The sequence below is a fragment of the Pseudomonas gebzensis genome (genome assembly GCF_034427815.1).
In the GTDB taxonomy this organism is placed as follows: domain Bacteria; phylum Pseudomonadota; class Gammaproteobacteria; order Pseudomonadales; family Pseudomonadaceae; genus Aquipseudomonas.
The window spans coordinates 1-57,671 of record NZ_JAXQNS010000013.1 but is presented as its reverse complement, the minus strand read 5'-3'; the positions used below and the strand labels follow the sequence as shown (position 1 = coordinate 57,671).

The 57,671-nt window shown below is 54.0% G+C and carries 48 protein-coding genes (1 of these 48 running past the window's edge); 32 read left to right on the top strand and 16 right to left on the bottom strand.

Annotation, left to right across the window (positions count from 1 at the left end):
- Positions 1-496, bottom strand: the 5' portion of a protein-coding gene (locus tag SJI00_RS20850) for a hypothetical protein (RefSeq protein WP_322463570.1). Its footprint begins 167 nt before the window's first position; the window shows 496 of its 663 coding nt (coding positions 1-496); it begins with the start codon at positions 494-496; the stop codon falls past the left edge of the window.
- Positions 497-587: 91 nt separating this feature from the next.
- Here SJI00_RS20850 and SJI00_RS20845 point away from each other — a divergent pair, with 91 nt between their 5' ends.
- The 11 genes from SJI00_RS20845 to SJI00_RS20795 all read left to right on the top strand — a co-directional run bounded on the left by SJI00_RS20845 (position 588) and on the right by SJI00_RS20795 (position 16,466).
- Positions 588-1,190, top strand: a complete 603-nt coding sequence (locus SJI00_RS20845) for a hypothetical protein (RefSeq protein WP_322463569.1) — start codon at positions 588-590, stop codon at positions 1,188-1,190.
- A gap of 198 nt (positions 1,191-1,388) precedes the next feature.
- On the top strand, positions 1,389-2,894 hold the full coding sequence (locus SJI00_RS20840) for a YqaJ viral recombinase family protein (RefSeq protein WP_322463568.1): 1,506 nt from the start codon (positions 1,389-1,391) through the stop codon (positions 2,892-2,894).
- A 10-nt stretch (positions 2,895-2,904) separates the two neighbouring features.
- Positions 2,905-4,353, top strand: coding sequence for a hypothetical protein (locus SJI00_RS20835; protein WP_322463567.1), 1,449 nt, complete (start codon positions 2,905-2,907; stop codon positions 4,351-4,353).
- Positions 4,354-4,767: 414 nt separating this feature from the next.
- Positions 4,768-5,166, top strand: coding sequence for a hypothetical protein (locus tag SJI00_RS20830; RefSeq protein ID WP_322463566.1), 399 nt, complete (start codon positions 4,768-4,770; stop codon positions 5,164-5,166).
- Positions 5,167-5,402: 236 nt separating this feature from the next.
- Positions 5,403-11,807 carry a helicase-like domain-containing protein gene (locus SJI00_RS20825; RefSeq protein WP_322463565.1) on the top strand — a complete coding sequence of 2,135 codons (6,405 nt, stop codon included), beginning with the start codon at positions 5,403-5,405 and terminating at the stop codon, positions 11,805-11,807.
- Between the two features lie 132 nt (positions 11,808-11,939).
- Positions 11,940-12,476 carry a DotD/TraH family lipoprotein gene (locus SJI00_RS20820; RefSeq protein WP_322463684.1) on the top strand — a complete coding sequence of 179 codons (537 nt, stop codon included), beginning with the start codon at positions 11,940-11,942 and terminating at the stop codon, positions 12,474-12,476.
- Positions 12,477-12,481: 5 nt separating this feature from the next.
- Positions 12,482-12,748 (top strand): TrbM/KikA/MpfK family conjugal transfer protein, encoded by a 267-nt coding sequence (locus tag SJI00_RS20815; RefSeq protein WP_322463564.1) that lies wholly within the window; start codon positions 12,482-12,484, stop codon positions 12,746-12,748.
- A gap of 31 nt (positions 12,749-12,779) precedes the next feature.
- Positions 12,780-14,960 carry an ATP-dependent helicase gene (locus SJI00_RS20810; RefSeq protein ID WP_322463563.1) on the top strand — a complete coding sequence of 727 codons (2,181 nt, stop codon included), beginning with the start codon at positions 12,780-12,782 and terminating at the stop codon, positions 14,958-14,960.
- Complete coding sequence (locus tag SJI00_RS20805; protein ID WP_322463562.1) at positions 14,957-15,331, top strand: histone-like nucleoid-structuring protein, MvaT/MvaU family; 375 nt, start codon at positions 14,957-14,959, stop codon at positions 15,329-15,331. Before SJI00_RS20810 ends, SJI00_RS20805 begins: the two co-directional genes overlap by 4 nt.
- 61 nt (positions 15,332-15,392) lie before the next feature.
- The gene (locus SJI00_RS20800) at positions 15,393-15,875 is read left to right on the top strand and encodes a hypothetical protein (RefSeq protein WP_322463561.1); all 483 of its coding nucleotides are present in this window, start codon (positions 15,393-15,395) and stop codon (positions 15,873-15,875) included.
- Between the two features lie 240 nt (positions 15,876-16,115).
- Positions 16,116-16,466 (top strand): hypothetical protein, encoded by a 351-nt coding sequence (locus tag SJI00_RS20795; protein WP_322463560.1) that lies wholly within the window; start codon positions 16,116-16,118, stop codon positions 16,464-16,466.
- Positions 16,467-16,696: 230 nt separating this feature from the next.
- Here SJI00_RS20795 and SJI00_RS20790 read toward each other — a convergent pair whose 3' ends face one another.
- From SJI00_RS20790 to SJI00_RS20770, 5 genes are read right to left on the bottom strand one after another with little or no spacing between them, the layout of a single operon-like run.
- Positions 16,697-19,423: a type IV secretory system conjugative DNA transfer family protein gene (locus SJI00_RS20790; RefSeq protein WP_322463559.1), complete on the bottom strand. Its 2,727-nt coding sequence runs from the start codon at positions 19,421-19,423 to the stop codon at positions 16,697-16,699.
- Complete coding sequence (locus SJI00_RS20785; protein WP_322463558.1) at positions 19,420-20,856, bottom strand: secretion/conjugation apparatus DotM-related subunit; 1,437 nt, start codon at positions 20,854-20,856, stop codon at positions 19,420-19,422. The genes SJI00_RS20790 and SJI00_RS20785 overlap by 4 nt, the downstream gene beginning before the upstream one ends.
- Positions 20,856-21,353, bottom strand: coding sequence for a lytic transglycosylase domain-containing protein (locus SJI00_RS20780; protein ID WP_322463557.1), 498 nt, complete (start codon positions 21,351-21,353; stop codon positions 20,856-20,858). The genes SJI00_RS20785 and SJI00_RS20780 overlap by 1 nt, the downstream gene beginning before the upstream one ends.
- Entirely contained in the window at positions 21,346-22,368 is a 1,023-nt protein-coding gene (locus tag SJI00_RS20775) for a hypothetical protein (protein ID WP_322463556.1), read from the bottom strand. Before SJI00_RS20775 ends, SJI00_RS20780 begins: the two co-directional genes overlap by 8 nt.
- 10 nt (positions 22,369-22,378) lie before the next feature.
- Complete coding sequence (locus SJI00_RS20770; RefSeq protein ID WP_322463555.1) at positions 22,379-22,999, bottom strand: hypothetical protein; 621 nt, start codon at positions 22,997-22,999, stop codon at positions 22,379-22,381.
- A gap of 826 nt (positions 23,000-23,825) precedes the next feature.
- On the opposite strand from SJI00_RS20770, the gene SJI00_RS20765 reads away from it, so the two are divergent.
- The 16 genes from SJI00_RS20765 (at position 23,826) to SJI00_RS20695 (ending at position 34,442) form a co-directional block, all read left to right on the top strand.
- Positions 23,826-24,986 (top strand): hypothetical protein, encoded by a 1,161-nt coding sequence (locus SJI00_RS20765; RefSeq protein ID WP_322463554.1) that lies wholly within the window; start codon positions 23,826-23,828, stop codon positions 24,984-24,986.
- Between the two features lie 108 nt (positions 24,987-25,094).
- Positions 25,095-25,451: a hypothetical protein gene (locus SJI00_RS20760; protein ID WP_322463553.1), complete on the top strand. Its 357-nt coding sequence runs from the start codon at positions 25,095-25,097 to the stop codon at positions 25,449-25,451.
- 92 nt (positions 25,452-25,543) lie between these two features.
- Positions 25,544-25,798, top strand: coding sequence for a PapB/FocB family fimbrial expression transcriptional regulator (locus SJI00_RS22690; protein WP_416221071.1), 255 nt, complete (start codon positions 25,544-25,546; stop codon positions 25,796-25,798).
- Between the two features lie 285 nt (positions 25,799-26,083).
- Complete coding sequence (locus SJI00_RS20755) at positions 26,084-26,737, top strand: hypothetical protein (RefSeq protein WP_322463552.1); 654 nt, start codon at positions 26,084-26,086, stop codon at positions 26,735-26,737.
- An 820-nt stretch (positions 26,738-27,557) separates the two neighbouring features.
- Positions 27,558-27,851, top strand: coding sequence for a hypothetical protein (locus SJI00_RS20750; RefSeq protein WP_322463551.1), 294 nt, complete (start codon positions 27,558-27,560; stop codon positions 27,849-27,851).
- Positions 27,852-27,995: 144 nt separating this feature from the next.
- Complete coding sequence (locus tag SJI00_RS20745; RefSeq protein WP_322463550.1) at positions 27,996-28,667, top strand: site-specific integrase; 672 nt, start codon at positions 27,996-27,998, stop codon at positions 28,665-28,667.
- Between the two features lie 122 nt (positions 28,668-28,789).
- Positions 28,790-29,572, top strand: a complete 783-nt coding sequence (locus tag SJI00_RS20740) for a DUF4942 domain-containing protein (RefSeq protein ID WP_322463549.1) — start codon at positions 28,790-28,792, stop codon at positions 29,570-29,572.
- Positions 29,573-29,673: 101 nt separating this feature from the next.
- Positions 29,674-30,120 carry a RadC family protein gene (gene radC / locus SJI00_RS20735; protein WP_322463548.1) on the top strand — a complete coding sequence of 149 codons (447 nt, stop codon included), beginning with the start codon at positions 29,674-29,676 and terminating at the stop codon, positions 30,118-30,120.
- Between the two features lie 43 nt (positions 30,121-30,163).
- Positions 30,164-30,436, top strand: coding sequence for a helix-turn-helix domain-containing protein (locus SJI00_RS20730; RefSeq protein ID WP_322463547.1), 273 nt, complete (start codon positions 30,164-30,166; stop codon positions 30,434-30,436).
- Between the two features lie 38 nt (positions 30,437-30,474).
- Positions 30,475-30,672: a hypothetical protein gene (locus SJI00_RS20725; RefSeq protein ID WP_322463546.1), complete on the top strand. Its 198-nt coding sequence runs from the start codon at positions 30,475-30,477 to the stop codon at positions 30,670-30,672.
- 248 nt (positions 30,673-30,920) lie between these two features.
- On the top strand, positions 30,921-31,163 hold the full coding sequence (locus SJI00_RS20720; protein WP_322463545.1) for a hypothetical protein: 243 nt from the start codon (positions 30,921-30,923) through the stop codon (positions 31,161-31,163).
- 242 nt (positions 31,164-31,405) lie between these two features.
- Entirely contained in the window at positions 31,406-32,086 is a 681-nt protein-coding gene (locus SJI00_RS20715) for a glyoxalase superfamily protein (protein ID WP_322463544.1), read from the top strand.
- Between the two features lie 331 nt (positions 32,087-32,417).
- Positions 32,418-32,684 carry a hypothetical protein gene (locus SJI00_RS20710; protein WP_322463543.1) on the top strand — a complete coding sequence of 89 codons (267 nt, stop codon included), beginning with the start codon at positions 32,418-32,420 and terminating at the stop codon, positions 32,682-32,684.
- Between the two features lie 129 nt (positions 32,685-32,813).
- Positions 32,814-32,972 carry a hypothetical protein gene (locus SJI00_RS20705; protein ID WP_322463542.1) on the top strand — a complete coding sequence of 53 codons (159 nt, stop codon included), beginning with the start codon at positions 32,814-32,816 and terminating at the stop codon, positions 32,970-32,972.
- Positions 32,973-33,122: 150 nt separating this feature from the next.
- Positions 33,123-33,395 (top strand): hypothetical protein, encoded by a 273-nt coding sequence (locus SJI00_RS20700; RefSeq protein ID WP_322463541.1) that lies wholly within the window; start codon positions 33,123-33,125, stop codon positions 33,393-33,395.
- A 78-nt stretch (positions 33,396-33,473) separates the two neighbouring features.
- Positions 33,474-34,442, top strand: coding sequence for a hypothetical protein (locus tag SJI00_RS20695; protein ID WP_322463540.1), 969 nt, complete (start codon positions 33,474-33,476; stop codon positions 34,440-34,442).
- Between the two features lie 493 nt (positions 34,443-34,935).
- Here the strand turns inward: SJI00_RS20695 and SJI00_RS20690 are convergent, their stop codons facing one another.
- The 4 genes from SJI00_RS20690 to SJI00_RS20675 form a co-directional block, all read right to left on the bottom strand.
- Complete coding sequence (locus SJI00_RS20690; RefSeq protein WP_322463539.1) at positions 34,936-35,355, bottom strand: hypothetical protein; 420 nt, start codon at positions 35,353-35,355, stop codon at positions 34,936-34,938.
- A 607-nt stretch (positions 35,356-35,962) separates the two neighbouring features.
- Positions 35,963-37,243, bottom strand: a complete 1,281-nt coding sequence (locus tag SJI00_RS20685; protein WP_322463538.1) for a Y-family DNA polymerase — start codon at positions 37,241-37,243, stop codon at positions 35,963-35,965.
- Complete coding sequence (locus SJI00_RS20680; protein WP_322463537.1) at positions 37,233-37,658, bottom strand: LexA family protein; 426 nt, start codon at positions 37,656-37,658, stop codon at positions 37,233-37,235. The genes SJI00_RS20685 and SJI00_RS20680 overlap by 11 nt, the downstream gene beginning before the upstream one ends.
- Before the next feature lie 467 nt (positions 37,659-38,125).
- Positions 38,126-38,434, bottom strand: a complete 309-nt coding sequence (locus SJI00_RS20675; protein WP_322463536.1) for a hypothetical protein — start codon at positions 38,432-38,434, stop codon at positions 38,126-38,128.
- 756 nt (positions 38,435-39,190) lie between these two features.
- Here SJI00_RS20675 and SJI00_RS20670 point away from each other — a divergent pair.
- Complete coding sequence (locus SJI00_RS20670; protein WP_322463535.1) at positions 39,191-40,060, top strand: GNAT family N-acetyltransferase; 870 nt, start codon at positions 39,191-39,193, stop codon at positions 40,058-40,060.
- 296 nt (positions 40,061-40,356) lie between these two features.
- On the opposite strand, the gene SJI00_RS20665 is transcribed toward SJI00_RS20670, so the two are convergent.
- Positions 40,357-41,715: a DNA primase gene (locus SJI00_RS20665; RefSeq protein ID WP_322463534.1), complete on the bottom strand. Its 1,359-nt coding sequence runs from the start codon at positions 41,713-41,715 to the stop codon at positions 40,357-40,359.
- Between the two features lie 224 nt (positions 41,716-41,939).
- Between SJI00_RS20665 and SJI00_RS20660 the strand changes: the two genes are divergently transcribed.
- Together SJI00_RS20660 and SJI00_RS20655 are read left to right on the top strand one after the other, a co-directional pair.
- Positions 41,940-42,584 (top strand): hypothetical protein, encoded by a 645-nt coding sequence (locus SJI00_RS20660; protein ID WP_322463533.1) that lies wholly within the window; start codon positions 41,940-41,942, stop codon positions 42,582-42,584.
- Positions 42,585-42,651: 67 nt separating this feature from the next.
- Positions 42,652-43,338: a restriction endonuclease gene (locus SJI00_RS20655; RefSeq protein ID WP_322463532.1), complete on the top strand. Its 687-nt coding sequence runs from the start codon at positions 42,652-42,654 to the stop codon at positions 43,336-43,338.
- A gap of 50 nt (positions 43,339-43,388) precedes the next feature.
- On the opposite strand, the gene SJI00_RS20650 is transcribed toward SJI00_RS20655, so the two are convergent.
- A complete protein-coding gene (locus SJI00_RS20650) occupies positions 43,389-44,438 on the bottom strand; it encodes a tyrosine-type recombinase/integrase (protein WP_322463531.1) in 1,050 nt (349 codons plus the stop codon).
- Positions 44,439-45,525: 1,087 nt separating this feature from the next.
- Here SJI00_RS20650 and SJI00_RS20645 point away from each other — a divergent pair.
- Positions 45,526-46,683 (top strand): hypothetical protein, encoded by a 1,158-nt coding sequence (locus SJI00_RS20645; RefSeq protein WP_322463530.1) that lies wholly within the window; start codon positions 45,526-45,528, stop codon positions 46,681-46,683.
- Between the two features lie 244 nt (positions 46,684-46,927).
- On the opposite strand, the gene SJI00_RS20640 is transcribed toward SJI00_RS20645, so the two are convergent.
- From SJI00_RS20640 to SJI00_RS20625, 4 genes are all read right to left on the bottom strand, one after another.
- Positions 46,928-54,391 carry an ADP-ribosyltransferase-containing protein gene (locus tag SJI00_RS20640; RefSeq protein ID WP_322463529.1) on the bottom strand — a complete coding sequence of 2,488 codons (7,464 nt, stop codon included), beginning with the start codon at positions 54,389-54,391 and terminating at the stop codon, positions 46,928-46,930.
- Between the two features lie 17 nt (positions 54,392-54,408).
- Positions 54,409-55,245: a hypothetical protein gene (locus SJI00_RS20635; RefSeq protein ID WP_322463528.1), complete on the bottom strand. Its 837-nt coding sequence runs from the start codon at positions 55,243-55,245 to the stop codon at positions 54,409-54,411.
- Positions 55,246-55,339: 94 nt separating this feature from the next.
- The gene (locus tag SJI00_RS20630) at positions 55,340-55,597 is read right to left on the bottom strand and encodes a hypothetical protein (RefSeq protein WP_322463527.1); all 258 of its coding nucleotides are present in this window, start codon (positions 55,595-55,597) and stop codon (positions 55,340-55,342) included.
- Positions 55,597-56,286: a hypothetical protein gene (locus SJI00_RS20625; protein ID WP_322463526.1), complete on the bottom strand. Its 690-nt coding sequence runs from the start codon at positions 56,284-56,286 to the stop codon at positions 55,597-55,599. Before SJI00_RS20625 ends, SJI00_RS20630 begins: the two co-directional genes overlap by 1 nt.
- Positions 56,287-56,712: 426 nt before the next feature.
- Between SJI00_RS20625 and SJI00_RS20620 the strand changes: the two genes are divergently transcribed.
- Positions 56,713-57,273 (top strand): hypothetical protein, encoded by a 561-nt coding sequence (locus tag SJI00_RS20620; RefSeq protein WP_322463525.1) that lies wholly within the window; start codon positions 56,713-56,715, stop codon positions 57,271-57,273.
- The last annotated feature ends 398 nt before the right edge of the window (positions 57,274-57,671 follow it).

The following is a 57,671-nucleotide window of genomic DNA, read 5'->3' as shown; positions in this document are numbered from 1 at the left end:
GGGCTTCGGCCTCAACATCAACGGCCTGCCTAATGATGGGCCATACATCTGGGTTTTCTTGGAGTAGTCGGAAAATCAATGATGCAAGAATTTTTGTCGATTCTTTACTGTTGGCTATCCCATCCTTTTTTATTCGGTAAGTTGAGTTTTTGTCGAGACCTAGAAGCGGACCTATTTGATAAGACTTAAAGTCAGGGTCGATTTTATTTATAAGAGCCAACAGGTCCTCAAACTCTGGAGTCCAAGTTTTCGGTAGTTTATCTGTAAATGCAGCATACAGGCGGAGGAGGATGGATAAGGGGGCCTTGAGCGTTTGGTCAGCGTTTTTCACCCCGTACATTGCTGCGGTGTTGACGCCAAAGGCAGTGCTTCGTTCGATCAGGCCAAGGCCCTGACGGCTGGAAAACTGGTCCAAATCGCTGCCCCTCAGGACGGTCGGCCGCGACAGACTTTCATTTTCAGCAGTTACGCTAGAGCTAAGGGTTTTCTTGGTCACGCATCAATACCCGAATCGGTGGAAATATGTATAGTATAGCTGTACATTGCGTGGGTGTAAGCCCGGTTTTGCTGTGTCTAGCGGAGTAGGTATGTCGAAAATCATTCTGACCACTGTGTTGTGGTATCAAGCAGGCAAGGACAGGCGACCTATTATGCCCAGCCTTGCGCTGGAGGGGGTAGAAAGTCGGTTTCCAAGCGTCAAATTTCCAAGCAAAGGTATCACCTTTCTATATGGTCATCGAAACCCAGGAGAGGCTTACCTGTTAAGGGAGGCGTCAAAACATGATCTAGCCCCAGCCATAGTTCAAATTCCTGTAGAGATTGGTCACTGGCTGAAGAATAAAGCTGCGTTTGCACCGGACGATCCGGAGCGGGGTATTGAGCATACGAAGTTCTTAGCTATGCAGCGAGCTAAGAAGGAGGTAACGGACGCAGTCGAATCAATCTGGTTAAAAAATATCCCCTTAGGTCATGATGATCATCAGCGAAAGGGTACTCGTTTTGCTAACTTCATGGATGATGTTATTTGTATGGAAAAATTCAAACATCTGATTGTTATTGCTTATACGGTTGATTCGCAAGAGGTAGGTGAATTCCAAGTTGCTACGCTATTTGATTTAAGCGCAATTGAAAGATACACCTGCGGCCAGCTTCTTGAAGAAACAGAAATCACTTGTAAGCCACTTCGCTAACATTATTCCCAGAATTTTGCTTCAATCGCCCTGTCACCGCTTGCCTTAACCGGTAGGCCCCAGCAGCAGGGCATCCCCGTCGCAGTGCACTGCGGCTTGCATGGAATTGACGCAGAGCAGGCGAGCGCCTACCATCTCCAAAAGGGCGGTCAATCTGCCCTTTTTCAGGTGTCGTCATGCAAGGTATCATATTATTATATGCGACAAATCCTAGAATCCCTCCCTCAGCTGCATGTGATCAACCAGGCCGACGCCAATCGGTGGATTGAGGGGATTACCCGCTATCACGCGCCTCGTGCGGCATGGCACGCTAAGAGATTGCATGGCATTGGCGGCTCTGAAATGGGTGCCGTTGTAAGCTTCTACCGTGGCGAGGCGTCGAGCGGTTTTACAAACGCCAAAGAAATTGTCGAGTCCAAACTGATGAAGCGGCTTCCTCAGTTCGAGACCTTCCACATGCGTCGAGGCAACGCCCTGGAAGACCTTGCTCGGCAAGCGTATCTAAAGTCATCTAGCGGGGTAGTTGATCTCCAGGCTACTTCCGCGCTTCGCTCAGCCAAGAGCATCCCAGGCTACGAATTCATGGTCGGGAACCCGGACGAGATTGTTCTGGTGGGCGGCAAACGTTATGTGGTGGATTACAAGGTACCAAATACCTTTTCCGACTCGGTTGAATTCGACTACGAGGTTCAGCTTCACCACTACGCCACCCTGGCTAAATTGGCTGGTATACGCATTGATGGTCTCGTGCTTGCCAAATTAGACATCCCTCCTCAGATGTCTGAATACCTTACGAAGAATATAGCTCTGTTAGAGTTTGACCAGGTGGCTCAGCTCGTAGACTCCATCGTCAGTGTCAACCTTCCTGGCTGCAGGATCGTGCCCATTTCGGTTGATCTTCAAAGGTCACTTCAAGCTGAGTTGCTTGCTGCAGGCCGCGATTGCTGGAACGACTATGTGCTCAAGGGAGAAATCCCCCAGTTGCGCTCGAAGCATCAGCTCGATCTTGAGGGCAAGGTGAAGCTGGACCTGGCCCGGTATCAGCAGCAGTACTTGATGGCAAAATCGGGTATCAGCTACTTGGAGTCGGTAGTCAAAGGCTCTCAGGTGGGGATGAGTAAGATCCTTGAGGGGGTCCACTATGATGGCAAACAGTTCCCGCTAGATGCCGTGCGTGTATCCCCAAACAAATTGGATTCCGACCGGGTCATCAAGGAAGCCTTGCTACGCGGCGCGAACGAAGAGGGTCTGCGTTCTTCCACGCGATCCTACACTGTCGCGACACTGCTTGAAGAGATCCAAAAGCTTGGGGGCGATACCGATGCAGAGCATTTGTATGACCTGCCCTTGGATGACAAGAAGGCCCAGGCATACCTGAAAGACATCGGTGTCGACCTAGCTAATTTTCGACAGCCTGGCATTTCTGTCCGCCTGGCTGGCACCACAGAGAGCAATGCTGCGAAGAAACACTACGAAGAGACGGCCGCCGAAAGATTCAGGCCTTGGATTAATGAAAGCCTAATTTCCAATCATGATGAGGAGTCGGACCACCGAGATAGCAATCCCGATGAAGCACAACTGATGCCTATCGAGCCTGAGACGGGGCAGTTCGATGGAGCGTTGGCAGACGCCTTCAAGGTGTTTGAATCCCAAGACGAGCAACACCCACAAAACCCCATGAGAGCCGGGTTCGGCTTGCGCTAGGAGAAGTTGTATGGATATCAACAAGCTGTTTCAGGAAAAGATCAAGACTGAACAAAAGGCAACGCAGCCTAGAAGTTTTCTGGTCAAGGTAGATCGGGAGCCGGTTTTCTCGCCTTCAAATCCTAATGTTTTCAAGGCGATTGGCACTCGTACCGATACTGACGAGCGAGTCGTCGTGATCACCATGAAGTCTGCCAGTGGCCAATATGTGCCTAAAGCGGGGGACGTTATGCGCGTCGATAAAGCTTCCCGCGATCCTGCACAGCCAGATAAACCTATCTTCCGCGCTCAGTATTTCCATACCTACGAGGCCAACGACTTTTGCTTGAATGCAGTCATGCAGCCTCAAGAGGTTCGCACTACACCCGGTACTCGTATGGTTGGGGCAGTGGTCCACGCTTACGATCCCAAGAGCTCTGCAACGCTGCTCACAGGTGCCGATGTACAAAGTCAGTTAACCGCCTCGATCCTCCAGCACTTGAAGCAATGGGAAAACACGGAAAAGTCGGCCATCACCCACGATGTCAAAGGTAAGGCTTTGTGGGAAGCCGGCCCAACACGAGGCCTAGCACCATTTGCTTTAGTCCGATTCGCCAGTCAGAGCTTCAAAGTGTTTGGCGGGGGTGCCATGTTTGTGGACCCGAATGACAAGTCGAAGGGGGAGCGCTTCCCATCGGATGCAGAGCTGGTTGACCGCATTGAAAAAACTAAAGGGGTTATCACTCTCAAGAGTGTCATCAAGGATCTGATCAGTGGGGGGGCATCCGCAGCTGACCTCAAAAAGGTTGACATCGCGGTTGTGCCAGGTCTGGGTATCAATGTTGGCCTTGACCAGATTACGAAAACCCAAAAACTGGGGAAGGAGTACTACGCGGTCCCTCAAGCGTATGCCGTTGCAAAGGAAGGTGGGGGTACCTTTACCGGTCATCGCGAAACCATCATCCACGCGAAGTTGACCCGTACCGGTAAAGTCGCCGTCGTCGATACCTCGCCTACGCCAGGCGGCAAGGCATCCGCTAAGGTGCCATTCTTCGCCAACGAACTCGCGCAAATGGAAGAGCGTAAGAGCCTGGCTGCTGGTCTGCAGGGTGGCCAGGGTGCAACTCAAATGACTCGTGCTCAGGCGCTGCAGATGAATGACTTCCCTGATGAACCAACAGCCAGCCAACCTGCGCAGGCACAAGAGCAACGCCAGCAACAGTCTCAACCTCAGGGTGCTCAGCAGCACGTTGTACAGCAATCGTACGAGCAGCCCTCCCAGTCGCAAGCGAATCAGTCCAACGGGGCATCTCAAGAAGACTATTCGTCCTTCGACAGTGATGATGACTTTGCGAATGACATGTTCGTAATGGAGCAACTGGGGCAAGGGTTGGATGAGGAAAGCTTCAATGATTTGGACTCCCTCCTGCAGCAAGCAGAGCAAATCTCCGCTCAGCGCAGCTCACCTCGCATGGGCTGATTTCAGCCGCTGATGTTGATTGTTGTCCCTTCCTTGCTGGGCGGCGGCTGTCGCCCAGTAGCTCTGTGTAGGTTGAAAATGCTATGAGTCAGACCAAAAAGTGGCTCGACTTCAAACCGTACGGTATGAGGCTCGCGCTGGCACGCTCAAAAAATCCGAATTTTTCTCACACCCTGCTCTTCGCCGGAGAAGGCCTCAAAGATGAGGCTACCTTGAAGGCCCTGAGAGATATGGGTTTCTCGCGGGATATGAGGTGGCCGCAGAAGCAGTATTGGACTCGAAGTTTCGTCGGCGTGAAGCTCACGGATCTTCGTGAGAAATTCCCCAGATCTTTGATTGTTGACTTGCCTGTAGAGGAGATCTCCCCAGCAATCAAACACGAACTCAAGCAGCGCCAAGGCGCGGGAGTGAAAAATGAATCCAACTCTGAACCTCGAAATCGCCCTACAGGAATCGCAGCTCGCACTCCCTCTGGAAGTGTCAATGATGCCCGAAGTGGAGCCAATGGGACGCTGGGCGCGGGTGGTGCATCAGATGATGTACGAGAGCAACCCCTGGATGATGCTCAAGTTGCACGAGGAGGGACGCCTGATCGAGCACCTGAACGACCAGGGAGAAGAACTGAGCGGGCAAGTCCTGAAGCTGGCGAAAGAGTGGAGGTTGCAGAACCCGCTGCCTCGGACCGCCCAGCATCTGGAGCGAACGGTCTGGCTCAACCAGGCGAAGTCCTACGCTACGGAACTCCAGCTGAACAACTTGAGCCAAAAGATAGTGTCGCTGCGCGATCAGTACCAGGGAACAGCGGTTCACTGACCCCTGAGACCTCTCCCGATCAGCCAGACCAAAGTGGTGATCCAGTTACAGGCGCAGGTTCCTCCGAAGGTGCCAGCGCGACTGATCCAATACCTGCAGAGGTGGCGACCTATGACGGCCTGAGCGCGCAGGAGTATGCCCGAGCGCAGCAGATCTACGGCGCCGGTCTGGGTGGCGATGGCCAGCAGGAAAACCCCTTTGATAGCGCGCTGGAACCAGTCCCGACTCCACGGGGGTTGGAATTACAAGATCTCGACTTCGAATCCGATCGCCACCTAGACACTCGCGAAGCTTTTGATCGCCGCGATTATGCACTGGCGTATGCTCTGTACCAAAAGGGTATGGGCTCCAACGGGCTTGAGAGAGATGCCTTCGAAGATGCGTTTGCCGGTTTAGCGGGTGGACGCGGCGCGAGCCTCTACCTCAGTAATGATCAACGCCGCGAACTGCATCGCATGGGCATGCGCGACAACTTGGTTGAGCATTTTGCGCTCAATTACGTGGGCGTGGAGGCCAACCTTGCATACGCGTTCGACTTTGCCACCCAAAATGACGCCCTTGTCGCCTCAGCGCTTACACAGCGCATGTCGTCCGATGTCAATGGCATCGGCGGCCAAATCAAAGCTTTGGGCTTTGAGCATGTAAGGGACGAAGACCCTGCTACCGGCGCACCTGAGTATTTGTACCGCTCTCCATCCGGCGAATCATTAGTCGTTGGTGTTGGTCAAAAAGGGCTACACATCACTGGTCACAATCAGGGCCATGTGCTTCCAGCATTTGAAGTAATGGACAACCTTGATACCCCTGTCCTATCGGTCGGCGATGAGATCAGAGCAGATGCAGTCGCCCTTTGGCCGTATTTGTTCGATGAGGCAGCCAAACAGGTCGACCAGGCAAACGAGGAAGTTTCGGCACCAGCGGAAGAGGCTAAGGCAGATCAGCCCGCAACGCCGGTCCTGGAGGCCCAGGTTGCCAATATACGGGCGGTAGTCGCCACACAAGAGGCGCAGCCTGCCTTCAACAACGGTTGGCTGGTAATGAACGCTTCGCGACCGCTGCTGGGGCATGCAACCGAAAACGGCAAATTCCTCGATGGGGTTCATTATGCGGCTATTGACCCAGACGACAGCCTGGCCGCGACGTACATTGAAGAAAACCGGAAGCTGAATGCCTCGATCGTTGTCACAGCGACTCAAGAGGAACAGGCGTTAATGGCCATCGCGGGCAACCGTAACGAGGCCGACTACAAAGAGCTCCACGCTCAAAGTGGACTAGTCGATCAGGCTACTTTCCTGATCTCGAAGATGCAGCACATTCCGTACGGGCAGATGAAGGCGCTGCTGCAGCGGGTAAGGGAAGAACAACAGGTCACCCTATCTGCGGGCCAGATTGCTCAACCTGTCCAGACTGAAGAGATTCAGCTAACTGCGGTCGTTGAGCCCTCGGTTCCATCAATCCCTTCGACCCAGTCTGTCACTAAAGCGGAAGGCGAGTTCGAAAGCTCTGCAGTAGCCGACCCTGTCTATGCAATCGATCGCGTGTGGCGCGGTTCGACCCTTCAGCACATGCTGGATACACAAGGTAGAACCCCTTCGACTTCAAGTATTTTCGCAGCCCTCAAGAGCTTTGAGTCTGGGGAGGCTACGAGTGATGTTTCGAAGCGGACACTTTCGGCATTCAGGGGATGGGGCGTTGAGGGAGACGGTCTCCGCGTAGACAACCGGAAAAGCCACGAAAACCATACTGGCAATCAAATTGCTGCTTACCTGGGTATGACACCAGGTGACTTCCAGCGGGCATACATGGACAACCGCCTAGAGTCCTACTACACCCCACCACAGCTGTGCGATGCCATTTGGAAAGGGGTCATGAGGGCAGGGGTGAATGACGGCGGAAAATTCTTGGATGCCGGTTGCGGGGCTGCAGCGTTTTTTGCTGCCGCCCCAGACAATGTACAAAGTCATGCTACGTTGATAGGCGTTGAAGCTGACCCGATCACTGCTAGACTTGCCGCTGCTGTTGCACCGGACGCCCGCATCATTCACTCAAAGTATGAGCAGGCAGTGTTGGCGCGGGACTTCGATGCTGTAATTGGCAACGTGCCGTTCGGTTCCACCAAGATTCATGACTCCAGCTATCCCGACGCCCACCACATCCACGACTACTTCATCCTTCGTAGTCTGGACCAGCTCAAGCCTGGTGGGATTGCAGCAGTGATCACTTCTGCAGGTTCGCTCGACAAGGGTGATCCGAAAGTGAGGGAGGAGATGCTGCAGCGAGCCGACTTGGTCGGCGCTGTTCGCTTGCCTCGGGAGACATTCAGTCACCTGAATGCCCAAGTTGCAACAGACATTCTGTTCCTGCAGCGCAGGCCTGATGGCACCAAACCGTCCTATGACTACACCCAGTCCGTCCGTGTGTCTCTCGATGAGCAGAGCGGATCTATGTACGAGGACAATGGTGGCAGCGACTACATCAACCGCTATTACCTCGATAATCCTGAGAATATTCTCGGTAAGTACGAGATCCGTTCGACTGCCTTTGGACCAAAGCCCGCGCTGGTAGATCCGGACCTAGCAGTAATGCAAATTGTCGATCGCTTCGATTCGATGCAGGTACGTATTGAAACCCGAATCAACGAGTTCATGCCTGAAGGCCTGGCTGCAAAGAAGACCTGGGAGCCAGTCGATAAAGGCACCAGTGGCACTCGTGCGCAGTTAGGGGAAGAGGACTGGAGCTCGTTCGAGCGCATCGAGCAGCGCCAAGATAACTTCGTCGGCGACAACATCATTGCCGATGATGGACGCATTCTCGAAATCGTGGACATTGCTCACCGGTTTGATGACGAGGGCGTACTGATCGGCCATCAACACATCGTCGCTGAGACGAACTTTGCTGGCAAGCGTGCGGCAACGATGGAGGCCTACATCGGGCTGCGGGATGCAAGTCGTGAGTTGATCGCTGCACAGTTGAATGGCAGCGACCAGGTACTGAATGCCACCCAAGAGAAAGCGAAGCAACTGTACGAGGCTTTCACCAAAAAATTCGGACCTGTCAACGCCAACAAGAACCTCAGAATCTTCGGCGAAGATGCTGGTTCGGCAGAAGTCTGTGCTCTGGAAGTATGGGACGATGAAGAAGAGCAGGTCCTAGCCCTTGCCGACACGTTCGAGAAGCGTGTTATCGGCGCTGAGTTGGTACCGAACATTGAGACGGCAGAGGATGCTTACTACCATTCTCTCGACCGTCGAGGTGGTGTCGACTTCGACTTTATGGTTGAAGTCCTTGGGCAAGAGGTCGACCAGATCAAGAACAAGCTCATGGGTGACCTCGTCTTCCTCAACCCCATCACCCACCAGTACGAGCCCCAGCATCAATATCTGAGCGGTAACGTCGTCCTAAAGCTCGCAGAGGCCGAACAAGCCCTTGCCTCGATGCCTGAGCTTCAGTCCAACGTCGATAAACTGCGCGAGACGCAGCCTGATCCAATCCCCTTTGAAGATATTTCATTACGGCTGGGTGTTGGTTGGATTCCCGAACGTGACATTGAGCAGTTCGTCAGTGAGCTGTTCGGGACGAAGCTCACACCTCGTGACTTTAGCGTTCGTTACACGCCTGAATTGGGCTCCTGGGCTGTCGAGGTTTCGAGCTCGTTTAAGACCACGCACGAAACACGCCGCAGCACTATGCATGGCACCAAGGATTGCCCGTTCGAGCGTTTGCTAGAGATGCATCTCAACTCGCAGAAGCCTACCCACTACGACAAGGTCGACGGCAAGAGCGTTGTAAATGATGAGCGCACGATGTCCTCTCGCGCCAAACAAGAAGACATTGAGTCAGCGTTCAAGTCTTGGGTAGCCAAGGATGTTGATCGCATCCACAGGTTCACTGAGCTGTACAACGCCAACTGCAACAACATCGCCCTCCCGAAGATCGACGGGTCGCGCCTCACTTTCCCCGGCTTGGCAGCTACCTGGAAGCCCAGAGCCCACCAAAGCGACGTGGTTGCAATGTCTCTGATGGGTTACAACTGCATGGCTGCGCATTGTGTGGGCGCTGGCAAAACCTTTGAGATGGTTGCGATTGCGATCAAGCTTAAGCAGGTTGGCCTGTGCAATAAGCCGAGTATTGCTGTACCAAACCATATGCTCGGGCAGATCACCCGAGAAGCCAAACAAATGTTCCCGAGTGCACGGATTCTGCAGGTAACTGCCGACGACTTGAAAGGTGCTGCTCGCCAACGCTTCCTTGCGCGGGCTCGCAACAACGATTGGGATCTGGTGGTTTTCACGCACGGCATGATGAATCGCCTACAGGCCCCGCTAGAAATTCAAACCCGTGAATTGGCCAAGAGCATCGGTAAGATCGAGGCCAAGATAGCCGATACTGATGGACGGGTTAAACGGCAGCTTGAGGCAAGTCTGAAAACGCAAGTCTCCAAGCTTGAAAGCGTCGAGAAGGCCTTCAAGGATGAGCAGCTCAAGTCCGGGGTGCTCACGCTTGATAAGCTGGGTATCGACCTGATCAACGTCGACGAGATCCACCTGTACAAAAACCTCGCCATCAACTCGAACATGAACGTGCTTGGCGTGACACGGGGTGGTTCGCAGCGCGCTGAGAATCTCAGCATGCTGGCTGAATACATGCGCGACCTGCATGGGCGTAGTTTCGGCATTAACGGGTTCACTGGCACACCGGTGTCCAATACCATCTGTGAGCTCTACGTCCACGGTGCCAGGTTAAGGCCAGAGCTTTTCCAGGACCAGGGAATTCACGACTTCGACGAGTGGGCCAAGCGGTTCGGGGATGTGGTATCAGCGCTTGAGCCGTTGCCAGAAGGGGGCGGCTTCCGTGTAAATGAGCGGTTCGCCCGGTTTGTAAATCTGCCTGAAATGATCAGCTTGTTCCGCTCGTTTGCTGATGTGAAAAACGCCAGCGACCTTAACCTGCCAGTCCCTGAAGTCGAGATGATCATCGAGTCCGTTGACCAAAGTGACTTCCAAAAGGACTTCATGAAGCATCTGGCCATCCGTGCAACAAAGGTCCGGTCTGGATCAGTCCGGCCCCATGAGGACAACATGCTTTCGATCGCTACTGCAGGTCGGAAGGCAGCGTTGGACTTGCGGCTCGTGAACCCCATTATTCCCGATGACGCCAGCGCGAAGCTGCCGCTCGTTGCGAAGAACGTGCATATCGAGTGGGAGCGTCACGGAGACGTGAAGGCAGCCCAGATCATATTCATGGATCAGGGCACGCCAAAGCCTGACGCCTCGTTCACAACTTATCAAAAACTGCGCGACCTGCTCGTGGAGCGCGGCATTCCCGATCACGAAATCGCGTTCGTTCATGAGGCCAAGAACGACACGGAGAAGGAGGCTTTGTTCGACAAGGTCCGTAAAGGGGACATCCGTGTGCTTATTGGGTCAACGGAGAAAATGGGCGTGGGTACCAACGTCCAGGACCGCCTGGTCGCGCTGCATGACGTTGACTGTCCGTGGCGACCCTCGGACATTGCCCAGCGACGCGGCAGGATCGAGCGGCAGGGCAACAAGTTCTTCGAGAGCGTTCGCAACTACCGCTACACAACCAAGGACTCGTTCGACCTGTTTATGTGGGGTGGTAATCAGCGGAAGGCGAATTTCATTGCTCAGGCACTGGGGGATCCAACTAAGGCTGGCCGTGAGGTGAGCGAGGACGTTGACCTTGGATATGCGGAAGTCATGGCAGTGACCACGGGTAATCCCAAGATCAAAGAGAAGGTCCAAACTGACGACTTGGTGAACAAAATGGAGCGCAAGCGCCGAACTTGGCAGAGCGACCTCTACACCAAAGCGTCCGCTTCTCGCAGCCTTCGGTCATCGATGTCCCACACTCGCAGGATGATGGACGCCGAAAATATTCTCGCTGATGCCCTACCAAAAGGAGTAGGTGGCAAGAAACCAGTGGAGATAAGCGGCGTAGTGACAACCCTAGGTACCGAAGGGTCGTGGACGGCGCTCAGAGCCACTGAGGTGGGCAAGGCTGTACTGCAGCGCTACCCGATCGCAGAGGCACGCCTCATGAAATTCAGTGAACCGTTCGAAAAGCTAGGGATGTCTATAGGCAAGATACAACTCATGCTTGAAACAGATATCAGTACCAAGCAGTCGTTTATACGAGGAAAGGTTGGCGATCATCTGCTTCCCTACCGCATCGGTATTTCCAAAAGCGAGCAGTCAATGGGCGCTATGGTGCGGGAGCTATATGACACTGATTTCAGAATGAAGAGGCTGGAAGAAGAGCTGCGCAAAGACACTGCTGGATATGAGCTTGTCAAAGATTTCAAGCTAGATAGTGAATGGCCAGAGGAGGGCGATTTCGTCGACTTGAAAAATCGGCAGCGAGAGCTCAACGTCTGGTTCGCAGCTCAGGATTTCAACTCAAGCGATACCGTTGATCCCTTCAAGATCCGCATGGACAGGTTGGAGCAGGAGCTAGCCCGCCAGATTACATTGTCGGATCTTGAGCGGGAGATAGCTGCAAACGGCGATCTAGCAATGCTTGATCACTCAGGTAGTTTTGGAGCACAAGATGACGATGTGTCAAATGACGAGGAGAAAGTGACCTTAAAATCAGGTTCGAATGCTATGCGTTTGGGCTAAATCTCTAGCAAGCGAGAAACCCGCCTTTAGGCGGGTTTTTTGTGTCCATGACAAAACCATCCTTTTTCGGTATTGTCTCGATTTGCAACGTCTCATATTACTAAATCTAGCAAGAGGAAGGTCTTGGTGCTGATGTATTCCCAACTGAAGGTCACGTTTGTGGCCACTGCGCTAGCGCTTGCGCTCTCTGGTTGCGCAGCTAAAGAACCTCAACCGTTGATGACAGAATCGGACGCTGCGGTCCAGGAACTAAACGAGGCTGCGCTACGCGTTGCCCGTGCAGCTGAACAAGCATCCCTCGCCCAAACTGTTCGTAATAGGCAGAACCGGGTGACGCAAGAGCTGAAAATCGACCTCTCGCGGGTATCGCCCGAAATGCGAGCCCCATTGCTGCTAGAGGGGGGGTTTAACGGCGAGCTTGAGATCTTCCTGAAAAGCGTTGCCAATACTGTTGGATGGCCTGCGCCGGTCATTATGGGTTCTCGCCCTACTACTCCGTTGATGGTTGCCTTCACTGAGCAGCGCCGACCTCCAGTCCTCTGGATCGCTGATGCTGGTTATCAAGCAGGGGAGAGCGCCGACATCCGAATTAATACGAGCCTGCGACAAATTATCATCGCCTACAAAGAAACACAGGGCGGCCAGCGTTTCAGTGCTCCATCTCGGTGAATCCTATGATCATTAAATTCTGCGCCCCGCTGGCGCTTGTCTTCCTGGTGCTGGGCGCGGTGCCTGTGCAAGCCGAGAACTCCGATTCATCGTCACCGTTTGTAGCTGCTAAGCCTAAGGACTTGACTAAAGACCAGTCGGATTCTTGTGAAACGGTTCTTTGCCTTGCAGGCGGCAAGGACCTAGCCGAATGTGAAAAACCCTTAAAACGCTTCTACGACATGAAGAAGAAGTACCGGCAAAACTATTTAGAAATCTGCCCGAAAGACTGACTGAGCATCCAGCTTCTAGGATTCCACGACTTTGGCACTATCTATACAGCAGCAGCGAATTGTTCAGCACCCATATGACCGGCATGCGGTGGCGCTCGCGGTCGCAGGTTCTGGTAAGTCAACCACCATGGTTGAGCGCATTGCGGTTTTGATCGAGGCTGGTCAATTTGACCCAAGCCGGGTGATTGCTGTGATGTTCAACAAAGCTGCAGCAGACCACTTGAAGGAAAGCCTAGTCAAGCGGCTGGGTAAACGAAATGCGCCTGCCTCATTGACATTCCATGGCTTGGGTACTCAGGTTCTCCGACGGCTAACCTTAGGAGGATTTGCAGAGCAGTGGGATTTTATCGGTGATCCATCAAGGGCGGAGCGTTTCACTGCTGAGATTATAACCAGCGCCTGTAAGCAATACGGCCACAAGTACCCTCGGCGCGTTGCTAGAGACTTCCTAGGTTTTATCGACCGCGTCAAAAGCGATCTGAAAGAGCCTGCAGAGGTGTTTGCCAACGGTGATTGGCCAGCGAGGTATGATTGGTTTGTATCTTGGTATCGTCAGTTTGAAAAAGAACGTCAACAGAAGGGTATTCGCCTTTTTTCTGACCTGATCTACGACCCGGTGCGGATCATGACGGGTAACCCAGAGGCCGCAGCTTACATATCGGGTGCGCTCGATCACCTAATTCTGGATGAGTATCAGGATATCGGACACTGCCAGCACATATTAGTGAAATTTTGTGCTGCTGGAAATGAGCGCTCACCTCACGCACGAGTAATGGCTGTAGGTGATGACGACCAGACAATTTACTCATGGCGCGGCGCTAAGGTTGAGTACATCCTGCGAAAGTTTCACGAAGACTTTACTGACGGAAGTATTTACCAGCTGAATAGGACCTGGCGATACGGCCATGCACTTTCTTGTGCCGCTAATTACGTCATATCGGGTAACTCGGATCGCGCTGATAAGCTATGTATTTCTGGCGATAAAGCCCCGAACACAGAGCTCTTTCTTGAGTACGATGTGCCTATTGGTGGCAAGCCCAAAATCGTCAGTATCGTTGAGAACTACCTTGCCTCAGATGGGAATATCACTGACATGGTGGTGTTGGTGCGATCTTACTCCAAGTCTGCTTCCAGCCAATTTGACCTGCTGGAGCATGGCATCCCTTTTCGGATTGAGGGTGGTGATGAAGCCTCTGTCTTGGAAAACAAGTGGGTCGCTTGCCTGCTCGGGTGGATGCGCTTGGCAGCGGGCCAGGTCGCGATACACCCCTACCAGGGTGAGCCCGATATCGGCAGCATTATTGAAACGAATAAGTTTGTGAACGTCCCTTCTCTGGGCATTGGTTGGGACAACAGCGGTATTCTGGCCAAGCTAGTGCTACAGCATCCCGAGGATGGAGAAGGCTTCAGCAAATTTATTTCAAGGCACGTCGCCACCCAAAATCAAGGACAGGCGGACCGGGTTGCCAAGCGCGGGAAGATCTGGCGCAAGTACCGCGCTGTCGGGAAGAGTCGAAACTATCCAAAGCCTGCGCACCTACTTAAGGATTTGCTATACCACCTAGACATCGAAAAACAGATTCTCCAGGAGACAGGTAAGCAGGAGGAGGCAGACGAGCTTATGAGTTTGCTGGAGGCCTTCATCGAGTACGTGAAGGTCAATAGCAAAGGAAAATCTTTACCTGAATTTATGGACCACGTTCAGGATTTGCTTGATACATCCGATCGCGCTAAAAAAGCAACGTCAGCTCTCTTGATCACTAGCTGCCACCGTTCGAAAGGAATGGAGTGGCTATGCGTAATCATGCCGAGTCTATGGCAAGGAGCATTCCCAATTGTTCCCCGTACGATCGACCCAGCAAAGATAGAAGATCACCTACAAGATGAGCGTCGATTGTTCTATGTGGCGATGACCCGTGCCAAGCGGGCTTTGTATCTGATTGCGCCACGCGACCCCAAGCTTCATCCCTGGCTCACGGCAGGTAAGGGCGGAAACTGCGACAGTGTGATACCATTCGTCAAGAATCCCGGTACTGCCAGTCAGTTCCTCTATGAGAGCAATTTGTTTCTTGCGAAGGCGCTCCCACTGATCATTGCTGGCGCAAAAGGACGTGACTCAGTAAAAGCGTCTTCTCCCGAGCTGCTAAATCAGTACCTGGAAGAACTGAACATCGACTTTCGGGTCGAGAAAATTGAACAGGGTGTCTCATGAAAAAATTGCTCGAATACAACGCAATCAAACGCTCCATCGAAGATGACATGGAGAGAATGGCTCTCCTGGAGTCCGATCCTGAATTGAAGCGGGATCAAGAATTTGAATCCAAGCTGTTGGACCTGATGCGCGAGTACAACCGTGATCTCAATGGCATCATTTCGGTGATCGATCCTGACTCCAACCGTTCTTCGCCACTGCAGCGTACCGAGAAGCAGCATCGCGCACCCCGTCAGCTCATCGTGTATACCAACCCACATGACGGCACGAAGGTCGAGACCAAAGGCGGTAACCATGCCGTTTTGAAGGCATGGGGTAAGCAATTCGGCAAAGATGTAGTGAAGGGCTGGGGCAAGCCTCAGGCACAATAACGAGCACTTGAGCCGCCTTTAAACGGGCGGCTTTTTTGTTCTTGGTAGCGTATGAGTTGGGATGAAACAGACTGATCGATACAAATACCCCGCGAGGCTACCGAAACAGCTTCATGGCGTGATCAAGGCCGCTGGAAAGTTGGCCGATCGGAGCATCAACGCGCAGATTACGGCAATGCTGCGCGACAGCCTTGACCGTTTCCCTGTGCTGCAGGCTCTCCCAGCGGTCCTACACAAACTCGATCAGCCGTTTGGGGTAAGGATCGATCCTGCGCTGCAGCAGTCCTTGGTGGAGGCCTGTGAGGTCGCCGACCCATCACGCAGCTTCAACCAAGAGCTGGTTGGACGGTTGATGGTCATGGTACCTACATCGCACCAGGCCCTCATAGAGTCCTGGGATCAATTGGACCAGATCCTTTCGGATGTTGTAGGCAGCGGGCACCTAGCGCAATACGATCTACATGACCTTCGGAGCCGCAGAGAGAGCTTCGAGTGGCTTTTGAAGCATACCCTTGCCGTCGATGCCGTCTCCATTCATTCGTAGATTTCATAGCCGCTCTGCGGGCTCAGGGAAGATCAAAAGCCAGTTGAACGAATGGCTGGTGCCAGAAAGGCCCAAGTCTTCCATAAATGGATCCACCATCAGCTGCTAATCCTTCGCACCCACTCCCCCTTATGACGATGGCGGCGGACTTTAACTTGGCCTGAATTCAAGGGGAAGGGTGTAGCGAAGCGTGCTGTAAGCAGTGATAATTGTACTTCACTCTACAATAGAGGTTATTTAATGAGCCAGCATATAGTTAAAGCTTCGTTGGGAACTGGCGGCGGCCTAGTATGGATTCAGTTGGGATGGGATAAACCTTTGTCGGAATTCTACATGGTGATTTTCGAAGATGTGCCAGGCGCTGAGCATTACGATGAGGGCAGAGTGATCTATTCAAATGAGCTTGATCCGAACGGTTCTCGTCAAGGTCTAGATTATTTTATGGTTATTGCGTCCATGCTCGGATGTGATATACCGCGATCGCTATGGGTCGCTGCGGAAGCTGATAAAGCCTTGAATGTGGTGAATCGCACTGTCTTTTATTCTAGAGCTGGAGAGGTGATTGAGTCTCCTTGGTCAGAGTCGGATTAGTTGAATACACCTGAATCTCTTGGCTGATACCTTTTGTTTGCTCCGTCATTTTTAGGTGGTTGAAAGCTTTGAGACTGAGCTATTTGAATTGGATACATTCATCTTGGTAGATTGTTTTTGCTCAAATACCAGTCCCGAGATTTGCTTTGCTTCGGGGGCGGGAAGGACAACTGAGCTAGCAGCAGTTGGATGCTCGGGCAGGTCCTTCACCCGAGCGCAGCTTGAGGCGATTATGTCTTGTCCAGAAGGGACCTGATGAGTTTCAGGTTCGGGGCAGTAACATCGTTCATAGGCGTCTCTGGATAGTTCATCTTCGACGCCAGCAGATCCAAGCCTGTGTCAACGCTCTCCTGCGCCGCCACCAGGTCATCACCATTCAGGAAGGCCTCAGTCTCGATGAGGTCTTCACGGGTGGCTGTGTAGTCGACCACATTTGCCATCCAGGGCATGAATGCAAGATTCTGTTCCACAACCCTGGCCATTTCTGACTTGTCCTCTCGGGATGCAAAGTCTGCAGGCCCAGCATCAGCGAAGACATCAAACTCACTGTGACCAAAGTTCTGATCGTGGTTGTACTCAAGGTGCAGGTCCTTTGCCGCTTGAGGGGGCTCAGGAGCGTAATCTGTGGAATGGTCGAAGTATGCGTCCAGCAGCTGGTCAACTGACTCAGTTGGCGCACGAGGCACGCTAGAGCCTGCCCCTGATATCCCACCACTACCGTTCGAGTTGTCATCATCCCTACTAGTTGTAGCCAGATCCACACTGGCGTTGTTGGCAAGGAAATCCCCGATACCGGACTGACTAGCAGCGAAGCGGATCATGTTTTCAGGCGCGTTGCGATCTTCGGAGAGCTTGATGAACAGATCTACTACGTCGCTTGGGTTCTGCACGTCCTCGGCGTGGATGGAGCCCAATATTCCGCTCAGCTCCTCATTCTCAGCCAATGCAATTGGAGCATCATCCCCCAACCGCGACGTTTGCATCTCAGAGGAAATAATCGACGCCGTGAAGGCGGCAAGCTCGGGATCTGCTTTGTGCCGAGATTGAATTTCGGCCATAGCTTGGGCCGAACTAAAGTAGATGGTCATCTCGCGAAGCAGCGCTCGCGATTCGTCGTTGATCATCTCCTTCAGTTCGATCCACTCAGGCAAAGGGCAGATATTCAGAAGGGTGGATAATTCATTCTGTGTGGGAATGTGTACCTTGGCCATTCGCACAGGCCACCAATGCTTGAGATAGCACATCAATGGATTGCTGTGTTTCTCCTCAATGCCGTGGTTGAACACCTGGGTTTGGTGGATGTTCCCCTGATACATTATAAAAGCTTGACCAAGACCCTGTTTACGGATCGCGGTTGTGTTCAAGCGGAAACGCTTTTCAGCCTGAACTTCATTTGCTGCGTAATAATTGCCGAGAGTTCCCTCAAGATTGTATCGACCCCTTGCTAATACGGTTGCCTCACCAGATAGCTCGCAGGCAAGTTTGGTAGTGTCATCATCGTCCAGGAACATAATTTGTTTGAAGGCCGAGTTAGCCATGATCTGTTTCGTGGTCTTCTCGATGTTCAGAAGCATGCCAGGAGCATCTTGAGTTCCCGTCAACACTCCGAATCCAAGACCGCGTGCTTGTGCGTTTATCATCTCTTGACCTTCGGTGAGCATGTACGCGTTTTCATCGTTCATGATCCCGTAAGGGATGTCAGAGTTGGTTGGCAAGTTGTGAACTACTTTCTCTGCGCTGCCCTCAAAAACAGTACCAAGCCCGACAACCATGCCATTCCGAGTTGCAGTGAGAACAATCTTGCCTAAGTTTGCGAGCTCATCCCCGGATTTTTCCATACTTGGCAAGAGGGTCATCAAGATACGACCGTTCAGCACACCATCTTGGTAGTCGATCTCACCTTGCCCAGTCAAATAGATGTGGCCGTACGTGTCTGAAAGGGACGCTAGAGCACGGGTGAAGTAAGCCTGGGCGAAGCCAAACTGCCTGGTTACCTCGTCAGTTTGCTTGTCGATCGGCTTATTCTCATCGTATCCGGACAACGAGCTCAGGTAGCCAACTAGTGCATCACGGGAACCTTTATTGATGTAATCGCTGTGGCAAAGTCCCACGAATTCTTTGAACCCCATATAACGACGGATGACGGATGGGTCAATCCGCAGCTTTCCGAGGTTTCGTAGATCGTTCAGCCCTGGCATGATCGCGGCAACCAGTGCAACAGCTCGTTCGGAGAAGATCTTGTTGTCGGAGCCGCTAGGGGGCATCAAGGAAACTAGGAGCTGAGTGTTCGAATCGGGCGTACCACGGGCAAAAATACCAGCATCGTTCGAACTGCGTGATGCTGGGTCAATACTCTCAGGACTCTGACTCTTAATGTAGTTTGTAACCCGCATGTCAAAGTCTCTGCCGAAGATACGGCAGAATGTGGCAATCTGGAACATGGCCTTAGGCGCAGCCTTGGCATCCTGGAACGCGACTCCGCTGCCGACCGAAAGATAGTTTACAATGTATGAAACTATACTCTCGGTTTTCCCAGCACCTGTTGTGCCAAAAATTAGAAAGTGTTGAGTTAAAGCTTTAAAGTTTGCCCATATTTCAAGCATTGTAACGCGGCAGAAACCTATGTAGAAACTGCCGCGAGCCATATACCAGCCACGATTGACTCCTGGCTTGGGGTCGTTCATGTCGGGTTTGTTTGCTCCAAGCGGCAAATGGATTGGAAGTACGTCTGGCTTTGTAGTAACTGCTAGCTGCAGAATATAGTAGACCAGTACTGCAGCAAGAAACCATGCTGGGAAGAGTATAATTAATGGACTAACCAGGCATGCATAAATAAATGGAAGACTGGGGCGTTGAAGAGAGTCCCATATACGCCTGTAGAATGATCGATGATCAACGATTATGCTCTCAAGGCTGATCTCTTGGCTCTTTTGGATGATCGAACTTTTATCGCTCATGGTTCGTCGTCCTCACGTTTCTTTTTTTGACTGCTTGCTTGTTTTCGAGTGTTTTGATGTGGTGCGTTGAAACTTGTCTTGTTTACCGGCCCATTGGCGGCCTCATTAGCTTCACGGATCGTTTTGTTGGCATCTTCTACCATTCGTCGTTGAACGTCCTCACTGTATTCGCCAGGATCAATCCAGTGCTCTTTTGACATTTCATCTTTCATTGCGTAAACAGCGCTAGCAACCATCGGTTTGAGAATCTTTTTCCTCATCGAAAACTCAATCTGATAGTGAGACCATAGTCCTGCAACCTCCCAATACGGACATTGACCACCATGGGAGCAAAGCAAAATAAACAACGTGCGGTTTACAGGGCGCAGCCACAGGAAATTGGAATGGAACAAACGTCCATTAGCTCGGGCTAAATCCAAAACGCCGTAAATCACGTTATATCGATGGGCATGGCGCTCTGAAATCGCTCGAATATCTGGATGATTGCCGTATTTTTCAATCAGATCGGCCGCACCAGTAATGTCGCAGTGGTGAGCAGTAATGGGCTTCCATTTTTTGTCATAGGTAGCCTCGACGAAAGAGAAAGCCATTTGATTGATAAGCTTCATTGCGGACGCTGCATCACCTGCAGCCTGGGCACAGAAAGCGGCGTACAGCCCGCGCTCCATTGGCGGGAGAGATTGGGCTCCTTCCCATATAGGTCCCAGTTGAGCTCCAAAGACCTTGTTGGCGTGAATCAGGTTCAATGCAGTGTATCGGTAGTGAGGCAACTTACTACGCTTATATTTGAACTCTTTGAGCTTTTCATCCTTGTTGAATGGAGGTATCGGGATCATCCTCTTTTCATCAACCATGGCCTGCGGATCCAATACCCCGCTATAGCCTTCAGCGTGCGTCCACAATAGACCCTCATCAAGAGCGAAGTCGATGGGTAGAGCGTATGTCCGCCAGGGGCCATCGTACAGGTGCGTATCGAGAAGATTTTTCCCTCTGATAATTGCGCTCGCTGGGAAGTGCTTAGCTTGGATTTCAATAAGGTCGTAGACGTTTTTGATTTGCCTACGGTACTTAAATCGCTTCACACCTTTACGAGTTGACCACCCATAATAGAGCATCAGGGCAGCAGTTGGCCACCGCCAGACATAGCCATGCAATTGGAAGAGCTTGAACAGCGCTTCTATTCCATATTGATTAGGCTTGATTGCTGGGATGTTTCTTAGCGACCTTATCAGCGTGGCATACTCTGCGTCCGTCATCAGGAACGAAAGGTGGACATATGCGTATTTAAAAACATAAAACGAACTAAGGAAGCTAAACCACATTATGAACGGTCGTAAAACGTACCAACCGCCAAAAACGAGCATTACAGTTACCGACAGGTAGATGCCGAACTCAATGAGGTCACTAGAGGTTGCGTTGCCTTGATGATTCATTACTGATCACTCGCATATAGCTTGTTAAACGCCTTGAGCAATTTTTCTGCGTAGATCTGGTTGTATTTCGGGGTTGCAGAGTGGTAGTTGGCAATGACTCGAAGATAATCTTCTTGATTCCTTATGCCAGCCAGCATCTGTGGAGTGACGGTACGAGTCAGGTGACGGGCAGCAACCATAGCGTTCACGCAACCATTGTTGCGGAGCGTGTCTTCATCGACTCCAATGCCTTTAAGCTCAGTGCGATGCATCGAATTTATTTGGAATGGACCAATGTCGTAAGATCCATTCGAGTTTGCCCTGCTGTTTTTTCCGACCGTACCGCCCTCAACCATCAGGATCGCGAGCAGCACATCGATGTGCACCCCGTAACGCTCTGCAGCAGTTTTGATGCATGTGGTTGTCAACGGGAGCACAGGACCAGCAGCGATACTGCTGCCGGTCCAGCCCGCAACGATGCCCGCCAGAATTGGCGCGAGCAGGGCGCGTTTAGCCAATTCGCTGGCCCTTCGTTTGGTCCATCGATGCGGCAGAGCGCTCCCGCCCCGGATCGAGCGTACGAATAGCGCTTTCGCACGATAGCTCAATCCCCTGGTATACAGCCTCGAAGCGCTCAATGACCTTGTCAAGCGGGTACCCATTTGCAGTGACGGCCTGGCGCGCCTTTTTATCTAGGCCTCGCAAGTTCTCGATGGTGTCCTGCACTCCTCCTTTCCAAGACTGCGCCATCATTTCACCCGCGCTAGTGAGCAGACTGTTGGCCAGGTAGACCCGCTCTTGAGGCTTTAGGTCGAATCGATCGGTCAGGTCGTCAAGTGTGCCGCGGATGATGCGGTCATTGAAATAAGTGCTGATGTCAGCTGCAACTTGAGCATCATTTGTGTGAAAGTAGTTGAACGACTGAAACTCGGCCATCACGTTGCATGTGGCCATCATCAGTGCATTCGCGATTTCCAGCTGGGGCGTTGCCGTTGGGTACGCTACTGCGCCCAACTTCGATGCTGCTTCTGCATACTCGATCAGCGGGCGAATATAGCTATCTTCGCTTTTTTCGAGGACAGAAGTGTTTCCTTCCATAAGACTGTTGGTGATGATCTTGATCACTTGGCCAGAGATTGTCGCGCTCAACCAAGCTGGTGCCTCGGTTTCTTCGAGACCATACGCAGCTATAATCTTGCTGGTGTCGATTTGCGTCCGCCGTAACACTTTACCCATGACGGAGTTGGCCTGTTCGGGCGAAGCTCCGTGCAAGCTAGTTGCCTGCAGTATCGGTGCTAAAACCCGCACCCCGTGCGCAGCCGCTTTCACTGCATCATTGACGATGGACTCTCGCTCGGCCTGCTTTTCAATTCGCTGGAAGGCTTGCCCGATAACATCGTTGGCATTCACCTTGAAGTTCCCAGACCTGTCCCTACCTGTGTGCTGGCTGGTCACGGTGTCATCGTCGAAGGCCGAAAGCTGAGCATCCAATTCTTCATCGGATAGGCTTCTCTTATTTCCAGGCTGTTGCATCTGTGATTCCTTATCGCATTGAGCTAAACGTGATCGCACGACTTTGGGTCGGCTTATCTGTTGCTTCACCAGAAGTCATGCGCTCACTGAGCATGAGCTGTTGAAGAGTGTCGCGAGTTACCAGTTTTGGGAGGTTCAGCACAATTTGCGCTTTGTCGTTGGACTCCAATGCATCTGTAACCCATTGGTTCTGCAGGTCGTTGAAGTAGGGCTCAATGGATATGACTTGTTGGTTGTGAGGTAGCTGCATCCACTCTTCTGGTGTGTATCCAAGCTCCCGCATACCCGTGCAGATGCAATGCTCCAAAGCAGCGTCGAGTATCTGGATGCCGAAGCTTTCCGGGATTGAACCTTCCTGCAGCACGCAGAGGTTCCCGTACGGGGAGCTTTCGGCCTCGATCATGGTGAAAGGCAACATGTTCGCCCCCACTGGTGATATCCCGAGGAGGCGACCAATTACGTCCGCGTGGATGACCAGCGCCCAGGTGAGCGGCCCCGCTTCATCGACTGCAACGTCTGCGGTGATGACTTCTTCCCCGAGTAGAAACGCTTTTGCGCCCATCTCTGCCGCCCGCGCTTCCAGTATGGCTGAGTAGCGTTGAAAGCTGTCCCGCTTTGCATCATCGGCCATGGTGCGTCTCATGAAAAAAAATGTATCGTAATACTCTACGTTATTAACCTCTTACTGAAAACAGGAGCAGCGCATGGCCTTAGGATTGGACGAAACAGCCGCAACGGATCAGTTAGCCAGCAAATTCGTGTCTGGCGAACGCCCTGCGTCTATGAATTTCACCCATCCAGGGCGGTATGCAAACCTGGAACCATCTCGGTATCAGTCTGCCCCTGCAGTGATTGTGGAGCACGGTGCAGCCCCCCTTGCGGAGCGACCTGCGGCGCTCAGTTTCCTACACAATCAGACGCCCGTGACATTCACCATGACGCGTAACCAAGGTGCGGTGGTATCGCCCTGTCAACCCACCCCTACACCGGAATCTCCAAGGATGCGACCAGAGATGCCGTCGTTGACTCATATGGGTGTTCCAGTCCAATTTAATTTGCCCTCGGCATCTGAGGTCCGACGTACTGCATTGGAGATGCCGACATTTACTCACAACGGCCAGCGGGCTTCTCTGGACCTTTCCTCCCTGCAGAATCCGGAGCTCCAGCAATCAAATAGAGCTCAGGCCCGCGATGCGGGGGTAGGGGAAAAGCACGGCATGCCCCCACCAGCAGCAATTGCACCAGTTGAGGGGCCAAGCCTTTTAGGAAGATCTGGCATGAGCGGCCTCGCTGGGTTGCTCTCGCGGGGGGGCACCCAATTGTCGTCGAGTCAGAGCCGCCAAGCGGACACCAGGCCGCAGGTAGATCAGGCCGCCGACAACAGCCGCAATCTCCCTTCCCCCCGTTAGGGGGTCTGTCTTGAATCTACCTTCGTATAATTCACAACGGAGTCAGTCATGTCCCAGTCTCCCGAAGCGGATCCTTTCCGTTCCAAAATGCTTGAAGAAGTGTTCAAAGCTGGAAAGAAGGCCGCCTCACATTCACGGCCCGATCTTGCAACTGCACAATTCGCCGCCCAGCATCCCGGCGATCGCGCATTAGTTCATGAGTTCATGCGGGGGATGAACTCTCAGAAGGCGGGAATTCGTAGCTACGAGGGGGTGTTGGTTGAGCATGGTCAAGCAAAGTACAATCATGACCCTCGCGCAAAGATGAGCTATTACGTGACTCTGGATACCCCAACAGGTCATAAAACGGTTTGGGGGATTGATCTTGAGCGAGCTATGGGCTTGAGCGATACCCAGGTCGGGGACCCTGTTCATATCGCTTATGAGGGCGCGAAGGCGGTTGAGGTCGACCTGGACGTGCTAGACGATAATGGGAATGTCATTGGCGCTAGGAGGATGCAGACATCACGCAACATGTGGCTGGTGACCAAAATTGATGCAGCTGACCTTGCCAACCGCCAATCAGCATTTTCCTTGCCGCATACGGGTGGCGGCTCACAGGTTCGTTCTCCGAGCGTGATGTCATCGCTTTTTGGCTCTGAGGGTCTTTCAGGTTTGAAGCGGATGCTGTCATTCGGCGGTGATCGGGTTAGCGTCAAGGTTGCTGACTTCAGTGAGCAGCGGGCCACCCTGGATCTGCATGACGCTCTGAAGCAAGCTAAGACTACTGTGGCAGCCCTGAACGAGTCAGGTTTGTCAGCAATGAGTCATGGTTCAATGGGAAGGGAAGCTAAGGACGCTCTGCTCAGGCATTTCTTAGCTGATCCAAAAAATCGGGAGCAGGTGTTTAGCCTGTCTAACCAGATCAACAAGGTTGGAAACCTGTCGGAAGTTGTCATTGGCAAGGCCGCCCTCAGATGCCGTGACGAGGAGGCCATCGACAACCAGATTTTGAAGCCTATTCGTGACTTCAAGGAGCAGAACGAAAAGCTGCTCAAGGCGCTAAGTGTCGACGATCGATCCCTCTATGACCGTTTGGACGGAGTGCTCAAGCAGCTCACAAAGTTTTTAGGTGAATTGCTGGATCGCATCCGTGGTGGCCTTGGACTGGGATCTGGTCAGCAACTGCAATCTGGGCCTGGCTCAGGTCCCTGTTCCAGTGGTGGGTGAAGGCTAGCGCGCTTGACGCTGGAGTCCCATGCTAAAACTTAGTGTAGGACCATTCATTGGAGTGCCCAGTCCCTAAAAATCGGGGGGCTAGGGCAATGTAGGTAGAAAATGCGTAAGCTTAAAAACAAGGTTGAAAATGATGATGGCGGCGCAAGCGCCGCTATTTCCATCAAAAAGACGCTCACAGACATAGAGAACATCCTTGCTGGAGAGGAACTGAGTCCCCACTATAGCGCAAAGTTGCGCATCAAACTTCGCAGTGCTCTGGTTGAGGCGTTTGAAGCAGTTGGGCAGTCTTGGTATCGAAAAGGCTTTAACCGTGGACATCTAGAAGCCTACGAGCAGGCTCTGGAAGACGGGGTAGTTCCCAAGGAACTGAGGGCGGTAAAAAAACGGCAATTTACACGTTCGAGCATCAGTCGAAAGATCAAACTTAAGTCGGTTATCAAGAGCTCAAAAAGCTGAACAGTTCCGGAGACTAGGATATAGCTACTTAAGGGCAGAGAACTTACCATATAGGGTAAAGCTATGCGTATTCCTCCAAAAGCCGAAAATGTATGGTGGACACTGATTCGGGGGTAGTAGCTGGTATGGTCGAAATACGGCATTTTCAGCTGCAGCTGAAGGGTACTTCCATTCGTGCCCCAGCGCTGATCGCGGCGCTGCGGGCGCATCTTGTTGACGGGGTAGCCGCCTGCGTGGCCTGGACAAGGCTTCGCGTGAACATGAGTCAATTATCCCGTCGATTAGACGTGATCCGGGCAGTGCATCAACGAGCAGTAGCCCTCAGTGTATTTTACCAAAGCAGTTAAAAAACCTTCGTATGATTTACCTTATATGGTAAAATTGATTCATGCCGGATCGAGTCGTTCGTGACGACATGCCAGTGGGCCACCTCATCGGGGCTTGCTAAAGCCGGATTTTACATGCTGTGCGCATGGTTGGGCGTGTGGTTTACGGACAAAGCGGAAGCGGTACAATCAGCACTTCCGGGGCAGTCTGTTCATCGGTTTTCCCTGTATTTGCTTGTGGAAACGCAGGGTTTTTGGTAGTTTCTTCGTACGACATTCTCGTGCCTCTGACCTCATGTGATCACCATGCCAAAACTTTTGGTACAGACAACCGACATTCGAGAAGCCTTCGCTCACCTGATGCGAACCGCTGACAATGCCGAATTGTACGCTGCTCTGAGCGGCGCTGAGCACGTGACGGATATCAGTGCAGATGCAAAGTGCATCATGGCTCCTGGCTACCGGCTCATTCGCGTGGATCATCGCAAGCGGCCAAATGGTGATGAATTCGAGATCGCCTTGGTTAACGATGTGGATTCATCGGTCGCGTATTATAACAAGGTGATGATCTCTATCATTTCTGACTTAAACTGCCGTCCAGCCACACAGAATCTTGTTTGGCGTTCGCCGAATGCTCAGCATGCTGCCGTGCTCCGTGACGTGCCTAAGATGGTGTTCTTCAACTACATCCTAGAGAAGTACGATGTCATCCTGTCTGATAACCAGCAGACCGGTGATGGCAAGTTTTTCTGGCAGCGTCAAATGTCCAACGCTTTGGCGTATGGGTTGCATGTTTACTACTACCAGATGATGAATGCTCTTCTACAGCCCATACCCAACCAAGATGCGCTGAACGAGCTTGATGATCAGCTTTGGTCCGAAAGCGAGGATCAGCAATACCATTTGGCTTTGATTTCCAAGGTTGCTCTGCCTGCTGAACTGCTTTTGGCCTCAGAATGACACTCTGCCTTTGAGCACCTAAACCCCGTCTAGTCCTACTGGCGGGGTTTTTTTATGGCCTATTGCAAGCGCGTGGCAGTCGTCCCAGTTTGCAAATCAGGAAGCAAGTCTTGCTTTCATGATGATCTGAAACGTCTAATCTTCAAGGGTGCGGTAGGTCCGATCAAGATCTGTGACTGAAGCAGATGCGAGGCATTCAGGTCGACATGTCATCCTGTCCACCATCGGCTCGACGAGCAATCACCAGGTACTCGCCTGAATGGCGGTCTGCATCGGGCATAGCCCGGAAACCTTCCTCCTTTACCGTGTTGGGCACTGGTAGTCAGTCAGCAGCAAGAGCGGGGCTGGCCAGCGTGAATCAAGTACTCGCTGGCACGGTGGTCGGCATCGAGCATAACCCGGAATTCCACGCCTTTGCCGCGCTGCGTACTAATGGTCGATCAGCTGTAGGGGCAGGAGTGGTCAGCTTGAACTAGATGCTCGCTGGCGCGGCCCTCGGCATGGAGCACGACCCGGAATCCTTCCACCCTTTGCCGCGCTGGGCACTGGTAATCAATCAGCCCTGACGGGCAGAGTCCTCAATAGGCGTCTCCAGATTATCGAAAACCCTGCGACTGCGGATGGCAATTCTTGCGACTGGCCTAGTTTTTTCGTTAATAGTTGAGAGTGTCTGCCGCTTTTCCGCGATCTTTGTGATGTGCGATTGGCAGGACGATTGAGCGCGTTCTTTAAGCACTGACATACCTGGCGTGGTCGCTCTATGATTGTCCCTGTGCGAGATCAATGTGAGCCTCGCCTTCCGACCATAAAAGGGTTTCAAATGAAATACACCGCAGTCCGCCGTATTCACTTCCACTCGGAAGAGACTGGCCTTGTCTCCCAGTATGTGGCCAAAGAAATCGAGTCCGAAATTCCACCCCAAAAGGGTTACGTCATTGATGATTCTGCCTGGCACAGGAACGACCGGCCCGAGATTGAAGAGGTAGAAATCGACGCAGGGTCTGGTGCCTGTACAGTGCAATTGGCGCCAATCAAGGCGCAAAGTGCAGAGGCGGTAGAACGTGCCTTCAATACGATACTGCATCACGATGGCTGGAAAGATTGGCTCAAGTAAATGCACCTTGCTCCACCTGCGGACGGCGCTCTCGCATTTTCCGTGAACACTACAGCGGGCGTGCCTGTAAGCTATTCAGGAGGTCCGCTGACCACTCTCTACAGATTCATCGCGATTACCGCGCAATCCTGACAGAGAGCCCGTATGACTCCCCGCCGTGCCACTTCGCTACGCCCTGGACAATTCAAACACCTTATTCGCGTTGCATCCGTAACTGGCCGACTACCAGAGCGCGATGTGATGTTGCTTTGGCTTACTCATACGACCGGTATCCGCGTCACCGAGCTGGCTTTGCTGGAGGTGGCCGACGTGTTGTATCCGAGCGGGGCTATCAAGCCCGAGGTGTATTTGCGGGCAGACATCACTAAGGGTTGCCGGCCGCGTAACGTGTACCTGACCCATGCCAGATGCCTTGCTGCACTTGATGCGTGGTTTGATGTGCGTTCCCGGCGCTGCTGGGGGCTTTCAGGCGCCGATGAGTATCGAGGCCTACGCCCAGGTTCAAAGTTGGTCATGACGCATAAGGGGCAGGCTTTTGAGCTGGCATTCAAGCATCGGGATCTGGACAGTGGGCCGGAGGTCTATCGGGCTTGTGATGCGCTGCAACAGACCATCACCAGGCTCTACCGGCAGGCCGGTATCAAGCAGGGATCGTCGCACAGTGGCAGGCGCTCCCTGGCGGCAAAGGTGTTGGCGGCAACCGGTGATGTTGAAACGGTGCAGACCATTCTTGGCCATGCCTGCCTTGACCATAGCAAGCCGTATCTAAGCGTGTGCCAGGAAACAATTCGGCGGGCATTTGCGGTCGCGCTATAGCAATACGAGGCATTTTTAGAATAGGGCGCAAAGCCCTATTTTATGTTGATTATTAGGGCGCAATGCCCTATAATTGTTCGCATGGCCGGGCAAGTCGCCCAGGTCGAAACAGAGAATTCCTCATGAGCATGTCCACTAGCGTTGCAATCCCCACCACCCTGACCGACCTGCTTCAAGCCCGCGAAGACGCATTGCGCTTGATCGGTGATTCAATCGCTATCATGCGCAAGGCCAGCGAGGTGCTGGCACCGATGGGCTCGCTGCTGATGCCGTATAGCGCGCGCATCAACGGTGACGCGGGGCAGATCCGCCGCGAGCTGGATGCCAGCATGTGGCGTCGTGCTCTTGATCTAACCGGGTTCAAGCAACTGATGGACGCAGAAGCCGCCAAGGAGTTTGAAAAGGGTCTGGAGCCCAATCCGCCGGAGTTTACCGAGGGCACCATTCGGGCGACGTTTATTGACCTGCGCATCAAGGCCGAGCCGATGTTTCGTCGGGGCATCTTCAACGTGTTCCGCTACCTGTCAGACGACTACCGCACCAACGAGAAAGAGCCCTTTCGAATCGGTCGCAAGATCATCATGTCGTCGATGATCTCAGAGGGATATGGCATGCGTGGCGGCCTGCGTATCAGTCACGGTTACGCCTCCGACAAGCTCAACGACCTTGACCGTGTGTTTATTACCCTAGACGGAAAGCCGTTTCAGCCCCGCTCGTTGGAATCGGCCATGGCCGTTGCGTTTGAACAGATGGAAGTGTTCGAAAGCGAGTATTACCGGGCTAAAGCGTTCCGTAACGGCAATCTGCACCTTGAGTTCAAGCGCTTGGATTTGCTCGAAAAGGTGAATGAGCAGATCGCTGAGTTCTACGCCGATGGAGCTTTGCCGGATGCGCGGTCAGCATAAGAAATAGGGCATTAGGCCCTGAAAGTTGTTGCATATTAGGGCGTAAAGCCCTAATATGTGTCTCAAGGCCGGGCACTTCGCTCAGGTCGTAGGAGAAAGCAATGCAAGCATCTGAACTTGAAGTGATCCAGCAAGCCTTGGCTATTCTGGATGCCCACCTGAAAACCAAAGGTGAGGCGTTGCAGTCGCCCGGAGCTGTTCGCTCGTACCTGCGCCTTCAACTGGAGCAGGAGCAGCGCGAGGTTTTCGCGGTGTTGTTCCTCGACACCAAGCATCGCGTGTTGCAGTTCGTTCGCATGTTCACCGGCACCATCGACCAAGCATCTGTTTACCCGCGTGAAGTGGTGAAAGCTGGGCTTGCACTCAATGCTTCGGCAGCGATCATTTGCCACAATCACCCGAGCGGTGATTCGACGCCTTCGCACGCTGACCGTCAAATCACGGCGCGCTTGAAAGATGCGCTGGATTTGGTGGGGATTCGTTTGCTGGATCACTTCGTCATTGGCCACGGCGAAACAACATCGTTTGCCGAAATGGGCTGGATCTAATTTTTTACGAGCCCCGCAAGGGGCTCAACCGCAAGGTGATGCAATGGAAACCAAAGGCAGTTACGGAGAGCAAGTCAGCATTCGGCCTGAATGCCTTTGCGCTCGCAAAGACTGGGCCGAACCTAACGCTGATGAGGTGCGCGCCGCGCTGAAAATGGCCAACTGGAGCGGGGAAGAACTGTCTCGGCGCATCGGCGTGGATAGTCGCACTGTGCGCCGCTGGACGCTCGGTGAAAAGCCTATCAATTACGCGTCCTGGTGTGTGCTGTGTGTGCAAGCTGGGCTTGGGCAGATCTGGATGTTTGCCCCGCTGTAAGCCCGAATTCACCGAGGTGAGTTGTTAGAGGAAAACCCATGGCAAAGCGATTGACTGTTGCGCAGATGGAAGCTCGCTATGAGGCGCTTTTTGAGGCTTCGGAGCATTTGCGTATGAACTGGACCAACAAGCCGCTGGAGGCCGTGGAAGGTGAAGTCATGGCTGACTGGCTCAAGGCCCAGGCGGTCAACTGGCTTGCTAAGGCACAGGCATCACGCGAAAGCGGCGCTGTATAGGAAAACGCCATTGAATCCAATCGATGCACCTCACGATCTTTCGGGCGGCGAACAGGCGATCCTTCTCTATTTGGAGAGGAAACCGCTTGAGCTTCATTGGGGACGCAACGGCTGGGTGCCAGACCGTCTGCCAAAGCCAGCAAAACGAGCGGACTTTGATCGTATCTGTAAGCGAATGCTTGTCGAAATCAGGTCCGCCCGGCTTGTACTTGCAAGCAACCCACGCGACTGACAAGGAACCCGCCCCCGTGGCCATCTGGATTGAATACCGTTGCGAGAACATGAACGAGCCGTCGGCTGAGGGCAGTCATATCCGCCGCTGTGAATCGCTCGACAACAGCGGGCCGATGGGCATGACGGCCAAGGACACCCGCGAGGCGGTGGCGGTGACGCTGCGCATTCTAGACGAAGATGCAGTGAATTATGGCTGGAAGCGCACGCCGGCCGGCTGGGTCTGCGCGTTTTGCGCCGAGCAGTTGGGCCTCAAGTAAACCGAACCTAGGAAAACGTCGCCCCATGAAACATGCGCTGGCCCCGGTGAGGGGCCTAGAGCAAAAGTGCTATTCGGGATGCGTAGGCCATCCCAAATAGCATTTCAACACGGCAGCCCACAGCCTGTCGTCCTCGCCGGAAACGGTATGGTGAATGTGGGAATAGACGAAGCTTGTTGGCAACCATTGCCAGGCATCGAGAATGAGGACTCCGACAACGCAATGCGTCAACCTGGCTCAACATGGAAACCAGCAAAATGACTTCAGAAGCTCTTAAGGTCCGCGCTAAAAACCTGCGCAACGCTGTAGAAAGTATGTTCCGCGTCTCTGTGACCCACTCGCAAGCTCTTGAGCTTGTGGCCAGGGAAGAAAATTACCCTACTTGGGACGCTGCCTGTGCATCCTTCAAACCATCGAGCACACAAGATGTAACCCAAATTGGTGCACACGAAGAGTCGAATCTCAGTGTTCACCAGGTGCTGGCTCCGTCCAGCAGCTTGGGTGTACTGATCGTCGTTTGGGGCGTTACGGGGCAAGGCAAAACATCGACTGCGCGGGCAATCGTTGAAGATTTGATAGCACAGCAAGATGGTGACAAGCCCACCGATATCTTGCATGTCGGGCTTAAGAAGTTTTCCTATCCCGAACGAGTTTCCGCACGCTACATCCCTGGAGCGGAATCTATCCTCCGCTCTGGTCAGATTACCGAGACACTGGTAGTGGTGGATGAACTCCGAGATCCATACGCTGCGTTCGAGGTTGTCGCGATGGTATTGGACGGTGCCAAAGTGATTGTGACGCTACATGCAAAATCGCCTGTAGATCGGCTCCGGGCCTTGTTGAAAGCGCAGGGCATGGGGGAGCTGTTGCTGGAGCGCTTGCTTGAAAATGGTCAGGTGATGGCGATCACTGCGAGACGATAGCAAGAGGCGCATCGAGCGGTGTTACGCCGCTCGTTCTCAGTTAAAGGAAAACCACGATGAAGACGCACGTTCGTGTTGGGACTGGAAACGGTGCAGATACCTTGCCCCTCTGTGCGCACAATGGTCGGCACTACAGCCAACTTCCTGCTCAGTACGTTAAAAGCGCAAAGGAATTTCGGTTGACTGCACCCGGCGAACGTTGCGCTCTTTGCATGGATTTATACCTAATCAAGCGAAACGCCCAACGCCGGGCGAAAGGTCTTCCAGCAGTCGTAGAGGCATTTGAAGGCCAGACCGCTTTTGAAGCCCCAAATCAATAACGGAAAACAGCATGCAAATCAAAGTGAGAGAGGGAGACGTATTCCCTCTGAATCGGTCGCAACAGGTTTGGTGGGGAGATAACTCGGAGGTGATGCAGGTTGCTCGTTTTGCGGGTCAGGAAATGGTGGCCATCGCTGACGATGCAGGGGCTTTCGAGTTGGAATACTTGGGCCACATCGGCAGCGCGTTTGCCAGCATCGAGGACGCGAAAGCAGCCGCGCCGGGGTTCGCTCGCGCTGTGCTGGAGCGCCTACGCAATCTCATTCAGGACGTATAGGAAATCGACCAGATACACCCAAGCCCAGCTATACGCTGGGCTGCGGCAGCAGGAGGCCCAACACAAAATCTGGTGCACTGAGCAGTTGATCGAACACAACATCTAGTGTTGGAAGGAAGGGAACACCACATGACGCGTGACAGCCAACTCTTGAGCGTGAACGCCCTGGCGCAGCAGTGCTGCGACCGCGCCACGCAACCGCCTGTCGCTCGGCACCGCACGACCATCGTCCGCACGGCGGAGCGCCTGGCAGTCCAGCACGAGGCCAGCAGTGGCGGCGTGTATTGAAGTGCTGACCAACTCGCGACCTGGCACCCGGACGATTTCTACGCACTGGGCGAGCGCTTGGAGGGCACCGGTGTATCGGCAATGGCGATTCATGGCGAGCTGTGTTTCGGCTGCGAACCCTAAACCCCACCAAATTCACGGAATTCGGCCATGAGCAACCCACGCAAGCAGCGTAAAGAGCAGATCGAGACGGAGCGATTAGCCGTAGCCAACAGATGGTATTGGCGCTGGCTGCCCAGCCGGAGTTGGCAGGCGATCATGTTCGTTGGACTTGGCTCAGCGTCCATGATGTTGTTCGTCAGTTGGGTCCGAGGTCTGCCGTCTGACTTGAACATGCGGGCAGCGGTAGTGGCCGTCCTTTGGCTGGCATTCGCGGTGCTGGTTTACGCCAGAGACAGGGCACTGGCCAGGTTGTCCAGGTAACGAGGAAAATGCGGCGGATCTGCCGTCCAGGTACACCACACTCACATCTGTTGCTGCTGGCCCATAAGGAAGTGAATCGTGACAATGCTCGACAACGCTGTGTCCTCAATCCGCTTAGGCGTTGAGGACTTTAAAGCCATCCCAGCCGACGAGACCCGCGCTCTGTCGGCGATCCGAAACCTCTCTGCCGGGCTGCTGTTGATGTTCAAGGTGAAGCTTCAGGAGCTGAGCCCTGCTGACTCCAAAGAAGCGTTGCTCAAACAGCATGTGACTACAGGTCTAGATGCCGATGGCAATCCAGTTTGGGTCGGTAAAGGAGGACAAACAGTCGATGTCCGAACTATCCAAGAGCGTCTTGAGAACCTTGGAGTAAAGGGCATCGACTGGAGCCTTCTCCAAAAGCTCACTAAAATGCGTAACGATGTCGAGCACTACTATTCAAAGCTGCCTGCATCAGGTCTAGCCGAAGCCATGGCCGCTTCGTTCCACCTGATCCAGCAGTTCGTGCCGCGCTATCTCGACCGAACCCCAATTGAGCTACTAGGCGATGACCTCTGGAAGTTCCTGACGGCCCAAGATGCTTTTTATAATCGCGAATTGAAGATCTGCCAAACTGCTAATAAGCAGGTGCCTTGGGGGCATGAGCTTCTAAGCAGCTCATCTGATTTATTGCAGTGCCCTGCCTGTAGATCCCCACTTATCAAGCCCGTCACGTTCGTGAGCTCTGAATCGGAGATCGCCTTTGAATGTACCTGTTGCGCCCGTAGCGCCACTTATGCCGAGGCAGCTGAAAACATCGCGACAAATTACCATTTCGCTGATTTGTACTACGCCTTAACCAAGGGAGGTGAAGCCCCACTGGAGCATTGCTCCTCGTGCGGACATTTCACCTACCAGACTGAAGAGTTCGAATGCATTCTATGCCTTGAGGACAGTCCTGGCCCAGCTTGCGCCGAGTGTGGCGCGGCGTTGGAGTCGGAAATCGATAACGACGACGATATGACTCGGCTGTGCGGCATGTGCCGCTACGCCATCGAGGCTGACTGACCACTGGCGGTTCACAACCTGCCGGTGGATGGTTGCGTGCTCTGGTGCAGCTATTTACGAAACAAAGCCTTACATAGGAAAATGCTGCTCACCACCAGTACTTGATTAAATCTATGCAATACCATTACTTGGACTTAGCACTCGCATAATGAGAGATAAACTGAAATGCACGCAGTAGATAGCCTGATAGAGGGTCTTGAAATTCTCAAGCGGTACAAACCTGACATGGAAGTGTATTCCTGTGGTCGCGTCTACCGCACACTTGAGACCCAGGAGGAGGAGTTCGGTGAAATCGATCCAGCTGATCGTGCGCGATTGCTTCAGCTGGGCTGGGAAACGAACGACGCCTTCCTGTGGCGTAGATAGGATGACGGGCCATGGAATCTAATGTGATGACAAACACTCATCCAGCAACTCTAGCGATTCGCTGGAGCACCATTGCTGCGGCTGCCTTGGGTATGTGCGTGGGTATAGTGGTCGGCGCCGTTGTAGTTCAGCAAAGATAAAGCAGCATCAAATTCAGTTGAAAATACTTACCACCGATACCAGCGCCGAGATTTGCTTTAATGGGTTTGCTTATGAAGTGGGTGCCGCTGAAATCGACTCGCCTTGGCATGGTGTGTATATACCCGTCGAGCAAGGGCAGGAGCCATTGATTAGCGAAGATGGCCAGCGGATCCTGCGCAAAGTAATACCCGTCCACTGCAAGATTGGTCGCGGATAAGACTGCCCCCCGATACGCCAGTCCTAGCCATGCGCTGAGCCGAGGCCGTAGGTGAGAGCCGCTTTTCATTCCCCAAGATCGAGTTGAATAATTATGTCGACCATTATCACTGACCGCATTTTCGGGCTGGAAATCGCCCGCCGTGCTGAACTGGCTGCGCTGGAGCGTGCCGAGCAGTCCGGCAATCACGTAGCCGTGTCCATCAATCGCGAACGACTCAATGCCGCAGTCAAGCGACTAAATGAAGCCGCTGCGTGGGTCGGCCCCATCAAGCTAAGCGACGAGGTAGTCAAAACCATGCTCGCTAACAGCATCTAAGTCTTCTAGGAATTTCTTATGGAATCGGTCCAAGAAACTTTAAATCCTGAGGGCCCAGGCTTGCAGGACGAGTTCACGGCATGGATGCGGGGTCCAGAGGCACGCTTTGTCGGTGCCAAACGCCTGCCGGATGGGACGTACGCTGGTGTGCTTCCGCTCATGTTCACCTATGCCATCTGTCTTGGTGTTACCTATGAGACGGCCTATCACAAACGGTTTTGTTACAGTGACACGCCAGTTTGCCTCCACGAGTACAAACAGCTGACATCTTTCGATACTGACCCCAAAGGGTGGATAGCAAGGCGCCCGCTTAATTAATGGCTGACCAAGAAATAGGCTCAGACGCTTTCGAAAATCTGCCCTAAAGCCTGGAGGCGCGGTCGAAAAAATCCCTGCCCGGATTTTGAGGCCGGTCATTTTCGGCTCTCATAAGCGTGCGAATTCATTTCACAATCAAGGCGATCGGCGGCAGGGTGCTTCAGCACTGAACCTGTAAAAGCTGATCCCAATTGCTCATGTAGCTTGGGCTCAACAGAGCTCGCCGCATTCCCCAATCTGGAGTACGTGGAACAACAGCCGAGCGCAGGCAGTCGTGCCCCCAACGATTGTTTATAATATCCATGGTCCTCATGAGCGCATCGGAACGCTCCGACTGATTCGTGGCAAATAGGTCTAGGGTAAACTCTCCTTTATGACGCAAGTCCATCAGCAGCACCTCGGCTTTGCTGTATGCATAGCCTTCCCTATGAATCTTCTCTAGAGCCCTCATCGCGTGTTTGGTCAGCTGGCGTACGTCGTCAGTAGGGTAGTCAAGCACGCACGACGCTGCGTTTGCGTACTTTGGCGTGTCTCCGTGGAACGATGTCTGGATCCCGATGCGCATTGCCCCACACAGCGAGCCCTGTCTGCGAAGTTTTTCAGCTGCTCGGTGGACATACGTGGCCACAGCTTCGCGCAGACCAGAAAGTGTTTGTACGCGCTTTCCAAACATCTTGCTGGAGCAAATCGACTGTTTAGATGCAGATGCCTGTTCCAGGTCCAAGCAGGACTCACCATTGAGCTCGCGAATGGTTCTTTCCAGCAGAAGGTTGTATCTTCGCCCCATAACTCGTGGATTTGATTTCGAAAGTTCCCAAGCGGTAGTTATGCCGTCTTCAGCAAGGTGTTCTCGCATTCTGCGGCCTATGCCCCAGACTTCATCAACTGGCATCCTTCGTAGTAACCACTCCACGGCTTCAGGTCTGCGGAGGTCAACTACACCGCCTGTCTTTTCGCGCCAGACCTTCGAAGCATGTTGGGCAGCCTTGGCAAGGGTTTTAGTGTGGCCAATGCCCACTCCCACTGGTAAAGCTGTCCACTGCAGCACGCGGGCCTGAATAGCTCGGCCAATGTCAGAAACAGGTTCGGGCATACCTGTTAGTGATGCAAACACTTCATCAATACTATAATTTTCGGTTCTATCGGCTATTGATTCTACAGCTTTGTAGAATCTAGCGGACATCTCACCATAGAGGCTGTAGTTACTGCTGAAAACAGCGACGTTATGTTCTTCTAGAAATGCCCGGACTTTAAAATAGGGATCACCCATTTTGATACCAAGTGCTTTAGCTTCGTTCGTGCGGGCTATGATTGCTCCATCGCAGTTGCTCAGACAGACGACTGCTCTACCTCGCAAGTCCGGTCGGAAAATTTTCTCAACGCTTGTATAAAAGCTATTGCAATCTATAAGAGCAAAAATAGGCGTAAGTTCAGAGGGCATTAGTCACAATCCAAGTCACTGTGCCAAATATTTCTACCGATGTGTCCTCAGTCAACTCAATAGGGCCATATGCAGGGTTTGCCGATTCTAAAGCAAGTCCGGTTGGCAGATTTATTAACCGCTTGACCACCGGCTGGTTGTCGACGTATGCGAGAACTATATGACCAGGGCAAGGCTCAATTGCCCGATCGACGAGAATTCGACTGCCGTGGAAAATACCCGAGTCCTGCATACTGTCGCCTTGAACTCGCACCAAAAAGACGTGCGGGGCCCTAACATTCATCAGCTCATCCAAGGATATTGCCGCTTCGTGGTAGTCAGCGGCGGGGCTTGGGAACCCGCCTGACGCTGCTCCGGACAAGACCTGAACGAGCTGGTGTGAGGGTTGAATCTGGTTTAGAAGAGTGACGATCATAGGGCACCGGTTTTACTGTCTGCATATACAGTAAACCAGGCTGCGGTCGTCGCATAGGCTGAGATGGACAAATGGTTCTCGCGAAGCGCTGATCGCAGGGATAGCTTTCGAAAACACGAATATTGCTGGCGGTGACCGGTCGTGATGAGTTGCAGCGCAATTCTGGACGGCGAGTAGCATATGCTGCGTATCTGACTTCGCCGCTCGCGGTCCATCCGGAGATGCTGGAATGTTGCACTTCCCAAGGCAGGGGATCGGATGCGGCCAAGCCCCACATGATGTCTGTACGCAATAAGACCTGCGCTTCGACTGGGCTGTGAAGATAGCGCGTGTCAGCGCTGCGAGCAGCGTTGCTAGGGAGACGTGAGAATTGGATCAAGCGAGATGAACACAGGGTACGGTCGGCTAACCGTCCAAGGCGAAAGCAACGCAGTGACCCGTAAACACGGGTCAACGTCGATTGGGTCTCATTGCTTGGGCGCGGTGGTATCAGTGCCTGGCAGTGGAGTGGTGCCGCCATTGTTGTTCTTAGGCGCGGGAGTAACAGGTTCGGCGGCCGCATTGGCGTTGGTGCCGTTGCTCGTGCCGTTGCTCGCGTCGGTGGTAGCGCTGGGTTTTGAGCTGTCCTTAGCCGAACCGTTGTGGGCGTTCACACTCGTGTCGGAGCTGGGTGCAGGAGTGCTGGTGGACGAGCTGGTAGTAGCGGCGAAGCTGCTAGCCGACGCCAAACCCAAGCTGAGGGCGAGTGCGATAGAAAGTGGTCGAATGCTGGCCATGTGAGTCTCCTAAAGTAACTGATCTTACATCTGGTTCGGCTACGCCTATCGGCCAACGGTGCCAAGCGCACGACGGACGGTCGGACGTGTGATGTTACTGGGCATTACGCGCTACCCTTTGATGGAGTGATGTCTTCGGTCGATTCGACGTCTGTTTAGGAGCCCGTGCGGCCAAAATGGGGTGCTGGCGGGGTGCATGGAGCAGGTCTTGGGTCAACCGTACCTCAGCATCGTTAGGCGCGAAGGGTACTGCATGCTAGGGTGCCTGGCACTGGACCAGCCTCTCACAATATCTCACGAGCTGCGCCCTAGGTGGCAGCTAGCGGCCTCGAAGGGACAACCCGTGAGCGATATCTCACCTTTCGCATGTTCGTCTCGATGCGCTGTGGGTGGCGGATGCTGATGTCAAGCGACAGATCCGTGACGAAACGCCTAGCGAGGTCTGGCGTCGGTTTTGAATAAATGAGCCCTCTGACTGATGCAGCCTAGAATAGACGGCTCCAGATTTCGAAATACCTGCGGCAGCTGATGGGGTTAACGCGACTGTCCTAGGTTCTGTCAGTATCAAGAGCGACTGCCTCTGGGAACTTCCTAACAGCTTGCGCTGCTGCTCAGCAGTCCTTGTTGAGCCCATTATCCAGCGGCCTCCCGCAGCACCTTGTGGTTGAGTAAACTCAGAGAAACAGCTATGGGTAATGTGACAATGACTGACGGAATCTCTGAATAGAGAACAGTGATTCAAGGAGATAACGGTACATGCATAAAATCGTCACATACGCCAGGAGCGTTGCTCCTGCTGTACAAGATCAAATTGCTCAAATGACAAAGGAAAATCTGACTGATTTGTCGATGCTGGGTGTCCCGAGTGGGAATTTGATCTACCCCCTCTACCAGCACACGCTGTCCGAAGAGATTTTGCTGTACATAAAGCGCATTGGAAAAATGGAAGCAGATGCTCCCATACGGCTGGTGGTGGCTTACGCTGACGACACACAGGAGGTGGTGGTCGGGTTCGTACTGTTTCTACCGGTCAAGCAGGATCACACAGCATGTGGGTTGACCTACATGGCTGTTGGCGTTGAGCACCGTCGCAAGGGGATTGCGACAGATATGCTCAGCGCTGTGGCCAACGAAAGCCCGCATATCGAACTGACCTGTTTCATCGATAAAGTCCCGGTTTATGAAAGCATGGGCTTCCATGTGATCGGGGTGCGGGACACCCAGATCGTTATGAACAACCGCCAAGATCCATCGATGGGAGAAATGACAACGGTTTTTGCCGAGGCCCTATTCAATACGCCTCAAGCACAGATGATCCAACACAAGTTGTTCAAGCTGCACGGGATGCGGAAGCTGCGTGAGGCGGAAAAAAGGCTCGATCGCTTGGTCGATGAGCTCAAGCGAACAGCGCAGCAGTTCATCGATGAGAGGGCGCAAGAGATAGTCTTGTATCGGCGCCCTGGCGCTACAGTCGAGCAGAACGCATCGGGTCGCTTTGAGTTGCGAGGCGTAGAAAGCATTGATTGCGCTGGCAAGACTGAGAAAGCAGTCTGGGCACAAGCCGCGCGCCTGATCGACAAACGCATTGGAACCCGCTTGAGGTTTTTACCTGCTGGCCAGGTATAGGCTCATGGGAAAGCGTTCGCCGATCACCAGCCCGCCTTGCCAATAGCGGGATGAGCTACGGAACCGCGAAGCTGTTGCTTGCAATCGACTCGGAAGCAGCAGGGGGGCTTTCACTGCTCCCTGCGTGGTCGGAACTATCCACGCTACGCTTCCAAAGTAGGAAAACATGCTGCACCACCAGCCCGCCCCTTGCGGGCTTTTTGTCGCAGCTTCTCTGAAATTTCGCTTCTATTGCGAAAGCCGACATCTGGATGACGAAACTGGAGGCACCTCAGGCTGATCTGAAAACACCGCTGTTAGCGAAGTGCATGCCGAATAGCATGCTTGGCTGAGGCGCTGAAAGGGTTTGAGTCCAGCATTTTCAAGCTTTCCTCTACCGTAGCCCGCTTCATCCAGCTCTGCCAGTTGCTACGAAGGTCGGTGATCTCAGTCGTCGATAAGCTGCCGTGCGCCTTCGCGAATTGGAACAGCAGGCCGGTCGGGTTCACACCTGTCAAGTACTGCTTGGCCAGAGAGGACAATTCATCCAGTCCCAGCGATTTCAATTTGATACCACTCAGCTTCGCGGCAATTTCTTGCTGCAGATCTGTGTCGTTCACGAGCCAGCGGGCAGCGAGCGCGGTGTTTTTGTCCCAACTGATCTGGCTATCTTGTTCCGCTGGCGCGGGTACCAGTGGCAGAAGTTCGTTCCGAGGGAGTTTGGTGTAATCCAGGGTGCGCTGCAGTAGCGCGTTATAGAGCACACCGCTCGACTGGGTCAGGAACGGCTGCATCTTGGTGATATATTCGGCCTGGTCCTCCAAACTCGGGATGGCGCGGTGCCCAGAGGTGCAGACTTTGTGAATATAGTCATCAAGGCGCTCAGCCTTACTGAGCTCGCTCCGCAGCTTGTCCACCCCGAAATCCCTGATGTATGAATCAGGGTCATGGTTGTCTGGCAGGGTAGCAATGAAGATGGCTAGGGCAGGGTGGTACTGCTCCATGATCGTCTCAAGCGTCCGCTCTGCTGCTCTTTGTCCAGCAGCGTCACCGTCCAGGCACACCGTCAGCTTGCGGACTCCTGAGTCGAGAATGAGGCCGAATTGTACAGGTGTCAGTGCTGTTCCCATTGGCGCCAACCCGTTGGCCAAGCCATGATCGGCCATGGCGATAACATCCATGTACCCCTCAACCAGAACGGCCTCCCTAGATTCACGGATGGCGCTTCCATTCTCGTGCATGCCGTACAAGATCGATCCTTTGTGGAAGATCTCGGTCTCCGGGGTGTTCATGTATTTCGGCGCACCCTCCTTTTCTTCCAGTAAGCGACCAGCGAAGCCAACCAGATCACCTTCGTGAGATCGGATAGGGAACATCAATCGGCCCCTGAAGAAATCCAATAAACGTTTGTTGTCCAGCTGTTTCAGCACTCCGGCGTCCCGAGCAGCGAAGCGAACCGCATTGGTGCTGAAATGCGCCACAAGGCCGCGCCCGTCTTGAGCTGCAGGTGCATATCCCAGCTGGAACTTGTAGATAGCAGTAGGGGAGAGCTTGCGTTTCTCAAGGTAGGCCTTCGGTTCATCTGCCTTGATGTGCCCCTGAAAATAGATACGACTTACCTTCATCGCCGTATCCAAAAGGCTTTGGTCTGCTGCTTTGCCAGTGGTGTTGTCCAAGGGGCGGGCTCCGAACTGATTAGGAAAAGCACAATGAGCTGCGACTGCTGTGATCGGTCGCAGGCCTTATCCAGCAGGCCTATCCGTTGAAAAAGCGGATAGCTAAATCGCTTAGCAATGTACAATATTACGATAGATTGCTTAAAATCTGGTGGTACCGCAAGTCTGTTTGGGTCGCTGTAGATCCATAAACGCCTACGCGGTTGAATAATGCGGGGGAGACAATGAATTGGTTTCTTCGTGATGCTGTCATCACGCGACTCAGCTGGGTTGATGTTGTCACCTTTGACGGCCAACCCGACTGTCTTTGCGAAACGGGACAAGCCGTCAGGAATGCGTTCGATGCCGTACGTGATCTTGCTGTAAGCGCTATCACTGCTGCAATTGCGCTGGATGATGCACCACACATACTGGCGGATGTTCCAGCTTTGGCTGAGCACTTCAGGGTTGTGTACCAGGTTTCCACAGAGCTGCAGTGTCTAGCCATGTATGGGGGACCGACCAGCCGCGTTGCTTCCAGTTGGCTGGGGGAAAGCGGCACAGCCTTCACGCTGTACTCCAGCTGGCTGGCCGAGGTGACTCTACATCTGGCGGACCTGATGGCGCTGCCTTGCTCTCAAGCATCCATTGCGCTCAACGGCCAAGGGAATTGCCTGCTCCAGTCGTGGGGGGAGGGCATGGACTCACTGGAAACGGCTGAGCACGCCTATTTCGCATACGTGGATCAAGTCGAGATGGAGGAAGAGGAAGAGCGCCGATTGCGGTTCCAGGACGAGGCTGATTACTTTGCATGCGTCGAGGCCGATCTCTGGAGAGGCTGGCGCCAAGAGTATGAGGAAGATCTAAAGGCGGCCGATTTTGTCGATTAATTAGAGCAATGCACTACAAAAGAATTTTGCGAGCTATCATGGCCGCACTATATATAAAGGTGAATATGTGGCGAGGCGGCAAAAAAACAGCTCCATTGGTGATGACTTACTTTCACTTTCAGCAAACTTTCCTTTCTGGGTTTGTATTATTCTGGCTGCTCTTACTTATGCCGTGCTGCATATGTACGCGGGAGAAGAAGCTGGTGATTTGCAGTCCCCAAAAAATATCGAGGAATTAGGCGCCTATGCTGGGCAGGCCCTATTGAGATCGGTTGCGGCATTTGGGCAGTATATATTCCCATCTATTATCCTGGTTGGCGGTTTGGCTGGCATACTCAAGCGTTCTCTCAAGAAGGGAAAGTACAACCGCATATCAAAATCTGCTGATCCCGGGGCCTCGATTCGTCAACTTACATGGCACGATTTTGAGGTCATGACTGGCGAAGCTCTTCGTCGGCAAGGTTACCAAGTTGCAGAGACAAAGAAGGGACCGGATGGTGGTGTAGACCTCATTTTACATAAGAAAGGAGAGTTGTTTTTAGTTCAGTGCAAACAATGGAGATCAGTAAGAGTAGGTGTGAAGGTTGTCCGCGAACTGTATGGGGTAATGACGGCAAGAGGTGCTGTTGGGGGATTTGTAGTTACATCTGGCGGCTTTACCGCAGAGGCAGAAAGGTTCGCAAAGGGAACTAATGTCGCTCTTGTGGATGGAGCTGAATTGGTGAGGTGGTTCAGCTCTATAGCTAAGAATTAGTTATCCATGTCAGTTTTTTGAATGTTAAAGGCCCCCGTTGGGGCCTTTGCTTATCTAGTGAAGCCCTTGAACATGCTGCTCATTTCATCGTCATCAGTCATGTCATATCGCTTAGTCGTGCTGATGTCTTTATGGCCCAGCGCCTTCTGTGCGTAGTTGATACCACGCTCTCTTATAATATTGGTGGCCAGCGTGCGTCGGGCGTCATGCGGCCTGATAAAAGTTACCCCCGCTACAATACATCGCTCTTTCAGTGCATCGTACAGACCGTTTCCAACAAGGTTATCGAGGATGGTGCCTGACTTGCTCAAGCGGCGCAGCACCAGCCCGCCCTCGCGGACGGCTCGCTTCGGCTTATTGCGGCGCGATAGTTTGCCCTGGACTGGAGGCTGATCCTTGGCTAGTTGAGCCTGACGATCGATCTCTTCAATCCACTCACGCAGCGGCTCGACCGCCCACGGGGAAAGGTACCGCATGGCCTTTCTACCACCTTTAACAACGACCTTGAATCGCATGCCATCTAAGTCCAAGTCCTCACGGGTCAGTTTAACTGCCTCGTTTCGACGGAGGCCTGATCCGAATAGAAGCGCCAGCATGGCATGGTCGCGCAAGCCCAGAATAGTTCGCTCATCTGCTTCGCAACTCTGAGTGAGCTTGTCCAACCAGGCCGGTTTTACGTACTGGCCACGTCCTTCGTCTTCTCCGTAACTCGGTAGCCGGATCTCCTTGAGCTTGTCATATTGCTCCGAGCTCATCAGATCGTGAAGGAAGCATGCCCGAGCAATGCCGCGTACGGCATAGATATAGAGATCCATTGTTGGCTTTTTCAGCTCACTACGCCAGCGTGCCACGAGCTCCAGTATCACTGCAGAGTTGACCTTGTGCCAAGGCACTTCATGCAGCGGTCGATCGCCAAACCCTAAGGCCAGAGCAGCTCGACCCAGGCACATTTGGACCTTCTCACGACTGCTTTCCGCGAGTGGCGCCAGGAATGCCCGAAGCACTTGTTCCATGGTGTGCTGGTATGTGCCCGTCGACCGGTCGACAATCAGACGCTGACCATGATGGTCTACGGTGATGAGCTCTCCTGATCCACTCATCGTTACTCCTCATATGCAGGCAGATACTTGATCATTTTTTAGCCTGATCCTGTGTAGATTCTGCGGGAGAATACCCTGCTAAATTCTCAGAATCGACGTAGAAACGATTTATTAATTTAACTCAACTTAATGTGTATTTGAATGAGCTATTCTAATGCAAAGCCGTTTTTGAAGGCTGCAGGCTCTCCACAGTACACCAAAAAGCCCCTGACGGTCATTAGTCACGGAAATACATCTTTCCGTGACTAATGACCAGCAGTTAGGAAGGGAGGCTATGCCTCCCTAGGGCCCTTCGGGCTGGGAATGGAATGCACGCCACCAGTCCATACTTTGCTGTCGGTACCACGTCGGCCTCCAACCGGTTGCTTTTCATTGCGCCAGGTTGTAACTGGGTGTTGGCCGACCTGCGCTGTTCGTCCGACTGAACAGGCAATCCGGACAATCTCATTCAGGGTGAAATTCATTGGATTGCTTGGTTATTCATGAGCTCGTTCATTTCCATTTGGAACGCCAGTGCTTCGGGCAGCACAGGTTTGCTCCGCGACTCGGCGAGCGCACCGTGTCGACGCTCATGTGAAGGCCCTGGAGGTGCCAACTCGGGCCCGCTGGCAGAACGGGTTGATGAAGCGGATGGCCGGTGTGATCCGGGCATCAGTCCGCTGCTGGACCAGAAGATCCGTTTTAAAAAGGCGCCCCTACGTGAGATGTGTAGTACTTAGGGCCGCCACCGGCCTCAGATTTCACGTAGCATCACGCTTCTCTCCTGCCAATTCGATAGAGTGGTGACCCATTTTGTGGTTGACGCCAAGTGACGGGGACTGATCTCCAATCCATCGGACCCTCGGCGTCCTAGCTCAAGAATCTGATTTTGCATCCAATCACCTTTGAGCCACGGCATTGCCATCGCGCAGCTATTCCAAGTAATTTTGGTGGCATGGGAATGACACGCACTGAAGTGAGCGCTGGATACGGGAACCTTTTTTCAAGAATTTATATATGATTCTAGGAATCATATATTGACTTTGCCCGGCCATACTCATAAACTAGCCTCAGTTAACAGAGAACCCCATTCCCAAGGAGTAGCGTTATGGCTATCGATAGCTTGAGCAAGTACCGCGCCGCTGTAGATGGCGTAAAGAACAAGGCAAAAGTAACTGGCTCTAAGGGCGAAGAGCATGAGGTAGAGCGTCTGCCGATTCGCCGTGGTGATGGTTGGAAGGTCGACCCGCTGCTGCTCCTGGAAGAGGAAGGCTACAATGCCCGTGGCGCCTTCGCGGTCGACTACTGGAACCGCCCAGACGTAATCGCGCATATTCGTGGTTTCGCCGAATCTTATAAGGCAGGTCGGAGTGTGCCTCCAATCACCGTTGAAGTTCGTGATGGTGATATCTACGTTCGTGATGGTGCGCACCGCCGCCGTGGCTTGCTGCTTGCGCTGCAAGAAGGTGCCCAGATTGAGCTGGTAGAGGTCGTCGAGTCGAAAGGTGACGAGGTCGAACAAGCCAAGCTTGTGTTGACCGCGAACGATGGCCGCCCACTCACTCGCCTTGAGCGGGCTGTGCAGTATGGCAAGTTCCAGAAATGGGGTTGGACCATTGGCGCAATCGCCAAAGAGTTCAACCGGACACATGAGCATGTCCGCTCTACCCTCCCCCTGCTTGATTTGCCTTTCGAGCTCAAGCAAATGATCGCGGAAGATGTCTGCTCCGCATCCCTTGCCCTTGATGTTTACGACCAGCACGGTACCAAAGCGGTTGAGATCATCAAGAATGCTGCGAACCAGAAAGGGGACCAATCTCAGGCCGAGGAAGACAAGGTCTTGGAGCTTGCGCTGGGTGGTTTGACAGAGGGCCTCGGGAATTCGGAGCAGGCGCCGAGCTCAGACGTAGACAGTCAATCGTCTGAACCAGAGACGCCTGCCGCCCCTGCGCAGCCTCCTCGAAAGCCACGTGTAACGAGCAAAGACCTGAACAAGGCCGGTCCAAAAATAAGCAAAAAAACTGTGCATTTCGTGCACAAAAGCTTCGAAACTCTGCAAAAAAGCATCGATAACATTTCTCGCGAAAATGACTATTTCGTAATGAAGTTGAGTGCTGACGAAGTCGAACTGCTTAAGCAAATGAAGAGTCAGCTAGCAGCCTCGGGTGGTAGCGTCGACCCTCAACAACCAGAAAAAAACACAGCTCAGACCGACATGGTCGATCAGCTGGATGGTCAGAATCAGGTCGATGCCTCAGCTCAGTAACGAGCTGAGAGGTGCCCTAGTGCCCCGTTTCGGCGGGGCTTATCAGACTCCCAATCGGCTTCATAGCCAATGAGGTGTAGAACCAATGTATGAAGCACTGCTGATCTATCGAAACCGGCCCCGGCCGGTTTCTTTGTAATCACAAACAGGAGGCCCTCGCAACGCCCTTTGTTAGTTTGTTAGTTTGTTAGTTTGTTAGTTTGTTAGTTTGTTAGTTTGTTAGTTTGTTAGTTTGTTAGGTCATTCAAACTTGTTGAGGTATGTACTCACAGCTCTGCTGGTGGTTATCTATCCTCACCATCTCGACTACAGCAGGTCTCGGCACGTCATCGGCGAGGACCTGCATCAGCGCCTCAACCCCCCTACCCCACATCATCGTCGAATCATGGCCGTGCGCCCCAATGATGCCCACCTTGGCCAACATGGCTTTCGCCGCCTCGATGCCACCTTGGCGCCCCGCCAGTAGCGTGAATACCGCCGATCCAGGTAACGCATGTTCTTGTTCCAGTTTGATCACCGTGGCCAGGGCTTTCAGCTGTTCCTCCGGCACCGGCTCGGACCAAGGCAACAGTTGATGCGTCCCCATGTAGAAATAGGTCTCTTTGCGCAGCTGGCGCGCCTCAGCCAGCTGGGTTCTGGTGCGTTCCTGTGTCGCTGCGATCGGATTGTTGAAACCTTCCAACTGAGCCTGACGTGATTCAACCAGGTGAATGGCGGCATCGATCTTTTCTCTCGCACGTTCCTGATTCACCGCAATGTTGTGGCATGCGGCCTGGCCGCCTTCGTTGATGAGCACGCCACCAAGATCCTTGATGGCTAAGGTACCGCCGTCCAATTGCGCTGTAGAGGGCTCGTATCGCATGAGCGGTGGCAGCGGCTCGTGGTTGAACTCAGGTTTGAACAGCAGGACCTCCTGCGAACTTTGCTGTGCACCAATCACGCCCATGGACGCTAGGAGCTGGGCCGCATGTTTGCTGCTGCCCAGATCGTTTGCCAGCTCTTCATAACAGGCCCGTCCTGTGGCCTGGGTATCACTAAGCGAGACCACTTTGCCGTCTGGATAATCCCGCGCTACTTGGTTGGCTGTATGGCGACTGCACGTTTTGAGCTGCAGCGACCCATTCCCCTCTACCTGGTACAGCCCATCAATACCAAGTGTGGCTAGCGCTTTTCGCACCAGTGGTCCTTGCTCGGATAAAGGCCGACTCCACTGCAACAGGTCCTCGGTCACGATGCCCATGGCCGACTTACCAGACGATGAGTGCTCGACCGCCCACGCCAGCGCATCCATGTGCTTGTTGATCAAAGTACGGCTGTGATTCGCCTGGGGCGTATCTTGTCGGGCCTCTTGCCTGATGTCCTGGATGTGAGAGTGCAATGAGCGAATATGATCGGCGAAGACCTGCTCGATGCGAGCCTGGCCTACCAGAGCCTTGCGGTTGATGGCCATGAAATCGCGCTGGTGCTTCGACACTGCAGGATCATCAAGCACCCTCTCTATGCTCACTACCGTAAGCCTCTCGCCACGGAGGTAGTTGACGTAGAGGCGGTCAGTAGCAGTCAGGTACTGGTGCGCTGCGCTCAGGGGTACCACATGCCCGTGGGGCTTGCCTTGGCCGCTGAGAGTGAACTGTCGAGCGCGCTTCTGATCAGCCTCAAACCTCATGGTGGGAGGCGCTGGTACCTTCGACCACTCGACCACTCCGACCAAACTCGTGTTGATCCGGCTTCCCAGCAAGGCCTGTTCGCTGTCAAAGACCACGTAGCGGTTTTCCCCTTCCCGGTTGCGATACATCGCACCGTCGTACCCGGCCTGCTGGAGCCAGGCTGCGCAACGCGAGTTGGCCATGATGTCGTCAATTTGTAGATGGCCATCTCGCATGAGCTCGGCCACGATCAAGCCGGTTTTGCGCATGCCAAGCTTGGCGGTAAGGTCTACTGCAGTGATAGCCGCTTTGTCTGTCACGATGAAGGGCGAACGGATGGCCAAGATCGCAGGTGTTACCTTACCTTGGGCATCCTGGTTCGCTGCTCCGACATCAGCGAAAAGGCTGAACGGACGGTCTGCGGCTTCCTTGCTGAACACGATCCGAGGACCGAACTGGTTGATACAATTGCTCCCTTCAAACCAGCGGTCAAAATGCGTTGAGGCAGGCGGGGATAGGGGAGCATCAGCCACGCGAGCAACTGGGCGGGTGTTGTCTTGCATGATGGCCTTGGCGTCCTGCTTGAACTCGAAAACACTGCGAATTTGGTCTTGTTTAAAGACCGTCCACTCGGGCTGCTGATCAACAATGTCAGGCCCGCTGTAACACACGCTGTCGTAACCGTTTGCCTCTGCCTGGCGGGCCTGCGATCGGTCATTGGTGTAGAGCGTGTTCTCACAGCGAAGGTAGACGGGCATGACAACCGGTGTGGGAACAGCGCTGGCTAGGCCTAACTCAACTGCCAAGTCGATGATGTGCTCGGGCATGTCCTGGTCGTGGTGTAGTGCGAACAAAAAGTTGTCCAGCTGCTGTGCGGTACCGCTTCCTTCAACGTGGGCCGAAAGGTCGTATAGGTCGTTCACATCAATGCCGTGCGCCAAGCAGGTATCGTGAACTTCTCGGAAGTTCTCGCCGCCGAGGCGATCCCAGACGCGGTGCCCTTCTTCTACCATCCCCTTCAGTAGCTCAACCGCGAGCGGTGGAAAGGCCTTGTCAGCTGCTTCAAACAGATCCTTCTGGCGGAACGACTGATTGCGAGCCGCCGTTGCGTACTTGCTGGCCACCTCCGGGTCGCGAGTGAAATGGAAGCCGTCGCCCTGGTAGTGCTGGTTGAGCAAGGATCGATGCCGCGATGCATCGAAGGTCGTGAATGCGCTCATGGTCCCGTGGTAGAAGACGATCGGGCTCCCGTCATCGTTGATGGTGGTGGAATCCCGAAGCCACTGACCGAGCGACGAAACGGGCGTATCAAGCGCCGCAGTTGGAGACGCTGAGCGGGCTTTCCAAAACGCGCTGGGCAGTGCGTAGTCAGTCGATTGAGGCGACGGAATCAGGGTGTGGCCAGTAAAGCCCTCGATCGCGTTGTAGGCTGATGTGGCAATGCCCTGGCGCCGGTGAGCAGGAGACACCATTGCGGCAGCATGCAGCTGGCCATCTCCACCTGCAGGTCCATACAGGAAGCTGCCGATGACTGTGTCATCGAGCGTTACCGCATAAACCTCCCCTCGCCCATCGGCAACCCCTGCAGCGCTCTGTACCAAGAACAAGTTGTAGTCATTGCCGGTATGGAGGAGCTGTGCGCTGCCGTAGAGATCGTTGCGCCAGCTCTGTGTTTTTACGGCCCACTGGAAGGCGCTGTCCGCACGGGCAAGCTCACCCTCTGGCCCCGATATGTTTGCCCACGGCGAGATCCGCTGTGTCACCCGTACCAGGTCAGGATGCGTAGCATCGATGGTTGTCAGCGGAAAGCTGCTGGCGCGCTCCTCTGCCCGCATGGGCATGCGGATCGTGACGTTGCGAGCTTCAACCTCGCCAGCTTCGTGAAAGTACAGGTCATAGGGCGACATCAGGTCCCGCCTGAATGAGGCGAGGTTGCTTTCCCAATAACCCTGTCTGCGCCAATCTGCAATCCGCTGCACGACTGTGCTGTCATAACCGGATAGCCTGGCAAGCGTTTCTGGCGGGCAGGGAACTTGCTGTGCCTGCTTACCGATCTCCACATACAGTTTCATCATTTCCTTGAGCTCACCGCTCACGGAGCCACGTGCGATGAATGTCTCTTCCGAAGCACCAGGTGCAAGCCCTTCAATGCGCTGGATAGCATGCTGCATCTCGTGGGCGATGATCTGCGCAACACTGGGGTTCTCAGATGACAACGTATACGGAGATGCGACGAGCAGCGTTGACTGCGCCATCGTCCTGCCCTCGGCGAACCCGCCGTAGGAATCACCGATTTGACGATTTACTGCGACAACTCTGAGGTTGGCCAGCTGCGGGTAGGCAGCGTAAAGCTCTGGGTGATCATAGAACTGGCCCAGCGGTACCCCTCGTGGCCTGCTCATCGACTCCTCAACCCAGTCAAGCCAGCGATCTGGATTAGTTGTCGTGACCTCTTGTTCGTCCTTCTCGTAGTCGTACCCTCGAAGGCGAGCCTTGCTGTCGTCGATCTCAAACCGCCACTTGCCCTCCGGTCCATTCATCCAACCCGTTTGCTGCCAGATCGACTCAGGACTGGCTCCATCCTCGGCAAGCGCCTTAGCCCGATCGAGTCGGCCACTGTCATGTGTTTGAGCATTAACGCCAGCGAAGGCGAACCGCATATCAGGGTTGGCCGAATAGAGGCCGGTATTGCCGATCGCTGACTTGACCTGTGATGGCTCGAAGACGCCGATCGTCATGTGGCCGCTCTCGGTCACCTTGATGCTGTCGAAACCGCAATGTGCGTACAGCTGGCCCAGTGCCGCAGCGCCAGCACCACCGAAGAGGCTGGCGCTATCGAACCAGAAGTTGTGGCTTTTGTAGTACGGCCCGCTCTCTTCTGCCCTGGCGCTCTTGGTGATCGTCTTCACCAGGCTGGCCACCAGCTGCAGGTCGACCTCTCTGCCAGCTTGTTCAGCTTGGCACACAAGCTCATCACGCAGATCGATGACCTTGGAAGAACCTTGCGGCAACCTGTCGCCATCAAAGGAGGCGCGAGCGCTGAGGTAGACCGGCATGATGAGGGCGCGGTCGCCTTGGCCAGGGCTAACGTAGTCCTGCCGCAACTGGGCATAGTCGTCAGCCAGTATCGAGCCCTTCGTCTGTTGCGCTGCCCCGGTACCGGCGTTAGCCACGATGCCAGGATTAGTAATGGCTGATTTCACCTGGCGAGGGTAGAAGGTAACGATTTGCGGGAGATCGTTGCCCCAGCCCGAAGCGCCCCTCATCAGGTCGCCAGGCTTGGACCAAATCATGCCGTCAAACCCCTGCGATTTCAGCTCCTCGTACCGGTCAGGGTTCGACCGAATCTGTTCGATCTCTTGTTGGTTTGAAGGCCTGTACGGGTTCTGGATGCTCAGGAACACCGGCTTCACGATCTCGCTGTTCCGGATGTAGCTATAGTCGGTGCGGGGCGTGAAGGAGCTCGGGCCTTCCCTGAAGTCGTCGAAGTCCTCACTTGTCCCGTGATAAACCCTCAGGGGTTGGCCATGCCGATCGGTGATGACTGATCCCTCGAACCAGTCGTTGAAGTCGGACGGCCAGTGTCGGGGCTCTGGGGACTGACTACCCGCAGGCGCCGATCGGAGCTCTGCTGGTGTGGCTGCGCTCGCCCAGAACATACGGTTCGCGACCGAGTAGTCCTTGACGGTACCGTGATAGAGAACCATGGGAGAGCCGTCGTCATGCATCGCCGTGCTTCCATGGAACCAGCGCTGAAAAGCCTGGCTGTCAAGTTGACGATGTTCGGCTGCAATTTCCGCACCCCAGCGGACTATAACACCGCCCAGCTCTTGTGCCTGGACAGGGAAGTGATGCTGCCCGAATGTCTGGGCCGCATCAGCGACGGTGTCGAACCGCTCCCTGAGCGTAATGCCCATTCCCACTGTGTAATGTTCGGCGGCCCATCCCCGATCGTCGGTTCGGACCAAGGTGAGCACAGCCGTGGCGGGGTCGTGTGCGCCACTAATGGCAGCGAAAAATCCATGCTCATTGAGGCGCGATGCCGCCATAGACTGGGTGCTCAGCCGGATTCCTAGCGCGCTGATTTCCTCTGCTAGTACTCGGGTGGCCAAGTCATTGCTGTTGCTGGCGCCAGCAACGGCATCGCTCATGCGCTCTATGGTCTCCCCGCCACCAGGTGCGCCCATAGTGCCGAGTGCGTACAGGTAGGCCATCTGGGCGTCTGCAGGCATACGCAAGAGCGAATTGGTGCGGGCGCCAACCGGCATCCCGTACAAGTCCGATACAACCGCGTCATCGAGCTTAGCGTCCCACTGGTTGTGCGCAGTGGTGCTTTCGCTGGCGCCAGCCACATGAAAGTCGACTGCCTCACGCGCCAGCGTAGCGATGTCGTGTGCATCGAGCTTGAAGTCATCCAGCTCGCCTTGCCGCTCTAGCTCACGCATCAGGGGTGTGCGATACAACCAGGTGCGGAGATCTCGAATACAGCGCTGGCCGAGCTCAAACCCCCCCCGTCCGCCGCTCCGTGGCTGAGAATCGGGCGCAGCGAGTTGAATCAGATGAGCGAGGTGCTCGCTGTTGAGATTGGACGGCGCTGTAGTGCTCGGTACCAGCATCGATGCCTGAACCGCGTAGGTATCACCAGCGGCCAGCAACGCATTGAAACGCTGCACTACGCGACCGTAATCCCGCCCGAGCATAGTCCTCAGGGAGGCGTGCTCACCCACCTCATGGAGAAAAACAGAGCACACGTCTTTTGGCTCGGTGTTGGCGCCCACCAGGTACACGGTTCTGTCGTAGGTCAGGCCTGATACCCGATCATCCGCCCCAATCAATGCGATCTCATCGCGCAGCATGGACGGTAGGTCAGCAGTCGTATCCACCAGCTGCAGCTTGTGTGAAAGTTCAAGAGTGGCGATCGGCCCAGCCCCGTAGTAGTTCATAAGCAGACCGCGCATGCTTTCTGCCGTCGACTTTTGCGCTGCTTGGCTATGGTCAACACGTAATTTGACGACCACTTCAGCATCAAGCACCGCTGAATTTAGGATGGGGTTGTACGCAGTGCGCCAGATGGCAAGCAGTGTGTGATCGGACAACTCGGCAAAGTCTGAGTCGGCTTCGCGCATAGCGGGAACGATGTGCTGTAGCACGTCGGCATCGCTCACATGCTCGACCATATACAGATCAACCAGCCGATTGACGCCTCCCGCGCTGCGTAGGTTGATACCCGTTTCAACGCTGGCGCTATCCAGCCATTGCGAGGATGGCGCATGCCGATAACGCCGACGCAGATCATCCGTAGCCGCGCCCAGGTAGGAAGCTGTGCCGAATTGTATAGCCCAAAGGTGCTGGGTGTGACTGGCCGCGTCTGCGCGGTCGGCGCCGACGTGAGCCGCAAAGGTTGCAATATCACAAGGTGCAGTCGACAGCAGCTGCTCGTAGGCTCGCCATTGGGAGTTCGTCCACTCAGGACTCGGCGTCCAAAGGTCGTCGAGCGTAGGCACTGAGGTGAGCATGGTTCGACCATTGGCTGTATCGACCTGCAGCAGCTGGTACCCAGCGAGCTCGGTACCGGTGATTCTCGCGACTGAATCGGGGCCCTGCAGGTGAGTGGCCTGCCCAGCAGCTGGCGCTAGAGGGTGTTCAGCCTGCACAGGAAGCTCAGAGCATGCATCACGCGTCGACTTGGCCAGCTCGGCATTGCCCGTAGCGCGACTGCGACCGAGAAGCCAGCGCGCCAGACGTCCACGTTGCTCGATCGGCTGCGCCTCGATAAGTGGGCGAACTGATTCCGGGGTGATGACCGTGGCCAGCTCATCCGGGTGGAGTGAGTTCAGGCTGTGGTGCACGCGCTGCAGCGCAGCAAGCGCGTTAAATCGAGGGTTGTCCTGCTCGATAGCGGTGGTCCAGCCGTAGGCAGCTAGCGCGTGTATCGCCTCACCATCAGCGGCGAGTGCGATACGGGTCTGCGTCAAGGGGTGCTGAAATATGGTCTCGCCATCGTTGGAAATGTCGTGTGTCGTTGTAGCAAAGCGGTTGAGCAGAGTTTGAAGACCGGACATGCCGAGTCGCTCCGTTATTACCCCATGCGAGGAGGCGTAAATAATTCTGGACCGGGCTCGGGTTCGAGCCGGATATCAAGCGAGGCCGCCTGTTCGTGGTCCGTATTGGGCTGTCGCTTGTTCTGTTCTGCAGACAGATCAGCGTAGGACTTGGCTTCCATCCCTAGACTCTCGCGCAGCTGATTCTCTTGCTCGTGAGCGTCGATGAGGGCAGCCTTCACCTTTACGAGGGTGCTCTTCGCCCGATCTGCAGACATCACCTCCAGATCCATGGAGTGAAGTTCGGCGGTGATCCGGTCGAGAACCTGGTGGGCAATCATTGCCTGAGGTTTGATGCTCTGATGGAAGTTGGTCATGTACTCAGCAGCTGCAAGCGTTTGACGAGCTTCATTGTGAGTGACGATGGTTGGACCGGAGATCTTGTGGCTAGAAGCGTATTCGAACGCAGCTCGCATATAGCCATAATCCTGGTACTCCTCACGTTGACCGACCCATTCCAGGGCATCGCTGACCGGCCCCTCCTTAGAGTTGCCGCTGATGATCAGCCCCACGCGAACAAGGTCCCAATTGAGCGCTCCAACGCCCTGCACTTCGGCTTCAGCCCGTGGCAACCAGCGCGCATCGTCATTCGCCTCGACCCTGAAAGTGGTTAGCAGATGCTGGTTGATGAAGCGCTTGTCGACCGCGAACGAGAGAAAGTTGGTCACCTCGTTGGCGTCACGGAAGAGGTAAGCGGGGGCGTCAGCGCTGATATCTGGGTCGGAGGACCAGCGCATTTCAATATTTGCGGATGGGGCGTTCGAGACGACTGGCACCCCGAGGCCTTCGACTTGCAGGACGATTGGCTGACGCATCTGTGTAATTCCTATCTAACTGAGTGGTCGTGCGCGCCGACCTTATGCGGTGGGCGCTGGCGCACGAAAGCGCAAAGACTGACCAGCAGTTTATCTATCGGCGTCGGCAGATCGAATTCTTCTTGCTGTTCATGATCAGCAAGCGGTTGAAGGGGTACACACGCTCTGTCGAGTAAAAGGTGTCGATACCGTGATTGAGGGTCATCCGCTCGCCATTCAGGCCGTACTTTTTGAACAGATCCTGTAGGCCGTTATCGTCCACGAGCATGGGGTTCACTTGTGTTTTGAAGTCGCCCGAATCGTCGTATTTGGCACTGACTTCAACGAGGTAACGCTGCATTACTTCGCTCATCACGCTTCCATGACTATCGAATGGGTTGTCACCTGCGCCAGGGTTGGCACCGTGGCTGTGGTGTACATGGCCAGATCGGTGGCCACTGGGTTGTAGGCTGCTAGCTGCGCCAGCCTGGCCAGGCTGGCTTGGGTGCTGTGATCGTTGAGCCAGCGAACGGCGGCATAGAAGCCGGTTCGGGCGTTTGGCTGGATGTCCAGATTGGCCAGCAGGTCCTCGCAGCCAGACTGCTCCGCAACGTTGATGATCACCTGCAGGGCCTGGCGGTCGACGCTGCAGCCGATATCCAAACCAAGACGAGGGAGATCGGACAAGGTGTTGGCCACGCAGTTGCCCAAGACAACTTTGAGCACGGTAGCGGTCGCAACGTTAGCGATCTTGATCAGCGGAGCCTCGGTCTTGAATGGAATGGCCATGAAACAGGCACGGTTGGCGATGAGCTGCGCTACCTGGCGAAGGCTCACCGCGTACTCGGGCTCGTAATCTGCCTCGGCACTGTAAGCGTGGAAGGCGCAGTACCCGTTGATGGCTGACTTGGTGGCAAGGCGTTCAGGATCGAGTGGCTCCCAGCGCAGGTTGGAGCCAGCGGGTACCGAGCGATACGCCACATGGGCTCCCGCTTCGTCAGTGGTCACGCAAATTTGTCCAGGCCGTAAGGCCTTCAGCTCGTACTTATTTTGGTCGATCACTGCCAAACTCCTAGTATTTAGACCATCCTCCTAAGTGACCCGTCCTCACTTAGAAGCGCCCCGCCCCCTCCGGGGGCTACCTGGGCTCGCGCTTTACTGACCCTGCGCGATCTTCCTGATACGCCACTGCTTTTCCCCTCACCCGCCGCAGGCGACCCTAGGTCGCTCAGACCAGACAGCGTGAAGCGAAACCGTGCCAGCCCTTACTCGATTGAATTGACAGTGGGTGACGCAGCACGGCGCCATCTTCTGGGTTGCCGCTGGAAAGCTTTTAAAGCGTTGACTCAGAAGCGTTTTGAGCGATGTCGCTCCAAAACTGTTTAAGCTGACTCAGCACAGCGATATCGCAATAGCCACGTGAGCGCCTGAACAAACGTCGTCTTATGATATTGTACATTGCAACGATGTGCTAACCCGGAATCTGTCATGGCCAACGAATCGGATTGCGTTAACGAAAATCCTGCTAGCGCTCCTTTCAATAGCGAGCGAATCCAGGACGTGGTGCTGGACCACGTCTTAGACAACGTCAGCCTCTTTATGGGTGGTGGTTCGAGTGCCGAACGCATTACTCTTCTGATGGATTCGCTGCAGGAGCTGAGCGAGAAGATAGCTCTGGGAGCGATGGCTAACAGGGTTCACCTTTCAGACCTGCCAACATTCAATGGCAAAATCAGCGCTGATACAAATCAGACAGTCAACGACGATCAGCTCTATGAGACGCGTTTCAGAATCGTCGAACAAAGAGGCGATAACCCCAAGCCGATCCGCGATGAGGTGCTAAGTAAAGCGCAAGCCATTGAAAGCTACGGAAAGGAATTCGTCGAATCATACTGGGGCAGCCTAGGCGAGCGTTGCCCTAACAGCGTGACGACAGGCGATCGCACACTGTGGTTCAGCATTGTTCGATACCCGGTCAATGATCAGTCAATGGCACAAGGCAACGATGTCAATTCCAAGAAAAGCTATCGTGCACCGTCATTGAGATAACACCTGAAACGCTAATACGAGCTTCTAAGTCAACGCTCTATGAGATGTCATCGCTCTAAAGCTTCAGCTCCCCTCAAAGTCAACGCTTAAAAGCTCTACTGCGAGAGCTCTAAAAAGCTTCTAAGCGCTGACTCTTAAAAGCTTTTCAGCGATAACGCTGAAGCTACGCGGCCCGCCAGGATCGCCCTCATCCCAGTCCCTCACATGAAGATAGAAATCCAAGATACCCCCCTTCGAGGTTGTGCTTAGCAGCGCAATGCGCTGGGCGGGCAAGCCCGCAGGGAAAAGCAAAGACAACAGCTAACCGGATCTGCTGGGGCGGCCGATGGCCGCGTACGCGGTAGATGAGTTTCGGGAGGTAGAAAGTCATCGCCCCGCAGGGGCGGCATTGTTGGGAT

What these genes read in the sequence shown, in the direction of transcription:
- SJI00_RS20710 (WP_322463543.1), top strand. Translation starts at nt 32,418, where the DNA reads ATGCAAATCAAAGTGAGAGAGGGAGACGTATTCCCTCTGAATCGGTCG.
- SJI00_RS20840 (WP_322463568.1), top strand. Translation starts at nt 1,389, where the DNA reads ATGCGACAAATCCTAGAATCCCTCCCTCAGCTGCATGTGATCAACCAG.
- SJI00_RS20705 (WP_322463542.1), top strand. Translation starts at nt 32,814, where the DNA reads ATGACGCGTGACAGCCAACTCTTGAGCGTGAACGCCCTGGCGCAGCAG.
- SJI00_RS20805 (WP_322463562.1), top strand. Translation starts at nt 14,957, where the DNA reads ATGAAAAAATTGCTCGAATACAACGCAATCAAACGCTCCATCGAAGAT.
- SJI00_RS20715 (WP_322463544.1), top strand. Translation starts at nt 31,406, where the DNA reads ATGGAAACCAGCAAAATGACTTCAGAAGCTCTTAAGGTCCGCGCTAAA.
- SJI00_RS20815 (WP_322463564.1), top strand. Translation starts at nt 12,482, where the DNA reads ATGATCATTAAATTCTGCGCCCCGCTGGCGCTTGTCTTCCTGGTGCTG.
- radC (WP_322463548.1), top strand. Translation starts at nt 29,674, where the DNA reads ATGCAAGCATCTGAACTTGAAGTGATCCAGCAAGCCTTGGCTATTCTG.
- SJI00_RS20675 (WP_322463536.1), bottom strand. Translation starts at nt 38,434, where the DNA reads ATGGCCAGCATTCGACCACTTTCTATCGCACTCGCCCTCAGCTTGGGT.
- SJI00_RS20845 (WP_322463569.1), top strand. Translation starts at nt 588, where the DNA reads ATGTCGAAAATCATTCTGACCACTGTGTTGTGGTATCAAGCAGGCAAG.
- SJI00_RS20685 (WP_322463538.1), bottom strand. Translation starts at nt 37,243, where the DNA reads ATGCCCTCTGAACTTACGCCTATTTTTGCTCTTATAGATTGCAATAGC.
- SJI00_RS20755 (WP_322463552.1), top strand. Translation starts at nt 26,084, where the DNA reads ATGCCAAAACTTTTGGTACAGACAACCGACATTCGAGAAGCCTTCGCT.
- SJI00_RS20630 (WP_322463527.1), bottom strand. Translation starts at nt 55,597, where the DNA reads ATGAGCGAAGTAATGCAGCGTTACCTCGTTGAAGTCAGTGCCAAATAC.
- SJI00_RS20820 (WP_322463684.1), top strand. Translation starts at nt 11,940, where the DNA reads ATGTATTCCCAACTGAAGGTCACGTTTGTGGCCACTGCGCTAGCGCTT.
- SJI00_RS20775 (WP_322463556.1), bottom strand. Translation starts at nt 22,368, where the DNA reads ATGCAACAGCCTGGAAATAAGAGAAGCCTATCCGATGAAGAATTGGAT.
- SJI00_RS20670 (WP_322463535.1), top strand. Translation starts at nt 39,191, where the DNA reads ATGCATAAAATCGTCACATACGCCAGGAGCGTTGCTCCTGCTGTACAA.
- SJI00_RS20740 (WP_322463549.1), top strand. Translation starts at nt 28,790, where the DNA reads ATGAGCATGTCCACTAGCGTTGCAATCCCCACCACCCTGACCGACCTG.
- SJI00_RS20770 (WP_322463555.1), bottom strand. Translation starts at nt 22,999, where the DNA reads ATGGCCGATGATGCAAAGCGGGACAGCTTTCAACGCTACTCAGCCATA.
- SJI00_RS20700 (WP_322463541.1), top strand. Translation starts at nt 33,123, where the DNA reads ATGAGCAACCCACGCAAGCAGCGTAAAGAGCAGATCGAGACGGAGCGA.
- SJI00_RS20730 (WP_322463547.1), top strand. Translation starts at nt 30,164, where the DNA reads ATGGAAACCAAAGGCAGTTACGGAGAGCAAGTCAGCATTCGGCCTGAA.
- SJI00_RS20760 (WP_322463553.1), top strand. Translation starts at nt 25,095, where the DNA reads ATGCGTAAGCTTAAAAACAAGGTTGAAAATGATGATGGCGGCGCAAGC.
- SJI00_RS20785 (WP_322463558.1), bottom strand. Translation starts at nt 20,856, where the DNA reads ATGAATCATCAAGGCAACGCAACCTCTAGTGACCTCATTGAGTTCGGC.
- SJI00_RS20640 (WP_322463529.1), bottom strand. Translation starts at nt 54,391, where the DNA reads ATGTCCGGTCTTCAAACTCTGCTCAACCGCTTTGCTACAACGACACAC.
- SJI00_RS20620 (WP_322463525.1), top strand. Translation starts at nt 56,713, where the DNA reads ATGGCCAACGAATCGGATTGCGTTAACGAAAATCCTGCTAGCGCTCCT.
- SJI00_RS20800 (WP_322463561.1), top strand. Translation starts at nt 15,393, where the DNA reads ATGAAACAGACTGATCGATACAAATACCCCGCGAGGCTACCGAAACAG.
- SJI00_RS20835 (WP_322463567.1), top strand. Translation starts at nt 2,905, where the DNA reads ATGGATATCAACAAGCTGTTTCAGGAAAAGATCAAGACTGAACAAAAG.
- SJI00_RS20830 (WP_322463566.1), top strand. Translation starts at nt 4,768, where the DNA reads ATGAATCCAACTCTGAACCTCGAAATCGCCCTACAGGAATCGCAGCTC.
- SJI00_RS20650 (WP_322463531.1), bottom strand. Translation starts at nt 44,438, where the DNA reads ATGAGTGGATCAGGAGAGCTCATCACCGTAGACCATCATGGTCAGCGT.
- SJI00_RS22690 (WP_416221071.1), top strand. Translation starts at nt 25,544, where the DNA reads ATGGTGGACACTGATTCGGGGGTAGTAGCTGGTATGGTCGAAATACGG.
- SJI00_RS20680 (WP_322463537.1), bottom strand. Translation starts at nt 37,658, where the DNA reads ATGATCGTCACTCTTCTAAACCAGATTCAACCCTCACACCAGCTCGTT.
- SJI00_RS20635 (WP_322463528.1), bottom strand. Translation starts at nt 55,245, where the DNA reads ATGCGTCAGCCAATCGTCCTGCAAGTCGAAGGCCTCGGGGTGCCAGTC.
- SJI00_RS20660 (WP_322463533.1), top strand. Translation starts at nt 41,940, where the DNA reads ATGAATTGGTTTCTTCGTGATGCTGTCATCACGCGACTCAGCTGGGTT.
- SJI00_RS20725 (WP_322463546.1), top strand. Translation starts at nt 30,475, where the DNA reads ATGGCAAAGCGATTGACTGTTGCGCAGATGGAAGCTCGCTATGAGGCG.
- SJI00_RS20645 (WP_322463530.1), top strand. Translation starts at nt 45,526, where the DNA reads ATGGCTATCGATAGCTTGAGCAAGTACCGCGCCGCTGTAGATGGCGTA.
- SJI00_RS20790 (WP_322463559.1), bottom strand. Translation starts at nt 19,423, where the DNA reads ATGAGCGATAAAAGTTCGATCATCCAAAAGAGCCAAGAGATCAGCCTT.
- SJI00_RS20745 (WP_322463550.1), top strand. Translation starts at nt 27,996, where the DNA reads ATGACTCCCCGCCGTGCCACTTCGCTACGCCCTGGACAATTCAAACAC.
- SJI00_RS20765 (WP_322463554.1), top strand. Translation starts at nt 23,826, where the DNA reads ATGTCCCAGTCTCCCGAAGCGGATCCTTTCCGTTCCAAAATGCTTGAA.
- SJI00_RS20750 (WP_322463551.1), top strand. Translation starts at nt 27,558, where the DNA reads ATGAAATACACCGCAGTCCGCCGTATTCACTTCCACTCGGAAGAGACT.
- SJI00_RS20795 (WP_322463560.1), top strand. Translation starts at nt 16,116, where the DNA reads ATGAGCCAGCATATAGTTAAAGCTTCGTTGGGAACTGGCGGCGGCCTA.